Source organism: Psychrobacter fozii, from assembly GCF_003217155.1.
In the GTDB taxonomy this organism is placed as follows: Bacteria; Pseudomonadota; Gammaproteobacteria; order Pseudomonadales; family Moraxellaceae; genus Psychrobacter; species Psychrobacter fozii.
The window spans coordinates 115,344-166,116 of sequence record NZ_QJSU01000009.1 but is presented as its reverse complement, the minus strand read 5'-3'; the positions used below and the strand labels follow the sequence as shown (position 1 = coordinate 166,116).

General features: G+C 42.2%; 47 protein-coding genes (1 of these 47 running past the window's edge). 14 read left to right on the top strand and 33 right to left on the bottom strand.

Annotation, left to right across the window (positions count from 1 at the left end; genetic code table 11):
* Positions 1-381: 381 nt before the first annotated feature.
* Entirely contained in the window at positions 382-3,789 is a 3,408-nt protein-coding gene (locus tag DFP82_RS12195) for an ESPR-type extended signal peptide-containing protein (protein WP_181416316.1), read from the bottom strand.
* A gap of 587 nt (positions 3,790-4,376) precedes the next feature.
* Between DFP82_RS12195 and DFP82_RS12190 the strand changes: the two genes are divergently transcribed.
* Positions 4,377-5,033 (top strand): IS1595 family transposase, encoded by a 657-nt coding sequence (locus DFP82_RS12190; protein ID WP_110923988.1) that lies wholly within the window; start codon positions 4,377-4,379, stop codon positions 5,031-5,033.
* 10 nt (positions 5,034-5,043) lie between these two features.
* Here the strand turns inward: DFP82_RS12190 and pssA are convergent, their stop codons facing one another.
* Positions 5,044-5,964: a CDP-diacylglycerol--serine O-phosphatidyltransferase gene (gene pssA / locus DFP82_RS12185; protein ID WP_245905716.1), complete on the bottom strand. Its 921-nt coding sequence runs from the start codon at positions 5,962-5,964 to the stop codon at positions 5,044-5,046.
* A gap of 42 nt (positions 5,965-6,006) precedes the next feature.
* On the bottom strand, positions 6,007-6,882 hold the full coding sequence (locus tag DFP82_RS12180; RefSeq protein WP_110923987.1) for a 23S rRNA (adenine(2030)-N(6))-methyltransferase RlmJ: 876 nt from the start codon (positions 6,880-6,882) through the stop codon (positions 6,007-6,009).
* Positions 6,883-7,023: 141 nt separating this feature from the next.
* Here DFP82_RS12180 and DFP82_RS12175 point away from each other — a divergent pair, with 141 nt between their 5' ends.
* On the top strand, positions 7,024-7,779 hold the full coding sequence (locus DFP82_RS12175) for a 2OG-Fe(II) oxygenase (protein ID WP_110923986.1): 756 nt from the start codon (positions 7,024-7,026) through the stop codon (positions 7,777-7,779).
* A gap of 126 nt (positions 7,780-7,905) precedes the next feature.
* Positions 7,906-9,138 (top strand): succinyl-diaminopimelate desuccinylase, encoded by a 1,233-nt coding sequence (gene dapE / locus DFP82_RS12170; RefSeq protein ID WP_110923985.1) that lies wholly within the window; start codon positions 7,906-7,908, stop codon positions 9,136-9,138.
* Between the two features lie 86 nt (positions 9,139-9,224).
* Here dapE and DFP82_RS12165 read toward each other — a convergent pair whose 3' ends face one another.
* From DFP82_RS12165 to DFP82_RS12140, 6 genes are all read right to left on the bottom strand, one after another.
* Positions 9,225-9,725 carry a GyrI-like domain-containing protein gene (locus DFP82_RS12165; protein WP_110923984.1) on the bottom strand — a complete coding sequence of 167 codons (501 nt, stop codon included), beginning with the start codon at positions 9,723-9,725 and terminating at the stop codon, positions 9,225-9,227.
* A 95-nt stretch (positions 9,726-9,820) separates the two neighbouring features.
* Positions 9,821-10,030, bottom strand: a complete 210-nt coding sequence (gene iscX, locus DFP82_RS12160; protein WP_010196865.1) for a Fe-S cluster assembly protein IscX — start codon at positions 10,028-10,030, stop codon at positions 9,821-9,823.
* 122 nt (positions 10,031-10,152) lie between these two features.
* Entirely contained in the window at positions 10,153-10,689 is a 537-nt protein-coding gene (locus DFP82_RS12155; protein ID WP_110923983.1) for an acyl-CoA thioesterase, read from the bottom strand.
* A gap of 145 nt (positions 10,690-10,834) precedes the next feature.
* Positions 10,835-12,235, bottom strand: coding sequence for an NAD(P)(+) transhydrogenase (Re/Si-specific) subunit beta (locus DFP82_RS12150; protein ID WP_110923982.1), 1,401 nt, complete (start codon positions 12,233-12,235; stop codon positions 10,835-10,837).
* Positions 12,232-12,570 (bottom strand): proton-translocating transhydrogenase family protein, encoded by a 339-nt coding sequence (locus DFP82_RS12145; protein WP_197177695.1) that lies wholly within the window; start codon positions 12,568-12,570, stop codon positions 12,232-12,234. The genes DFP82_RS12150 and DFP82_RS12145 overlap by 4 nt, the downstream gene beginning before the upstream one ends.
* Before the next feature lie 142 nt (positions 12,571-12,712).
* Complete coding sequence (locus DFP82_RS12140; RefSeq protein WP_110923980.1) at positions 12,713-13,879, bottom strand: NAD(P) transhydrogenase subunit alpha; 1,167 nt, start codon at positions 13,877-13,879, stop codon at positions 12,713-12,715.
* 620 nt (positions 13,880-14,499) lie between these two features.
* On the opposite strand from DFP82_RS12140, the gene yaaA reads away from it, so the two are divergent.
* Complete coding sequence (gene yaaA, locus DFP82_RS12135; protein WP_110923979.1) at positions 14,500-15,306, top strand: peroxide stress protein YaaA; 807 nt, start codon at positions 14,500-14,502, stop codon at positions 15,304-15,306.
* A gap of 282 nt (positions 15,307-15,588) precedes the next feature.
* On the opposite strand, the gene groL is transcribed toward yaaA, so the two are convergent.
* Together groL and DFP82_RS12125 are read right to left on the bottom strand one after the other, a co-directional pair.
* Positions 15,589-17,238, bottom strand: coding sequence for a chaperonin GroEL (gene groL / locus DFP82_RS12130; RefSeq protein WP_110923978.1), 1,650 nt, complete (start codon positions 17,236-17,238; stop codon positions 15,589-15,591).
* A 123-nt stretch (positions 17,239-17,361) separates the two neighbouring features.
* The gene (locus tag DFP82_RS12125; protein ID WP_010196840.1) at positions 17,362-17,652 is read right to left on the bottom strand and encodes a co-chaperone GroES; all 291 of its coding nucleotides are present in this window, start codon (positions 17,650-17,652) and stop codon (positions 17,362-17,364) included.
* 493 nt (positions 17,653-18,145) lie between these two features.
* Here DFP82_RS12125 and DFP82_RS12120 point away from each other — a divergent pair, with 493 nt between their 5' ends.
* Complete coding sequence (locus DFP82_RS12120; RefSeq protein ID WP_425450611.1) at positions 18,146-18,901, top strand: DUF3108 domain-containing protein; 756 nt, start codon at positions 18,146-18,148, stop codon at positions 18,899-18,901.
* 152 nt (positions 18,902-19,053) lie between these two features.
* Here the strand turns inward: DFP82_RS12120 and DFP82_RS12115 are convergent, their stop codons facing one another.
* Together DFP82_RS12115 and wrbA are read right to left on the bottom strand one after the other, a co-directional pair.
* Positions 19,054-19,539 (bottom strand): hypothetical protein, encoded by a 486-nt coding sequence (locus DFP82_RS12115; RefSeq protein ID WP_110923976.1) that lies wholly within the window; start codon positions 19,537-19,539, stop codon positions 19,054-19,056.
* Positions 19,540-19,612: 73 nt separating this feature from the next.
* A complete protein-coding gene (gene wrbA, locus DFP82_RS12110; protein WP_110923975.1) occupies positions 19,613-20,230 on the bottom strand; it encodes an NAD(P)H:quinone oxidoreductase in 618 nt (205 codons plus the stop codon).
* A 246-nt stretch (positions 20,231-20,476) separates the two neighbouring features.
* Between wrbA and DFP82_RS12105 the strand changes: the two genes are divergently transcribed.
* From DFP82_RS12105 to DFP82_RS12095, 3 genes are all read left to right on the top strand, one after another.
* A complete protein-coding gene (locus tag DFP82_RS12105) occupies positions 20,477-22,018 on the top strand; it encodes a YihY/virulence factor BrkB family protein (protein ID WP_110923974.1) in 1,542 nt (513 codons plus the stop codon).
* 259 nt (positions 22,019-22,277) lie between these two features.
* Positions 22,278-23,915, top strand: a complete 1,638-nt coding sequence (locus DFP82_RS12100; protein WP_245905715.1) for a DUF2254 domain-containing protein — start codon at positions 22,278-22,280, stop codon at positions 23,913-23,915.
* A gap of 130 nt (positions 23,916-24,045) precedes the next feature.
* Complete coding sequence (locus DFP82_RS12095; RefSeq protein ID WP_110923973.1) at positions 24,046-25,314, top strand: cation:proton antiporter; 1,269 nt, start codon at positions 24,046-24,048, stop codon at positions 25,312-25,314.
* Between the two features lie 89 nt (positions 25,315-25,403).
* On the opposite strand, the gene DFP82_RS12090 is transcribed toward DFP82_RS12095, so the two are convergent.
* The 3 genes from DFP82_RS12090 to DFP82_RS12080 all read right to left on the bottom strand — a co-directional run bounded on the left by DFP82_RS12090 (position 25,404) and on the right by DFP82_RS12080 (position 28,289).
* Positions 25,404-25,952 carry a DUF2127 domain-containing protein gene (locus DFP82_RS12090; protein WP_110923972.1) on the bottom strand — a complete coding sequence of 183 codons (549 nt, stop codon included), beginning with the start codon at positions 25,950-25,952 and terminating at the stop codon, positions 25,404-25,406.
* Entirely contained in the window at positions 25,945-27,102 is a 1,158-nt protein-coding gene (locus DFP82_RS12085) for a dihydroorotase (protein WP_181416318.1), read from the bottom strand. The genes DFP82_RS12090 and DFP82_RS12085 overlap by 8 nt, the downstream gene beginning before the upstream one ends.
* A gap of 113 nt (positions 27,103-27,215) precedes the next feature.
* A complete protein-coding gene (locus DFP82_RS12080) occupies positions 27,216-28,289 on the bottom strand; it encodes an aspartate carbamoyltransferase catalytic subunit (RefSeq protein ID WP_110923971.1) in 1,074 nt (357 codons plus the stop codon).
* 392 nt (positions 28,290-28,681) lie between these two features.
* Here DFP82_RS12080 and DFP82_RS12075 point away from each other — a divergent pair, with 392 nt between their 5' ends.
* Together DFP82_RS12075 and DFP82_RS12070 are read left to right on the top strand one after the other, a co-directional pair.
* A complete protein-coding gene (locus DFP82_RS12075) occupies positions 28,682-29,665 on the top strand; it encodes a class 1 fructose-bisphosphatase (RefSeq protein ID WP_110923970.1) in 984 nt (327 codons plus the stop codon).
* Positions 29,666-29,770: 105 nt separating this feature from the next.
* A complete protein-coding gene (locus tag DFP82_RS12070; protein ID WP_110923969.1) occupies positions 29,771-30,565 on the top strand; it encodes a TrmH family RNA methyltransferase in 795 nt (264 codons plus the stop codon).
* 206 nt (positions 30,566-30,771) lie between these two features.
* Here DFP82_RS12070 and DFP82_RS12065 read toward each other — a convergent pair whose 3' ends face one another.
* The 7 genes from DFP82_RS12065 to DFP82_RS12035 all read right to left on the bottom strand — a co-directional run bounded on the left by DFP82_RS12065 (position 30,772) and on the right by DFP82_RS12035 (position 37,944).
* Positions 30,772-31,704 carry an electron transfer flavoprotein subunit alpha/FixB family protein gene (locus DFP82_RS12065; RefSeq protein WP_110923968.1) on the bottom strand — a complete coding sequence of 311 codons (933 nt, stop codon included), beginning with the start codon at positions 31,702-31,704 and terminating at the stop codon, positions 30,772-30,774.
* A 135-nt stretch (positions 31,705-31,839) separates the two neighbouring features.
* Entirely contained in the window at positions 31,840-32,589 is a 750-nt protein-coding gene (locus DFP82_RS12060; RefSeq protein ID WP_110923967.1) for an electron transfer flavoprotein subunit beta/FixA family protein, read from the bottom strand.
* Positions 32,590-33,267: 678 nt separating this feature from the next.
* Positions 33,268-33,480: a cold-shock protein gene (locus tag DFP82_RS12055; protein ID WP_010196799.1), complete on the bottom strand. Its 213-nt coding sequence runs from the start codon at positions 33,478-33,480 to the stop codon at positions 33,268-33,270.
* Positions 33,481-33,859: 379 nt separating this feature from the next.
* Positions 33,860-34,285: a hypothetical protein gene (locus tag DFP82_RS12050; RefSeq protein ID WP_110923996.1), complete on the bottom strand. Its 426-nt coding sequence runs from the start codon at positions 34,283-34,285 to the stop codon at positions 33,860-33,862.
* A gap of 279 nt (positions 34,286-34,564) precedes the next feature.
* Positions 34,565-35,581, bottom strand: coding sequence for a ketol-acid reductoisomerase (gene ilvC / locus DFP82_RS12045; protein WP_110923966.1), 1,017 nt, complete (start codon positions 35,579-35,581; stop codon positions 34,565-34,567).
* A gap of 153 nt (positions 35,582-35,734) precedes the next feature.
* Positions 35,735-36,232 carry an acetolactate synthase small subunit gene (ilvN, locus tag DFP82_RS12040; RefSeq protein WP_110923965.1) on the bottom strand — a complete coding sequence of 166 codons (498 nt, stop codon included), beginning with the start codon at positions 36,230-36,232 and terminating at the stop codon, positions 35,735-35,737.
* The gene (locus tag DFP82_RS12035) at positions 36,232-37,944 is read right to left on the bottom strand and encodes an acetolactate synthase 3 large subunit (RefSeq protein WP_220034746.1); all 1,713 of its coding nucleotides are present in this window, start codon (positions 37,942-37,944) and stop codon (positions 36,232-36,234) included. The genes ilvN and DFP82_RS12035 overlap by 1 nt, the downstream gene beginning before the upstream one ends.
* Positions 37,945-38,933: 989 nt before the next feature.
* On the opposite strand from DFP82_RS12035, the gene DFP82_RS12030 reads away from it, so the two are divergent.
* The gene (locus DFP82_RS12030; protein ID WP_110923963.1) at positions 38,934-39,434 is read left to right on the top strand and encodes a DUF4124 domain-containing protein; all 501 of its coding nucleotides are present in this window, start codon (positions 38,934-38,936) and stop codon (positions 39,432-39,434) included.
* Between the two features lie 14 nt (positions 39,435-39,448).
* Here the strand turns inward: DFP82_RS12030 and DFP82_RS12025 are convergent, their stop codons facing one another.
* Positions 39,449-41,248 carry an NAD(P)H-hydrate dehydratase gene (locus DFP82_RS12025; RefSeq protein ID WP_110923962.1) on the bottom strand — a complete coding sequence of 600 codons (1,800 nt, stop codon included), beginning with the start codon at positions 41,246-41,248 and terminating at the stop codon, positions 39,449-39,451.
* A 207-nt stretch (positions 41,249-41,455) separates the two neighbouring features.
* Here DFP82_RS12025 and queG point away from each other — a divergent pair, with 207 nt between their 5' ends.
* Entirely contained in the window at positions 41,456-42,694 is a 1,239-nt protein-coding gene (gene queG / locus DFP82_RS12020) for a tRNA epoxyqueuosine(34) reductase QueG (protein ID WP_110923961.1), read from the top strand.
* A gap of 87 nt (positions 42,695-42,781) precedes the next feature.
* Here the strand turns inward: queG and lysM are convergent, their stop codons facing one another.
* The 6 genes from lysM to DFP82_RS11990 form a co-directional block, all read right to left on the bottom strand.
* The gene (gene lysM / locus DFP82_RS12015; RefSeq protein WP_110923960.1) at positions 42,782-43,291 is read right to left on the bottom strand and encodes a peptidoglycan-binding protein LysM; all 510 of its coding nucleotides are present in this window, start codon (positions 43,289-43,291) and stop codon (positions 42,782-42,784) included.
* Between the two features lie 291 nt (positions 43,292-43,582).
* A complete protein-coding gene (gene acpP / locus DFP82_RS12010) occupies positions 43,583-43,819 on the bottom strand; it encodes an acyl carrier protein (protein WP_010196746.1) in 237 nt (78 codons plus the stop codon).
* A 269-nt stretch (positions 43,820-44,088) separates the two neighbouring features.
* Positions 44,089-44,823, bottom strand: coding sequence for a 3-oxoacyl-ACP reductase FabG (gene fabG / locus DFP82_RS12005; protein ID WP_245905717.1), 735 nt, complete (start codon positions 44,821-44,823; stop codon positions 44,089-44,091).
* A complete protein-coding gene (gene fabD / locus DFP82_RS12000; RefSeq protein ID WP_110923958.1) occupies positions 44,814-45,782 on the bottom strand; it encodes an ACP S-malonyltransferase in 969 nt (322 codons plus the stop codon). The genes fabG and fabD overlap by 10 nt, the downstream gene beginning before the upstream one ends.
* Positions 45,783-46,197: 415 nt before the next feature.
* Positions 46,198-46,380, bottom strand: coding sequence for a 50S ribosomal protein L32 (rpmF, locus tag DFP82_RS11995; RefSeq protein ID WP_068408434.1), 183 nt, complete (start codon positions 46,378-46,380; stop codon positions 46,198-46,200).
* A gap of 336 nt (positions 46,381-46,716) precedes the next feature.
* A complete protein-coding gene (locus DFP82_RS11990; RefSeq protein WP_110923957.1) occupies positions 46,717-47,310 on the bottom strand; it encodes a YceD family protein in 594 nt (197 codons plus the stop codon).
* 185 nt (positions 47,311-47,495) lie between these two features.
* Here DFP82_RS11990 and DFP82_RS11985 point away from each other — a divergent pair, with 185 nt between their 5' ends.
* Both DFP82_RS11985 and DFP82_RS11980 read left to right on the top strand, forming a co-directional pair.
* Entirely contained in the window at positions 47,496-48,221 is a 726-nt protein-coding gene (locus DFP82_RS11985; RefSeq protein ID WP_110923956.1) for an elongation factor P hydroxylase, read from the top strand.
* A gap of 269 nt (positions 48,222-48,490) precedes the next feature.
* A complete protein-coding gene (locus tag DFP82_RS11980; protein ID WP_110923955.1) occupies positions 48,491-49,111 on the top strand; it encodes an L-threonylcarbamoyladenylate synthase in 621 nt (206 codons plus the stop codon).
* A 92-nt stretch (positions 49,112-49,203) separates the two neighbouring features.
* Here the strand turns inward: DFP82_RS11980 and rplQ are convergent, their stop codons facing one another.
* From rplQ to rpsD, 3 genes are all read right to left on the bottom strand, one after another.
* Complete coding sequence (rplQ, locus tag DFP82_RS11975) at positions 49,204-49,563, bottom strand: 50S ribosomal protein L17 (protein WP_010196736.1); 360 nt, start codon at positions 49,561-49,563, stop codon at positions 49,204-49,206.
* Between the two features lie 19 nt (positions 49,564-49,582).
* Complete coding sequence (locus DFP82_RS11970) at positions 49,583-50,590, bottom strand: DNA-directed RNA polymerase subunit alpha (RefSeq protein WP_011279808.1); 1,008 nt, start codon at positions 50,588-50,590, stop codon at positions 49,583-49,585.
* Positions 50,591-50,671: 81 nt separating this feature from the next.
* A protein-coding gene (gene rpsD, locus DFP82_RS11965; RefSeq protein WP_110923954.1) for a 30S ribosomal protein S4 crosses the window boundary here: on the bottom strand, positions 50,672-50,773 show its 3' end. Its footprint extends 540 nt past the window's final position; the window shows 102 of its 642 coding nt (coding positions 541-642); its start codon lies beyond the right edge, outside the window; it ends in the stop codon at positions 50,672-50,674.

Sequence of the window (50,773 nt, the reverse complement as noted above, 5' to 3'; positions counted from 1 at the left end):
TGTGGCTTATCCTATTTAGCGAGCTGACTATCATATCATGTTTTAATAGTCTGTCAACTTCTTTTTTAATTTCGTTTCAATGAGTTAACTGGGTTTTAATTAAGTAATTAGTTCCTAATTACCGCCAGTTCTCCCTGTTGAGGGGCGTATTATAGACCCTTTAAATCTCGAGTCAAGAGGTAATTTAACTTAATTCAAATAAGCTTGGTTATCCACATCACTAATCTACTTCCCTTACGATTAAATGCATCCTACGAGATCTCAAATAGAAAACAAGGAAAGTTTTTCAGAAATCTTCTAACTTCATAGATTTAATTGATTGAGCCTACTATCAAAAACAATAGTAGGCTCAAGTATTTTTTGATTTCTTAACACTAAACGTTAGTCAAAAGTATAGCTTACGCCAACGTTACCACCATTTTGGCTGCCACTACCACCAAAAGCACTACTGATAGAAAACTGTCCGTCAGATGTGGTGTAACCGACACCAAATGCATAACCTGTCTCACCTTCCCATGTACCACCGCCCAGACCAACGCTGACTTTACCCGGTACATTGGGGTAACGTAAAGCACCGAAAGCAAGCGCGCCTGCAACTGCTGAGTAGGTCTCTCCTTCTAGATCATTTATTCTTCTATCTGTATAACCGAAGGCTTCAGCACGATTTTGATCAAGCTGAGAGACATTAACTGCATCAGTTGGACTGATACCAGCGGCGACATTGGTAATTCGGCGCTGGCTGTTTGCGTTGCCCACTGATACGGTATTGTCTGCACTGGTCTGCGACCCTGCTCCTAATGCTATAGCATTGCTATGAGTTACACTACTATTAGCACCGATAGCCACTGCATTAGCTGCTTGAATGTTCACCGACTCACCGATAGCGACGGAGTTTGAGGCATTAGTCTCGTTTTCAAAAGCTGGTGTACTATTGGTACCAACTGTTGCCGCTGTAGCACCAACAGTTGCATTGCTACCTAGTACTACAGAGTTACTAGTAGTATCACCAATGACATTGTCGTTACCAACTGCATAATTGGCGTTACCACCGACGATATTGGGATCTCCAAACGCACCTGAGCGATCACCTGAAACGACATTGCCATTACCCACGCTAGTAGATTGATCGCCAGTCACTGTATTATTAGTGCCTATAGCGACGCTGTCCTGACCTTTAGATTGAGCGTTAACCCCGATCGCTATCGCACCGTCAGCAGTAGCGCCATTACTGTTATAATTACCTGCATCTTCGCTGTTACTAGAATCATTAACGCTAAAGAAGCGAGCTTGGCTATCTTCGATTTTGTTTTCTAATTCAACTTTAGCTTCTTCACTGATACCTGAATCACCTTTATCTCCTTTAGCGCCGTCGATACCATTTGTACCATCAGCACCGTTCAAACCATCTGTTCCGTTCTGACCTGCTGGACCAACTGGACCTTGAGCACCATCAATGCCGTCTTTACCATTTGTACCATCAGCACCGTTTAAACCATCAGCACCGTTTAAACCATCTGTTCCGTTCTGACCTACTGGACCAACTGGACCTTGAGCACCATCAATGCCGTCTTTACCATTTGTACCATCAGCACCGTTTAAACCATCTGTTCCATTCTGACCTGCTGGACCAACTGGACCTTGAGCACCATCAATACCGTCTTTACCATTGGTGCCATCAGCACCGTTTAAACCATCTGTTCCGTTCTGACCTACTGGACCTTGTGGACCAATTACTCCCGTATCGCCTTTAGGTCCAGGTGTGAGCTCAATCGTATTTATCTGTGTTTGTAAATCCGTTAACTTTCCGTCAACTGCGGTGAGCGCTGCACCTACATTGTTGTAGTCTGCATTGCTTATTCTATATGTGGGTGCTTGAAATACACCTGTATTACTGAACTGTGCACCCCCACCTAAAGCGGTTGCTACATTACTGAAATAAGAAATACCTGTTGTTTCTAACTTTTTTAACTGAGCAATATTCACGGCATCAGTATCGGATGTACCTGCTGCTACACCCGTAATTTGACGCGTCTGCAAGTTATTAGCATCACTAGTGTCACCGACACTGACTGCGGCTAAAGTCGATTGCCATGTGGCATCGGTTCTAGCATCAGCACCAAATCCCTGTACACCTGCGTCAACTGATGTTTTGCTTTGTGCGCCTAGAGCAATACTGTTACGAATATTAGCCGTTGATTCTGTACCCATCGCTACGCTGTCACGACCACTTGCTACTGATGTATTACCGATAGCTGTCGCGCGGATGCCGCTCGCGGTCGCGCCTGTGCCTAGAGCTTCATAGTTACTCACTGCAAACTCAAAGATCTGACCGCCATTTCCATCGTCTTTAAAGCGTCGATTGTAAGCGTCTGTCTGTATAGGCGTGGTCGCAGCGGTAAAATCAGCTTGCACCACTGCATCTACTACTGGAACTTGTGTAGAAGTACTGCCACTACCAACGGCAGTCGCGCCTGATTCTGAAGCTGTGTTACGAATACCCATCGCTGAGCTATTAAAACCTGAGGCTGTGTTACGGCTACCCATCGCTGAACTATCAATACCTGAGGCTTCATTTGCAAAACCCACTGCTGAGCTGGTAACTCCTGAGGCTCTGTTAAAATTACCTATCGCTGAACTGGTAAGTCCTAAGGCTGTATTACCACTACCCATCGCTGAGCTACCATTACCTGAGGATTCATTGTTAAAACCCACTGCCGAGCTGAAACCTCCTAAGGCTTCGTTGCCATAACCCAACGCTGAGCTGAAACTTCCTGAGGCTATGTTGCTACGACCCACTGCTGAGCTGTCATCACCCGAAGCAGTATTATCGCTACCTAGTGCTGAGCTACTTTGACCAGATGCCTCGTTACTATAACCCACTGCTGAACTATTCAGATTTGAGGCTGTGTTTAGACTACCTACCGCTGTACTACGTTCGTTGGCGGTTGAGTTGTCGCTACCTATTGCCAAGCTATAATCCCCTGCAGAGGTATTAATATAACCTATTGCAGAGCTAGCTCCACCAATTGCTTTATTACTATAGCCTACAGCCGTACCAATATAGCCTTCAACCTGATTAAGGCGACCTGCAGCTAATCCAAAACCTTCTGTTATTCTATTTTCGTTACCAAATGCTGAGCTTCTAAAACCTACGACATAATTTTCTGAACCTATAGCAGAACTGGCATTACCTAAAGCACTATTACCAGAACCTATCGAAGAGCTGCCTTCACCCGAGGCAATATTAGTGTTGCCTACCGCTGAGCTATATAGACTTGACGCTTCATTTTTATGGCCAATCGCTGAACTAGAAGAACCTGAAGCGGTATTGACATAACCTATTGCTGTTGAATTAGTATTCAAAGCTCTATTTTGAGAACCTACTGCTGAGCTAGAAAAATCTGAAGCGGTATTGACGTAACCTATTGCTGTTGAATTAGTATTCAAAGCTTGATTTCGAAAACCTACTGCTGAGCTGGATTCATTTTGCGCTTGGTTTTCAAATCCGCAAGCTATAGATGTATTTTGTGAAGCGATATTTCCACCTGGTCCATTGAATTGCGTTAAGCACACATCTGCCTGAGCAGTCATCGCTGTTAATCCTAACACTGAGCCAATTGCAGTGGCAATGGCATGTCGACGTAGTGATGCGCCTGTTTGGCTAGCTGGCACAGTACCAATTTGACCTGATATGTTGCTAGACTTTCCACCCGACTTGCTGATTTCACTAACGGCTGTATAGCAACCCGTAGAACGATTAAAAACAACGCGGTAAACATGGTTTAACATGAGAATATCCTGTGTGTATAAAGTTGCTATCGAAGCGACCATATGATGGCTATAACAAATAGAGCAACAGTTGCACTGTCGATCAAAAATATAAACGTTAATTTGAATGAATAATTACCTGTAGAATTTGATATCCGTATCGTTTGATAAGTGATAAATCAAGCACTAGATTGACTTGCTCTTGATTTAAGCTACCTACTAAATCCGTTCTTCTGATTCTAAAAAATAATTTTATATGCAATACAGACATAAAAAGAAACGTTATAAGTACATTCTGGAATATTATGTTAAATTTGTAAAGTTCTTGTTTTGAATTTGTAACAGATGAACATATACTTTAAGGAATATATTGAAATGTTTGAATTAAAAGGTAAAAACAACTATTTGATAGCACGCATAAAAAAGCCGCTTATTAGAAAATAAGCGGCTCTCATTACATGTATTGAATAATTAGTCTAACGTGACTACTTTGATTTAGCTCCAGCCTGAAAACGACTAGTAATGGTATAAAGTAACATAAGACAGATATCTGTTTTAAATTTTAAATTTGGGGCTGTAGTAGATAAGCACTATGCTAGACTACTTTTATGAAGATAACCCGTTGTAAACTAAGTAAAAAAGTACAGCGAAGGCTGTTAGAGTTTTTTACGGCTGAAGTAACCGCTAGAACAGCCGCAGATTTACTCAATATTCAACCTAACACTGCTGCGCTTTTTTATCATAAAATTAGACTTGTGATAGATTACCATCTCTCATTGCAAGCCGATGAGCTCTTTGATGGTGAAGTCGAATTAGATGAAAGTTACTTTGGCGGCGTACGTAAAGGCAAAAGAGGTCGCGGAGCTGCTGGTAAAACAGCCGTGTTCGGTATTCTAAAACGAAACGGTAAGGTTTATACCATTGTCGTAGCAGACACCAAACAGACTACCCTAATGCCTGTCATCAAGCGTAAAATCAAGCCTGACAGCTTTGTTTATACTGATAGCTATCGAAGTTACAATGCATTAGATGTGAGCGAATTCAAACATTTCAGAGTCAATCACTCTAAAGAGTTCACTTGCGGTAAAAACAATCACATCAATGGCATTGAGAACTTCTGGAATCAGTCTAAACGAACACTCAGAAAATATAATGGGATTGATAAGAAGCATTTCCATTTATTTTTGAAAGAGTGCGAGTTTAGATTTAACTATGGGTCACCGTCTAATCAGCTTAAAACGCTGAGAAAATGGTGTGATATTTAATTCTTATCTACTACAGCCCCTTAAATTTTATTTTGACCGTAGTAACAATACCAGACAACGCATAGATAATACCAATCGCTAAAAGGCCGACAGGGATATCATAGAGTATGATACTCATGACCAGCACACCGATGATAAGAACAACGAAAGGTACTTTCTTTTTATCAAATTCTTTGAAGCTATAGTACTTGACGTTACTGACCATTAGTAGACCACAAGTTACGACCCAAGCGGCAAACAAGAACATGACCGCTGTATCGTACTGACCAATCCACTCATTATGATCGACTGCGACCATGACAGCAGACGTCACTAAGATAGCGGCAAGTGGACTTGCTAGGCCAACGAAGTACTTTTTATCGACAATGCCAACCTGCACATTGAAACGTGCGAGGCGAAAAGCGGCACAAGCAGTAAAGACGAATGCACAGCCAATCCCGATACGACCTAACGGCTCTAAAGCAAAGCTATAAATCAAAATAGCAGGTGCAACACCAAACGCTAGCATATCTGCCAAAGAATCGTATTGCTCACCGAATGGGCTCTGTGCATTGAGCATACGTGCCACGCGCCCATCAGCCCCATCAAGAATAGCGGACAAAAATATAGCCAATGAGGCTTTATAAAACTCGCCTTGTGTGCTGGCCAAAATTGAATAAAAGCCTGACAGTAGCGACAAAGTTGTAATTAAGTTGGGCGCTAAATACACACCGCGACTGACCACTCGCTGACCTTCTGTTACTTCAGCTTCAATCACTTCAAAGGTCAAACCGTCATAACTGTCATTTTCCGCTAGGCGGATATTGAACTCATGCTCATCGATAAATGGTGGCTGAGTTGCTGCACTGTCTTGTAGCAATCCATCATTTAGAGCCGTATCCTTTGAGGAAACGTGGTTTGATTGACCTGTAGATGATGGTGTATTGGTCATCTTAATATCCTTATTTGCCGACATTGCTACTCATTGAACCAGTTATTCACCGACTAACCAGCGCACATTGGTCGCGCTATCAGGTGTTAAGTCTGGCGCATCAGCTACTTTTAAAGCAGGCTGCAAGAAACGCACAATCTCACGCGCATGATTGTCAAACTGCCAAGGTGGATTGATAACCAGCAGACCTGTACCGTTAAGGCCAACCGCAACATCATTTGGATAAATATTCAACTCACACACCAATTGACGGCGCATTTCAGTACGCTTAAGCTTTTTATAGAACAGTTCTACAGCTTCAACGTTCTTAATAGGGAACCAAAGCGCATAAGTGCCTTGTGGCCACTTATTATAAGAATTAACCAACAAATTGATAAGGCGTGTAAAGTCTTTATGCTCTTGCTCATAAGGAGGATCAAGAAAAATTAGACCACGCTTCTCTTTTGGCGGAATAACCGCAGTGATACCTTCAAAGGCATCACGGTGATGGATACCGATTGGCAATTTATGTAGCTGATAGTTCAACGCATCATATTCGCTGGCTTTAGCTTCAAAAGCCTCGCCACGTACGCCCGCTTCTGGGTTTTTTTCGACATGGTGAGCAATCCACCAAGGAGAACCAGGATAGACTTTACTGTCATAAGTAAATCTGGCTTGCTTGATGCCTTCCATATAGTCTTTGACAGCAGCAGGTGCCTTTTCAGTATCGGCATTCAATAAGGCTTGGATACCACCTTTGGCCTCTCCAGTCTTGCGCGCTTCTTCACTGCTAAGTGAATAAAGTCCGCGACCGCCATAAGCGTCAAGCACATAAAAAGGTTTGTTTTTTTGCCCTAGTTGATTGAGCAGTTGTACCAATAAAATGTGTTTGACCACATCAGCAAAGTTACCAGCGTGGTAGGCGTGTTTATAGTTCATAATCTCAAAAGTTTAAATAAGAAAAATTGCATCTATGGTAGCATAGGCAGAGTAAAAGATAATGTGGTTTTGGTAAGTGCTTTCAATAAAAATGCATTGAATGGCGGTATATCGACAGCTGATTGACAATAATGAGATGAAATGACGCAGATTATTAGCAACCTGAACGTAACAGAGTTGATAGCCGATCAGCCAATAGGTCCGGATAATCCACCATTACTGTTTCCAGAGGGTCATAGTGACGTCCCAGAAATCCCAACCCAACATGTATTGCAAGCCTCTGATTTTGCTGTGAGCTGGGAAGACAATCTGACTGAAGTACAGCTTGATAAGTTCGTCAACGATGGTTGGATTATTATCGATGATGTCTTTAATAGTACCGCTTTGTTAGCCCTACAAGCAGAGAGCGGTTTTATTGAATATCGTGATGCACAGCTCACTGCTGGCATTCGGGTAAGCGATATTCGCGGTGATAAAATACGCTGGATCACCGAAAATTTCTTTGCAGGCTTTTTTTACTTAGAAAGTATCAACACTCTTGCTGCCTTATTCAATCGTAGCTTGTTCGCGGGTATTCGCCATAGTGAAGCGCATTATGCCTGCTATCCGGTAGGTTTTGGCTATCAGTGGCACAGTGACAACCCTGCTGGGCGTGACGAACGTGTTATTTCAGCCGTGTTTTATCTAAATGATGAGTGGGCCGCCAACGATGGTGGCGCATTAGAAGTTGTCGATAAACAAGGCGTTCATCATAATGTGATGCCTGTTGCCAATAGACTGGTGATATTTGACAGCGACTTACGACATCAGGTACAGATCGCTCATCGTCAGCGTTATTCTATCGCTACTTGGATGCGCCGAGATGGCTTGGTACCGTTCGTTGAAGAAAACAATTAAATCGTCACTTATTCATAAACAATATAATGTGATTTGAGTCGTAAGCCACTATAAAAACAAACAAGTGGTCCACTACTTTCGCAATATCAAATTTAAAAGTTAACTTTACATATAAAAGGTTTATCCATGTCTGACAACAATCACCAAACTACCAATAATCAATCAGCAAGCCATCAACAAGAAACGTTAGATTTAAGCATCGAACTGCTAGAACGCCCTTCAGTGACGCCCGATGATGATGGCTGCCAAGACATACTATCGGAGCGATTGGAACAAGCGGGCTTTGACTGTGAGTTTATGTATTATGGTGATAGACAGGCAAAGGGCGAACACGCTGAAGTCAAAAACTTGTGGGCCCGCCGCGGCACTACTGATCCAGTCATTTGCTTTGCAGGCCATACCGATGTCGTACCAACCGGTGATGCGAAGAACTGGACTTATCCTCCATTTACCCCGACCATTGCTGATGGGTATCTATGGGCGCGCGGTGCGGCTGATATGAAAACAGGCATTGCGGCTTTTACTGTCGCAGCCGAACGTTTTGTCGCCAATCACCCTGAGCACAATGGTTCGATTGCTTTTTTAATCACCTCAGATGAAGAAGGCCCATCAATCAACGGCACAGTAAAAGTCATCGAGACCTTAGAAGCGCGTCAAGAAAAAATCACCTATTGCTTGGTTGGTGAACCATCAAGTACCGATACGCTAGGTGATATCATTAAAAATGGTCGTCGTGGCTCATTAGGTGCAGTGCTTACAGTGACTGGTAAGCAAGGTCATGTCGCCTATCCGCATCTAGCATGCAACCCTATTCATGCTGCGATGTCAGCATTGACTGAATTGACCTCGACTGCATGGGACAATGGCAATGACTATTTCCCAGCGACATCACTGCAAATATCTAATATCAATGGTGGCACGGGCGCAACCAATGTCATTCCTGAAACGTTAGAAGTTGTGTTTAACTTCCGCTTTTCAACAGAAACCACTGAAGATCAGCTGAAGGCAAAAACGCATGCTATCTTCGATAAATACTTTGCCAATAACCAGATTTTAGAAAATAAGGCGAGCTACGATATCCATTGGAAGTTATCTGGTCAGCCGTTTTTGACCCCTGAAGGTAAACTGGTTTCTGCCTGTCAAAAAGCAATCAAAAAGGTGACTGACACTGATACCACACTATCTACTTCAGGCGGTACTTCTGATGGACGCTTTATCGCACCAACAGGCGCGCAAGTAGTCGAGCTAGGTGTACGTAATGCCACAATTCATCAGGTTGATGAAAAGGTAGAAGTCGATGATTTGGGTAGATTGGCACAGATTTATGAAGGGATTTTAGAGAACTTGCTGCTAGATTAATGTCTTATTATCATTAAAAAAAGCGCCAAATCTTAATTAGATTTGGCGCTTTTTTATTATTTTTACTGATTTATTCAATACTAATTTTACTCGATACCGATATAGACATCAACTTGACCATACTCTAGATTGCCATCGATATAATGCTCAAAATCGACATCAAAAGTTCGGGTATGCTCACAGTTGCGATCATTAAAATAAGTCCAAGCTTTTTCCCAAGCGTTCATCACAGTGTAAGGCATTCTACCCTCTTCAGAGAATACCATGTACTTCCCTGCAGGAATATCTACTGTTACTAGGTTTGTAGATTTAGCAGTCTTTTCATTGTCTGATGGCTCTTGCTCACTGACTACTTTCCAACTGGCAACCACATCAAAAGCGCCGACCAAATCATCGCTCTCATAGTTATGATAGACACCATAAATATCTTCACCTTTAGGCAGATCACTGGCATGGTTTTGGTAAAACTTCTGCCATAAACGACCCAGTTTGGCAGTTTCTTCGCTAATCTCAGCGTTGTTGGTAGTACGAACGCTAATGCCACTGCAAGCTATCGCTTCTGGTAGCTCTTTAATTTGTGAAGTCATGATGCGGTATATCCTGTATATTTGTACGGTTTTTTATGTGAGATAGTATTGAAATGAGCGCGTACTAAAAAAGCCATTAGTGTTGCAAAGTTACTCTAATCTGCTTCATCGATCCAATTCATCTGAATGGCTTCTAAAATGCCCTCATTTGATTTTTGTGGATCATCATCAAAGCCTTCAAGTTCAGTCACCCAACGATGCAAATCGGTAAAGCGTATATATTGTGGATCGGTCTCTGGGAACTTTTCATACAACTCAATAGCGATATCTAAGCTGTCCGTCCATTTTAATTTTTGCGGGATCATAGCGGCTCCTTATATTTTAAACGATTTTGATAAAATGGTTTTGACGATTTGATAGGCGCTATTTTACCAAAATTCATCAGATGATTATAGACAAGTTAATTTTATATGGCAGCTTATACTATCTACCCCGACTTGGCAGACTTCAAAGCAGCTTGGTTACTGTTCCATGTGGTAATAGTATCGGTCAAATGCTCCCCTACCATATCCAATACTTCTGGCGTACACTTGCCTTTTTTATCTGTAAAGATAAATTTGGTCATACCCATACTCATCAGCTGATTTTTTACAAAAAAGCGATGCTCAAAATACACATATTTCTGATCCCATCCTGCAACCTTACTACTGAGTGTCACTTTATCCAAAAACTTGATTGGTTTCAGGTAAACCATCTCTTGCATGGACATCACCCAATTCAATTTCTTAATGCCTTTTTGATGACAGCACGCCATTACCCAGCGAGTGACATTTAATTCAATAAAAGACAGATAGCGGTAGTTAGGCAAGTGGTCACGAAACCCCATGTCATGCGGCAATACTCGATAATTACGGACAGTCGGTTCGGTCAACGTCTCTATACTAATGCGCTCGCTCATTGATTGCTGTTTTAGTTGTTGTTTTAGCAAGCTAACCATAATAAAAAAACGTATCAACATGTTCATAAGTAACTCCCTTAACTCTTATTTTGTATAGATATCGATGTCATATAAATGCTGCCTACTTTAACGCAAAAAAAGCCACCTCAGTGACTTTCTTTACTTAAAAATTTATAGGCAAAAGCTAATAGTTAAACATATATTTTAATGATTAATGACCTGCGCCATTAATACTGCGAACCATCTCTTCGACCATTTTCTTGGCATCACCAAAGATCATCATGGTTTTGTCCATATAGAACAAGCTGTTATCAAGCCCTGCATAACCCGTGTTCATTGAACGCTTGATGACCATGACCGTTTGCGCTTTGGTGACTTCTAGAATCGGCATACCAAAGATTGGTGAGGTTGGATCGTCTTTCGCAGATGGGTTTACCACGTCGTTCGCACCGATGACCAACACCACATCTGTACTCGCGAAGTCTGAGTTAATCTCATCCATCTCTAAAATATCATCATAAGGGACGTCAGCTTCAGCCAATAGGACGTTCATGTGACCTGGCATACGACCCGCGACCGGATGGATGGCAAAACGCACATTCACACCTTCTTCTTTTAGCAGCTCATACAACTCTTTTACTGCATTCTGTGCACGGCCCTGTGCCATACCATAACCCGGTACGATGACCACACTACTGGCGTTGGCCATTAAGAAACCTGCATCTTCTGCCGAACCAGCTTTGTAGTTCTTCGGTGCGCCATCATCAGCGCCCGCTGCTACAGCTCCTGTACCCATACCGCCAAATAAGACGTTGAGTAATGAGCGGTTCATGGCCTTACACATGATGTAAGACAAGATCGCACCTGATGAACCAACGAGCGAACCTGCAATAATCAGCATTGAGTTGCCAAGGGTGAAACCAATGCCTGCTGCTGCCCAACCAGAGAACGAGTTCAATAGTGATACAACTACTGGCATGTCACCACCACCGATTGGCGCAATCCACATCCAACCAAAGATAACGGCAATCACTGCCATCGCATAAAATGCGGGTAATGAGTCAGTAACGAAATACACGCCACCAAAACCAATCATCGCAATGAATAATAGCGCTTGGACAGGTTTTACCCAGCCGCCGACCAGTGTTTTCGCCCAGCTTTTAGCTGCTAATTTACCAAAGGCAAAGACGGATGCTGAGAACGTAATCGCACCGATGAAACAACCGATAAACAGCTCAACCCGGGCAACGGCGCCATGCTGCTGCTCAGTGTGCAATACCGTCGCCAGTGCAATGGCAACTGCTGCCAAACCGACAAATGAATGCATCAAGGCAACGGTTTCTGGCATTTGGGTCATCGCGACTGTTTTTGCCTTCCACATACCAACGAGGGCACCTAAAATCATCGCGCCAATAATTAACCAAAGGACAGGGCCTTCTGCTAAGAAGAACGTCGTGACGACAGCAATTGCCATCGCTACCATGCCAAAGCGGTTACCACGAATAGCCGTCTTTGGGCTGGATAAACCACGTAAGGTTAAAACGAAAAGAATCGCGCCGACTAGGTAGAACCAATCTGCATTTGCCGCAATCATTGCTGAGAAATCGTTCATGCGTCACCTCCGACATCTGTGGTTGCTACTGGTGCTTTTTTTACTTTTGGTTTAAACATCGCAAGCATACGCTCGGTCACGGCAAAGCCACCGAAGATATTAATACTGGCTAAAAATACGGCGAAAGCGCCAAGTATACTGGTTGGTGTAAAGATAGAACCATCAATGGTAACGGTCTGTAGCATGGCACCAACGATGACGATACTTGATAGTGCGTTGGTGACGGCCATCAACGGCGTGTGCAATGCAGGCGTTACGCCCCAAACCACGTAGTATCCGACAAAAATAGCGAGTACAAATACGGTAAAAATCGCGACAAATGGTGTACTAGCCATTGCGGCACCAGCTGGTGCTGACGCTAAAATAGTGGCAATCATCTAATCCTCCTAAAATTTATTCATGTCTGGCAAATGTATGGTGACAACGTTAATGGTGACAATGTTGTGGTGACAGGCTGTAAAAACTTAGCCAGTCAAACTAGCGTTTGGCCAGTCGTACCTGATTGTCATGTGTCACTGCCAGTGCGCCCTGAATCTCGTCTTCCATGTCTACGTTAAGTGCCAATTTAGCTGAGGCGTCACTTACTGAAGTGTCATCGCCAGCAGGCGCAATTAAGGTCGTGATAAAGTTAACCAAGTTGTTGGCATACAAATCTGAAGACTGTGCTGCAAGCATCGATGGGATATTGGCAGCACCAACGATACGTACGCCGTTGTCTGTCGTGATGGTTTCGTTCGGCACACTGCCTTCGACGTTACCGCCGGTACCGGCAGCCATATCGATCAATACGGAACCTGCCTTCATTCTAGCAAGGGTTGCACCATGCACCAGACGCGGGGCATTACGACCAGGAATCTGCGCTGTGGTAATAACGATATCCGCGTTGCTGAGCGCTTTATCCACGACAGCCGCTTGATCTTTGACATACTGCTCTGATGGCGTCCACGCATAGCCACCGGTAGACTTGGCGGTCTCAGCTTCCTCTGCACTCATCGGCACATCAAGCCATTTACCACCGAGTGACTCCACTTGCTCGCGAGCCGTCGGACGTAAATCACTGGCTTCAACGACGGCACCCAAGCGCTTGGCGGTTGCAATGGCTTGCAGACCTGCAACGCCAACTCCCAAGATAACAACCTTGGCGGGCTTAACCGTACCGGCTGACGTCATAAACATTGGGAATGGACGTGAATACTCATTCGCCGCTAGCAATACTGCTTTATAACCCGCAAGGTTGGCCTGTGATGACAAGACATCCATATTCTGTGCGCGTGACAATGTGCGGGGTAATAGCTCCATGGCAAAGGCGGTTGCACCTTTAGCCGCATAACTATCAAGCTGAGTATTACGATAAGGGTCGAGCATGCCAATGACGATCTGACCAGATGACAAGCCATCGATGGCTTCAGCTGATAGGTCATTGACGGTGGTAATAATCTGAGACTGGGTAATGACCTCGGCACTGCTGCTGGCAATGTCGGCACCAGCAGCTTGATACAGCTCATCAGCGTAGTACGCTGCTTGACCTGCATTTGACTGAATGACAACTTCAAACCCAAGTTTACGCAACTTTTTGACTGCGTCTGGGGTTATGGCTACACGGCTCTCGCTCGCGCTATCTGCACTGATTACACCGATTTTCATACCGTCTCCTTACTTACGTCCAATGACTGTACTTATAATGACTATAATTACGTCTCACGACTACCTTTAATACCCTCAACGCACATCTAAAAAGCACAGGGGACAAAAAAACCTTTGGTTTTGATTGGATCAGTATTGCGACCAAAGGTTCATCAATTTAATAAATGATAGCGACTTTGCCATCATGCCTTTTTATTATAGGTATATCGTCCACCAACTTTCATTGTTTAATGATGACCCATAAGTAAATAAAAAGTTAATTATTTGTACCATCTATATAACTTTTATTGTTATATTAAAAAAATTTATTTTTTTAACACCCTTAATGCTTTGCAAAATATAACCTTGTATCACTAGGCCACCCCCACATCACAGACCATTGCCTCAATAGACAAACAGCGTCAAACAGCTGATAGGTCCCTCGATATTACCTGTGCTGTTTCTCTTGTTTTGATGGTTATACTTGAGATGAAGGTAAGCTCTAACAGTCACAATTGATATATTTTAGAATTGTGTGAAAAAGCAACGAGCCGGTTAAGTTCAAACGATAGGTGTCGTATAATAGGTAAGCTTGACGTGGTAATTGGATCGTCAATGACTCACTATAATAAGGAATAACGATGTATTTTTTACTCTCCCCTGCTAAATCTTTGAACGAAGCAGACGCTATACCGTTAAATCTAGGCAACTACTATAGTCAGCCTGAGCTGATTGAACACTCACAAGTATTGATGCAAGTACTGAAGTCTAAAGAACCGATTGATTTACAAGAGCTGATGGGCATTTCTAATGATTTGGCACAGCTCAATGCGACGCGTAATCAACAGTGGCACTGGAGTAAAGAACAGCCATTCACTGATAATACTAATGCGGCAAAACCTGCTGGGTATTTGTTCGATGGTGACGTTTATACTGGTCTTGATATGTATCACATGGATAAAGACACGACTATCTACGTCAATGAGCACTTAGGTATTTTGTCAGGACTCTATGGTGTGTTAAAACCTTTAGATTTAATCCAACCATATCGCTTAGAGATGGGTACCAAGCTGAAAAATGAGCGCGGTAATAACTTATATGAGTTTTGGGGCGAGGAAGTGACTGAGATTATCAATGCGCGGATGGCTGATAGCGACGATAAAACATTAGTCAATCTCGCTTCTAATGAATATTTTAAGTCTGTAAAGAAAAAAGCACTGAATGCTGACATCATCACACCACGATTTGAAGATGAGAAAAATGGTCAATATAAAGTGATTAGCTTTTATGCCAAAAAAGCACGTGGATTAATGGTCAAGTATGCGGCAGACAATAAGCTGACCAATGCTGAGCAGCTAAAGCCGTTTGATTTGGCAGGATATTATTATTGTGAAGCCGCTTCTGATGATAAGACGTGGACGTTTAGACGGGATAATGTGAATCAGTAAATTTGATTTTATTCTTAGTTGAAAGATACCAAACGATTATAAGAAAACCCCGATAAGCTCAGCCTATCGGGGCTTTTCTATGTGACGCCCACTATCATATTGGACTAGATAAAAAAAGCCCTGCTATCTTTAGATAACAGGACTTCAATGATTAAACAGACTTTATGACGTTGGTAATACTTCTAGCGAAAAGCGATTTGTCGAGGAAGACCAGCGAAAATAGTACCTATTGTACATTGAGCGCGTCTGACAAAGAAAAATCGCTTTGTAGCAGAAGTAAAATTACATCATGCCGCCCATTCCACCCATACCGCCCATTCCACCGCCAGCACCCATGCCAGCCATACCGTCATCACCTTGCGGTAAGTCAGTAATCATAACTTCAGTGGTAAGCATTAGGCCTGCAACAGAAGCAGCGTTTTCTAGTGCTGAACGTGCTACTTTAGCTGGGTCAAGAATACCCATCTCGATCATATCGCCGTATTCACCAGAAGCAGCATTGTAACCATAGTTACCGCTACCGCTTTTCACTTCGTTTACCACAACTGACGCTTCTTCACCTGCGTTAGTTACGATTTGACGTAGTGGCGCTTCCATCGCACGACGTAAGATGTTGATACCTGCGTTTTGATCGTCGTTATCGCCTGTTAGTTCAGACAATGCGTTCATTGCACGTACTAGCGCAACACCACCACCAGGTACAACACCTTCTTCAACCGCTGCACGAGTAGCATGTAGCGCATCGTCAACACGGTCTTTCTTCTCTTTCATTTCAGTTTCGGTCGCTGCGCCGACTTTGATTACTGCTACGCCGCCTGCTAGTTTAGCAACACGCTCTTGTAGCTTTTCTTTGTCATAGTCAGAAGTAGACTCTTCGATTTGACGGTTGATAGACTCAACACGGTTTTCGATATCAGCTTTGTTACCAGCGCCATCGACGATTACCGTGTTTTCTTTACCAACAGTCACTTTCTTAGCAGTACCAAGTTGCTCAAGAGTAGCAGTCTCAAGGCTCAGACCAATCTCTTCAGAGATAACCGTACCGCCAGTTAGCGTCGCGATGTCTTCTAACATTGCTTTACGACGATCACCGAAACCAGGTGCTTTAACCGCACAAGTTTTTAAGCCGCCACGCATGTTGTTCACAACCAATGTTGCTAGCGCTTCGTTTTCTACATCTTCAGCGATGATAAGCAATGGTTTGCTTTGCTGCATGACTTGCTCAAGTAATGGCACGATTTCACGGATGTTACTGATTTTTTTATCAACTAGCAAGATATATGGGTTTTCAAACTCAGCCGTTAAGCTGTCTTGCTTGTTAGCAAAGTACGGGCTGATATAACCACGGTCAAACTGCATACCTTCTACAACTTCTAGAGTATCTTCGAAGCTTGAACCTTCTTCAACCGTAATAACACCTTGCTTACCGACTTTTTGCATCGCTTGCGAAATCAACTCACCGATTTTGGTGTCTGAGTTAGCAGAGATAGAGCCTACTTGTGCAATGGCTTTTTCATCATCAGCTGGTGTAGACAACAAATGGATTTGCTCAACAGCAGCACGTACCGCTTTATCGATACCGCGTTTAAGATCCATTGGGTTCATGCCAGCAGCCACTGATTTCATGCCTTCTTGCAAGATTGACTGAGCCAATACTGTTGCAGTGGTTGTACCATCACCAGCAACATCGTTGGTACGGCTAGCAACTTCGCGAACCAACTGTGCACCCATGTTTTCAAACTTGTTTTCTAGCTCGATTTCTTTAGCAACTGAAACACCATCTTTAGTGATGGTAGGTGCGCCAAATGATTTATCGATAACAACGTTGCGACCTTTAGGGCCTAACGTCACTTTTACTGCGTTTGCTAGAACGTTTACGCCGTCCATCATTTGTTTACGGGCATCAATGCCGAATTTTACGTCTTTTGCCATGTTAAATTACTCCACTATTATAAGTATGAGAATACGGTTGAATGATTCGATAGTTGCTTATCAAAAGCGATTATTAGAAACTGCTATCAAAATGTGCTGAGTATAAAATAATACTCAAAAGGATTAACCTTCTAGCACACCCAATACATCAGACTCTTTCATAATCAATAGTTCTTCACCGTCAACCTTTACGGTTTGACCAGCATATTGACCGAACAAAACTTTGTCGCCAGCTTTTACATCTAACGCACGAGTTTCGCCGTTGTCACGAATCTGACCGTTACCAGTAGCTAATACTTCACCTTGTGAAGGTTTTTCTTGAGCTGAACCAGGAAGCAAGATGCCACCAGCCGTTTTTGTTTCTTCTTCTATGCGGCGGACGACAATACGGTCATGTAAAGGACGAATGTTCATCGATATGACTCCAAAAGTTGGTTAATAAAATTAAGGGTTTATTTGAATTAATGGTCTCAATACCAGTATCTATAGGGAACGCTGCCAAAAACAACGCTTTGTAGATAAGCCTTGAGCTTGTAACAAAAAGTGGGGGCAAGGTGAGTTCGGTTCAAGTGTAAAGCCCAAAAATTTACAAGATTATTTTGCAGAAATTGATCAATCAACATCTCATACCGATGCTTTACGTTTAGTAAAGCCAATATGCTAATCAAATGAAGAACAAAAAGTAGAAATATTTGAAAATATTGATGAGCTGAATTTATATTTTGACCAATGCTAAATTAACTATAGAAACATTTGCTACAAGCACTACACGAAGCGGTATGACACCACGCTTGAAAATGTAACAGCGTATGACCATTATAGATCTTGTGAACATAATAAGAACGATCGATAAAATTTGCTATATCGGCAATAAATCAATGAAGGGGTCTCCATGAGTTTTTTATCAATGCACAGAAAGTCACTGAGCGACAATGTTAATAATGCAAAACGCAGTAAGTCTAAATTCTTATCTGCCTTAGTGACAGGCATCAGTATCTCTACCGTTGGAGCTTTGAGTATGACCGCACCCACACTTGCCAGCGCAAAGACTGTGCAACCGTCAACCGCCAATTATAGCTTTACCGTTGAAGACAAATATAAAGGCACAGCGACTCGTACACTAAACAAGTCTGGTAATACATGGAAATACAATGTTAGCGCCCGCGTCGCTGGTGTGGCTAGCGCCTCGCAAAATAGTACCTTTACCATTAACGGTAACAATGTCACGCCAACCCAAGCCAGCACGACTTATAAACTCTTAGGTGTAGGCCGTACGCACAAACTGGATTTTAATCCAAGTAGCAAAAAAGTCGTAAGCAACTACCGAGGCAAATCAACGACAATGAACATGTCGCAACAAGCCTTTGATGACTTAAGCCTTGAAGTACAGATTCGTCAGGATTTATTGAACGGTAAATTCTCTGGCAACTACTACATGGCGAAGAAAGACAAAATCGAAAAGACCCCATTTAAGAAATCTGGCAATACCAAAATAACTGTACCAGCAGGTACCTTTGATACAGTACGTGTCGACCGTGTCCATGATGACGATAGTCGCTCTACTAGCTTCTGGTTAGCACCAAGCTTAGACTACTTACCAGTTAAAGTGAGTCAAATTAATGATGGTAAAAAAATGGATTTAGAACTGACCAAGGTTAATTAAACCGTTTGTTAAACTGCTGAAAAAATATTAAAAAAAGCGGCGCTCTACATTAGAGCGCCGCTTTTTTTGGTTTTATACTGATAGCTGACAAACATTACTTGTTCAGCGTTACTTATTAAGCATTTGGCAAGTTAAGCATTAAGCAAGCTGGATTACTGACGAGGTTTTTTAACGACATTATTCATCGAAGGCAGACGTTTAAGCAAAATAAACAACCATACATTGATAAGCAGCAATAGTAAAAAATCCAGTAGATAGACAACTATCTCCGCCCAACTACTGCCATAAACCCGTGTAAACAACACTACGCCACTCGCACCTAAGTACACGAGTATAAACATACTGCTGATTAATAATGCATAAGGCGAGCGTCCACGTAGTATCGATGGTGTCAGAATAAATGCTGGCACTAACCATAGCATTTGCCATGCGACACCGCCGACGATATCAGGACTACTTGGATTGAATACATTAATGAAAACAGGCAGTCCAAGCAATCTATAGACGAGCCAAATTAACCACGTAACCATCAAACGCTGACGGATAGGCGCAATAGGTTTATTCACTTTGGCAGGCTTACCAGTTTTCTGTACTGGTGGTGTAGCATTCATCTCACTATCGGAGCGGTTTGTAGCCATTAGATATATTTACTTCCTCATTAATAGCGTGAATAACGCTGTCGCATTTTAGGCTCAACGATACAAAGGCCACTTAGCGACTCCAGTTAGCTTGAGCCAAAGCTGTCGCACTGATAGCCAAACGGCGACCTTGGGCGATGCCTAGCTCACGCTCATCAGGTGAGATAGGCTGATCATGTGATGCCCCACTGACATGGCTAGCACCATAAGGTGAGCCACCGCGTTGGGTACGATTTAACGCAGGTTCGGCATAAGGCACGCCAACGATAATCATACCGTGATGCATCAATGGCAACATCATCGTCAGTAACGTTGTCTCTTGACCGCCATGCATTGAACCTGTTGCCGTAAATACGGAGGCAGGTTTGTTTTGCAAATTACCTGCCAGCCATAGTGTCACTGTATTGTCCCAAAAGTATTTCATGGGTGCGGCCATATTACCAAAGTGCGTTGGGCTACCAAGCGCCAGACCGCTGCAGTTTTTGAGATCATCCATGGTGCAATACAGGTCACCCTCATCAGGTATCGCAGGCTTGCTCGATGTCGTCTCAGGAGCAACCGTTGGTACCGTACGAATACGTGCCGTCATGCCAGCGTCTTCGATACCTTGCGCGATAGCGTATGCCAATGTTTTGGTTGTACCATGATTAGAATAATAGAGTACCAATACATAAGGGGCAGTCTGACTCATTAGCAACACTTCCTTAAATCATTCACGTGGTTAATGATAGCAATATGTAGCCAACAGCTGACACTATCAATATATCTGCACATTATGCCCGAGTCATTCACTGACATGCAAACAACCTAGCTGTGCATTATCGTCAGAACACTCTATCGCGTTGACTACTGTGCATTTTGACACAATTAAAGGGCAGATGATAACCGCCTATGTTTGTTACACTATTGTCACTCTAATACCTGCTAGATGATCGATATGGAAAAGTTAGCAAAGAAAATCCCGTTTTTACACCAGCGCTGGTTTCAGTTTTTACGATTTTTGGTTAGGCATTTCTTTGAAGATAACTGCCAGCAAAAATCAGCCTCGCTGACCTATACGACCATGCTATCGATCGTACCGATGCTGACCGTACTCTTGATGATTTTGTCTTCAGTACCAGCACTTTCATCGGTCAGAGCACAAATATATGAAGTCATTTATAACAACTTACTACCACAATCTAGCATGCAGGTTAGTGAGTACATCAACAACTTCGCTGAAAAATCATCCAACCTAACCATCATTGGTGCGATGGTGCTGTTTTTTACAACGATTATGACATTGACGACCATTGAGCGTGCTTTTAACCAAATATGGCGGGTAGAGAACCGGTCTGGTGGCATAAAAAGCATGTTGCGCTATTGGACGATGGTGACCTTAGGGCCATTAGTGTTGGGCACAGCTTTCATCGCCTCAAGTGCGATACAAAGCATTAGTTTTTTAAATCAGCAAGTCGCCGGTTACGGTATTGATTGGTCTATCTGGATACAAGCCGTCACGATTGGCATCACGGTCTCAGGCTTCATCGGTATGTACTGGTTCATTCCAAAAGCACGCGTGCCAGCCAAAAATGCGGCCATCGCTGGCATATTTGTGGCCATCGTCTTTGAGATGATGAAGCATCTGTTTGGTACCGTGATGGCAAACTTTACCAGTTATGAAGCTATTTACGGAGCCTTTGCAGCCTTACCAATATTTTTGCTATGGATTTATTTATCATGGAATTTGATTCTACTGGGCGTTGAAATTAGCTATACCCTGACCATCTTTGGGACAGAAGAGGTGGAGCCACGCCATCCGTTACTGAGCTTGCTAGACATGCTTAACTTAGTATATACGCACCATTTGAAAGGTGAGGCCGTCAGCGAACAAGCGCTTCGCAACATGCTAGGACGCAAAGAGCTGCCGAAATGGTATACCTATATTAACTATTTACAAGACAGCAACCTCATCACCATGACCGAAGATGACGACTATGTACTCAAAAGAGATTTGAGCAAGATGACACTGTGGGATTTTTATCGCACCCTACCTTATCCATTACCCATCAAAGATGAGTTCGATGAGGTAAGAATAGAAGACCAAACACCTTGGGTTAGGCTACTAATAGAGCGTTTTGAACATACTGAAGCTTATGCTAAACAACAACTAAATCTACCGTTGAGCGCTATATTTACCAATACGGAGCCACGTAAAAAGGCCGCTTCTGATAAAAAAGGTAGCCATAAAAATAATGATGCCCATTTATTTAGAAAGACCTCAGCGCCGACGATGGAACCATTGGCAAAGGATGACTCAAATAAACAAAATACACCGCACTTTGAGCCCATGTCGTATGACAAAGACAGTGATATAGAATGGGATGACCGTAATAATGAAATCATCATTCCCCAAGATATAAACGATGATAAGAAACAAATTCAGCCCAATAACAAGGGCGACATTATTACTGAAGCGGATAATCCCAAAGTGAGCTAACCAAAATAAAAAGAACTAGGGCGTGTCCTCATTTTAAAAATGGCGATAAAAATGAGATAAATTGCAGTCAAACAAGGAAAATAGTGCAGATAATATCGAGATATTGACCAACTATTTGACGATGTTTGGCAAAATTTAGCTATTTTTAGCCCATTTAGAGAACACTCGTTTGAATTGAGGACACGCCCTAATATGACAGTCAAGCCCTGTCGTATATTTATGAATAAGCTATGACACTATAAATTTAATATGATGACTTTTGGATACCTTAAAGCTGATGACAGTGAATAAAGATGACAAAAAAAGCTTATGGATACGTACACTTGATATAAGCCAAAACAAGCTGAAACAGTTTGCCCAGTTATGGTCATTGCAAACTCTCACTGACCTGCCCGATCGTCTTCGAAACTTATGGCAACAATTGATTGGCTCTTATTGGTTTATCCCAACGGCTTGCGTCATTATAGGTATATTGCTTGCGCCTTTATTGGTAACCATCGATCAGCACTTTGATCGTGAAACGGTCAGAGATATTACCTTTGCCTTTACGGGTGACGATGATGCGGCGCGCGCTATTATGACTGCGATAGCAGGTGCTGTCTTGGGTGTTGCGGGTACTACATTTTCAATTACGATTGCCGTATTGTCTATGGCCTCCTCACAATTTGGGCCACGCTTGTTACGCAATTTTTTGACAGACACACCCAATCAATTAGTATTAGGTGCATTCATTGGTACCTTTAGTTATAGCTTGTTGGTACTAAAGTCTATCCATAAATACGACGTCGCTTTTGGTGTACCACAACTGGCTGTGACCTTTGCCATTATTATGGCCATTGTCTGCGCGCTATTGCTCGTATACTTCGTACAGCATATGGTACATGCCATCCAAGCATCGCATGTCATTCAGAATGCTAGCAACGATGCCATTCATAATATTCACTATTGGTATGGCAGTCATTGTGACATCCAACATCAACGTGATATCGAGCATCATGATGTCGAACAGTTTCACAACTGGCCATCAATGCCCATCTATCCACCACGCTCAGGTTATATCCAACAGATTTACCTTGAGTCGCTGATTACTCTGACACAAGATTATGGTGGCGTGATACAGATTCATGTCAATCTGGGTGATTATGTGACTGATAAAAACGTCATTGGCTATTTTTTCCAGCGTCCAACAGCACATCCAAATAACCGACAGAAAACATCAACACCGCAGTTGGCCGTTGTACCGCGCGCACCTGATGGTGTTTTTTGGCAACGCTTCGCAAACTGTATCCGTATCGAACAGCGACTGGTACACTCTAATGATATTGCTTATAGCTTAGGACAAATGACTGAAATCGCTGTACGAGCACTGTCTCCTGGCATCAATGACCCAAAGACAGCGGTCAACTGCGTACAATCACTGACGAGCTGTTTGAGTATTATGATGCGCTGTCAACCACCCAGCCCCTATCACTTTTATGTACCGGCACCAAATGATGATGCATCAAATGCCGAAGTTAAGCAGCAACGACTGGCTATATTAGCCGTGGTCACTCATACGCCAAAAATTTCTGACTTTATTAATACATCGCTTGGCGAAATACGTCGTTATGCAGCCGCTGATTTGATGGTTTTAAAAGCACTGTGTCAGGCAATGGTCAATCTTAATTATGCGCGAGTCAATAGCGCACAGCAGCAGACACTATTACATGAACTGACATTAATTGAGCGTGCAGGTGAAGAAAACCTAAACTATCAAGAATTGACCGATGATTTAATCGCCATGTCCAAGCAAGCCAAGCAATTTATTCTTAGTGATGATGCTCAGCATCGATATTTTGACTACGTGAGTGAGTTTGATGCTCATATCCGTAAAGCCCTGCAAACACAATCGAGATAATCATATCAAGACCCATCAATTGATATTCATCACTGGTGCCAAAGCGAGAATATAACTACAATCCAAACCATTTAATTCTTATCAGCACTATGTTTAAGAATACTTTTCATCATTATTTGAGACCTTTTTCATGGCCCCCACAAGCAACCTAACCATACTTGAAATCAGCGCGATATTTTTATCCATCACAGCCTTACTGACCTACGTCAATCATCGCTTTATTGGTCTACCGACCACGATTGGCGTGATGGTTATCTCCATCTTATTGTCTATTGGCGCCATATTTTTAGGATTTTTAGGCTTTGATCAGCTTATTGATTACGAAGTAAGCTTATTAGCACAGCTCGATTTTACCGAAGTCCTATTGGATGGCATGCTTTCTATGCTGTTATTCGCAGGTGCTTTACATGTCAATATTAGCGACTTAAAACGCTACAAACTGCCTATTGGTATCCTTGCCTGCATCGGCACTATTGTATCAGCGATGCTTATTGCCACTGCCCTGTACTTTATGTTGCCGCTGCTCGGTTTTGGCTTGCCATTTCTGTGGTGCTTGTTATTTGGTGCTTTAATATCACCGACCGACCCCATTGCGGTGATGGGTATTCTCTCATCAGCGGGAGCCCCAAAGAGCATCGAAACTGTCATTGCTGGCGAATCATTATTCAATGATGGTATCGGCGTGGTTATCTTTGTGCTGCTACTTGGTATTTTATCGAGCGGCGACATTCCGACAGCCAATTATGTGGCGCATACTTTGGCCGTTGAAGCAGGTGGCGGCATTGTTTTTGGTTTGGTACTTGGGGCGATTTTGTATTACATGCTCAAAAGCATCGACAGCTATCAAGAGGAAGTGTTGTTAACGCTTGCAGGCGTGATAGGTGGTTATGCACTTGCCAGCCATTGGCATTTATCCGGCCCGCTCGCTATGGTAATGATGGGACTAATGGTTGGAAACCGCGGACGAGCATTAGCAATGAGCGATAAGACTCGTCATTACATTGACTTGTTTTGGGAGTTAATCGATGAGATTTTAAACGCTATTTTGTTCGTGCTGATTGGTCTAGAAGTGGTCATGATTGCTTACTCAGGCAACCTGTTTATCGCCGCTGGCTTGACGATTATAATCGCCCTGCTTGCTCGATTTATTGTCGTGGGTATGACCACTAAGACCTTTAGCCGTCAGCTAGATTTACCAACTGGCGCATGGAAGGTGCTGACATGGGGTGGATTGCGTGGTGGTATCTCCGTTGCCCTAGTGTTGCAACTACCTATGGGCACTGAGCGCGATATATTATTGGCACTCACTTATGCTGTCGTCATATTCTCTATACTGGTACAAGGCTTGAGCGTTGGTAAAGTGGCGAAAAGCATTCGTACGGATGCCACAGAGAGATAAACGGTAGATGTATTCAGTGACATAAAGGCCAGCATAAGAAGATGTCTTATGCTGGCCTTTTTTATACCTATATATTTTGTCGTACGCTTTTATATCAGACCTTTTCGTTTCATATTGCGATAAACCACAATGACGATAAAAATATTTAAGATCAATATGCCCAATTTAAACCAGTCAAATGGGCGGGCAATTAAATAGTAAATCTCAATAGGAATAAATATGCCATAGCCAAGCACACCAAACCAATACGCCCATGTTCTGTCTTGCCATAGGCCATATGCTTCAAGAAAGCGCAGACTGGCATAGGCAAAAATCAATAATAAAAACAACGGCCAGTTTTTGCTAGCCTGTTGGGCAATTCGTACCACACTATCAAACTGCGGTGCAAACAAGTGACCAAAGCTATGTTGCCAAGAGGCTGTTGCCGTCGTCAGCCAACGCGCAAGATTGGTATGCCATGACCATAACGCAACAGCACCGAGCAATGCACCCAACCCTTTTACCATCTCATAGATTGCTACCGCTTTGATAGATTCACTAGAAGTGCTTCGTGGCTTTTGTTTCCGGCCAATTAAGTCCATAGCATTATTTTTTGTAGATGGTGGTGGACTGTCATTCTGTCGGGGCAAATTAGCCAAAGAATGTCTCCACAACGCGACCTTGCAACTGCTGATTAAAAAACGGTGTGTTCTTACCGTTTGATAGCATAGATTGCGCTGTCACCTGCCATTCTAGATTAGGATCGACCAATACCGCACCGCCGATCCTTTCATATTGCTCACCAATACCAGCGATTTTTGCAGGATTAAGGCAGATTTTATCGACGAGTTGCTCCAAAGTTAACACCTCATCATGTACTAGCTGACATGCCAGCGCCATAAAGGTATCGAAGTTTGAAATGCCTGGCGTACTCTCAGCAAACGGCGCTTTTTTGGCCGTACTGTTTAGCGGTTCATGATGACTACAGATTGCATCAATCGTGCCGTCTTTCAATCCACGACGAATGGCCTGCTGATCAGTGTTACTACGCAGTGGCGGTAACACATAGGCTTGGGCATTGAAGCCTTCTAAGTTATCATCGGTTAAGTACAGTTGATGCATCGCTACATCACAAGTCACTGGCAGACCTTTGTCTTTTGCCCAGCGCATCAGCTCAACTGATGATTTGCAAGATAACTGGCTAAAGTGAGCCGCGATACCTGTTTCTTCGACCATCAATAGCTGAGTAGATAGAGCTACCGTCTCAGCAATCCATGGTATGCCTTGCAATCCATGATAAGAAGCGATATAGCCTTCATGTGCTACCCCATCTCCGGACAGACTTGGCTCATCAGGATAAAAGAATACTTTCATACCAAAAGTTGCTGCGTACTCTAACGTACGCAGTAGCACTAAATCGTTGCGAAAAGGTCTACGTGCATTCGAAACAGCGATGCAGCCACCTTTTTTCAATCCCGCAATATTAGAAGGACGCTCTCCTTCTAACCCAGCGGTCAACGCGCCCAATACATGTAAATAAATACCACCATCATCAAGCGCGCGCTCACGCAACCCTTTGAGTAGTGAGCCATTTTCTAGAATAGGATTGGTATCAGGTGGAATCACCACATGCAAAAAACCATTGCCACGAGCAGCGAGTCCTTCTGACTCCAAGGTACCATGCTGCTGTTGGCCTGGTTCACGTAGGCGTGCACACAAATCAACCAGTGGTGGTAGCAGCCACATTTCACGACCAGCTTCAAGTGATGCCAGTTTATCTGTTACTGCGGTTGGCAATGTATTTTTAATGGCTTTAGGAAGATGGTCAAATATCGGTGCATCAGTGTTTATCGTATTAGACATGAGCGTTATTACCGTATCAATAAATGAAATAATGGAGAATAAAACAGCGTGGCAACAGGTTAATTACCAGCCGCTTGATGAGCGCGTTGACCTTCCATCGCAAGAGACAGTACAGCCATACGAATGGCAATACCGTTATTTACCTGCTTTAAGATGACAGACTGCGCACCATCAGCCACGCTCGAAGCAATCTCAACTCCGCGGTTCATCGGTCCTGGATGCATAACCAATGCGTCAGGCTTTGCAAGTGCCACGCGTTCTGGCGTAATACCATAGTGTTTATAGTATTCACTCGACGATGCTAGCAATGGTGATCCGATACGCTCGTTTTGAATCCTTAGTCCCATGATGACATCGCAGTCCGTGACACACTCATTCATATTTTCATAAACTCGCACACCATAACGCTCAATGCCTTTAGGTAATAGAGTGCGCGGTGCACAGACACGGATGTCTTTGACCCCTAAGGTTTGTAGCGCATTTATATCAGAGCGTGCCACCCGTGAGTGCTTGATGTCACCCACGATAGCCACTGATAACTCTTCAAAAGGACGCGGCGCTTCACGATGAATGGTCAACATGTCGAGCATGCCTTGCGTCGGATGTGCATGCCAGCCATCACCGCCATTGATAATGGCGATATTAGGCGTCACTTCTGTTGCCATAAAATGCGCAGCACCTGATGCTGAATGACGCACCACAAAGATATCTGCTGTCATGGCTTGCAAATTCCACAGTGTATCGCGTAGACTTTCGCCCTTTTTAGCACTAGAGCGCTCGATATCGATATTCAATACATTGGCGCCCAGACGTTTTTCGGCCACCTCAAATGTCGTACGTGTACGTGTTGATGGCTCAAAAAACAAGTTCATCACCGTATAGCCTTCAAGCTCAGGCCGATTGATTAATTGTCCATTTTTATCAAAGAACGTTTCTGCTTTTGCGATAATCGCCTGTAATTGCTCTTTATTAAGGCCTTCTACACCCAAAAAATGACGGATACTGCCATCGGTATTGAGCTGTGGACGACTCAATGATGTATTGAGCCTTTGATGAATGGTACTGGGATCGAATTTTGCGTAGTCAGTCGGCGAGATCGTATGTAGTGAGCTGCTATCGAGAGAATTTGACATAATGGCAAGTCTTCATTGTGGGTTGGTATGTGTCTATATTAATCATTTATTCATCTTTGTTCGAGCATTTATCGTAGATATACATAGATACAAGGACATTTTGGCGCTTATTTGATACAATTTACCCCAATGACACCAGTCCTATAAATACACTCAGCCACCTGCTAGGCAATGTTCGCGTAGCGACTGTGCAATATCAGTATAGCGATCATGACCGAAAACAAGCTTACCAAAGATATTAACGAATAATAATACATATAGTGTAGCTGATTTTACGGTCAGGACAAAGACACGGTATCGCTATTTAAAAATTTGCCCGCCTAGAGTGCGCTTATCACTGCTTATTCTTTTACTCTCAATACGACTTATCAATACCATTATTAGGAAGCTTTATGACGACTCTAACCAGTTATCTAGATCAACATTCAACCAACACTGAACTGAACGACGTGATTACTACCGTCACTAACGTTGGTAAAACCATTTCACAGCTACTTAGAAAAGGAGCCTTAGCCGATATCCTAGGCGAAGCTGGTAATCAAAATGTGCAAGGCGAAGAGCAGAAGAAATTGGATGTACTGGCTAATGACTTATTGTTAGATGCACTGGCAGAAAACACGCATTGTGCAGGTGTTGCATCAGAAGAGCTAGACAATGCCACCCCTGCCAACGCTGATGGCAGTCTACTGGTATTGTTTGATCCACTGGATGGGTCATCAAACATCGATATCAATATGGCCGTCGGTACTATTTTTTCTATTTTACCGTACCAACGCCAAGGTCAAACAAGCGAAAACAGTGATTTCTTGCAAGCAGGCAATCAGCAATTGGCAGCAGGCTATTTGTTATATGGTACCTCAACCATACTCGCATTAACGATAACTGAAAATGTGGTGATGTTCAGCTTAGATCCAGATACGGGTGATTATGTACTCATAGAAGACAATGTGCAAATTGATGCTGATACCAGTGAATATGCTATCAATAGCTCAAACTATCGCTACTGGCGCGCACCGATGCAACAATACATCGACGAGCTGATCGCTGGCGAAGCTGGTGTACGTGGTCGCGATTTTAATACACGCTGGGTCGCTGCCATGGTTGGTGATGTGCATCGCATCCTATGCCGCGGCGGTCTATTTACCTATCCGTTTGATACCAAATATGCTCACAAAGCGGGCAAGTTACGTTTGATGTATGAAGCCAATCCGATGAGCCTATTGATTGAGCGTGCTGGCGGCGGTGCTACGGATGCTGTCAACCGCATCTTAGATATTGAGCCGACTGACATTCATCAACGTGTCCCTGTCGTACTGGGTAGCAAAAATGAAGTCGATTATGTTAAAAACTTGCACGTAAATTATTCTGAAAAATAATTGATTTGAGCACATGTTAAAGATAATCAGTAGAATGCTAAATCAATAATAAGCATTCTGCTGGCTGTCCAAACAATTCCTTCAGTCTATTCTAAGCGATCCACTATGGTAACAAATCCCACCGAGCTGATTACTTCAGATAAGAACACAACGGTTAAACTGGTAAAGGCCCTGTTGACACAGTCTCGCCAGCGTAACAAACATGGGCAAACTGTCATCGAAGGCATACATCTCATCGATGCTGCCCTACGTAGTGACTATCCGTTCGCCCAAATGCTACTGGCAGAGTCAGCGCACAACCATCCTGAAGTTCAGCAAGTATTGTCTCGCCTGCCGACCTATACACCTATTATGACGCTTTCAGATTCGCTCTATGAGAGTATCCGAAGTTTAGGTACAGGCATCGACATTATGGCGGTTATTAAAGTGCCAATGCTAGGTCTATCGATGATCAATGAGGACTGCCTGATTCTGAACGACGTACAAGATAGCGGCAATGTTGGTACATTGCTACGCACGGCAGCAGCCGTCGGTATTAATAATATCCTTTGCACCAGCGCGACTGCTCAAGCTTGGTCTCCTAAGACGCTACGAGCAGGTATGGGTGCACAGTTTGCACTCACTATTTATGAGGGTTTAAGCACACAAGACATCTTAGATTATGTACAAGTGCCACTTTTAGCCACTAGCTCACATACCGACACCTTAATTTACGATCACAACCTAACCACTCCAACGGCGTGGATTATGGGTCATGAAGGTCAAGGTGTCAGCGATGAATTAATGCAATGTGCTACGCCCATAGCCTTACCACAGCCGAACGGTCAAGAAAGCTTAAACGTAGCGATTGCAGGCTCTTTATGTCTATATGAAACCTTGCGTCAAAGAAATTACGCTTAGCTTTGGTTTATAACTGCAAACAAAAACCTTTCTGTAAAGCACAAAAAAACCCACTATCATTTAATAGTGGGTTTTTTATTATCTGTCTACTACTGATATAGTCCAAGAAATCTAAAACGGATACAAGGCAGCCAACTGCAAATTGTACAAGTCGTACATCTAAGGAAGGTAACGCCGTAGCCGTTTAGTAGTTCTGTGTCTATATATTAAACCTTGCTAGTTAACTCAGGTAGCGCTTCAAACAAATCCGCTTCTAGGAAGTAATCAGCAACACTAGCGATAGGTGCTTCTGGGTCATTGTTGATAGCAACGATAACTTTAGAATCTTTCATACCTGCTAAATGCTGAATCGCGCCTGAAATACCTGCGGCGATATATAAGTCTGGTGCAACAATTTTACCTGTTTGACCAACCTGCATATCGTTTGGTACATAGCCTGCATCTACTGCAGCACGTGATGCACCAACAGCAGCGCCCAATTTGTCAGCCAATGGTTCGATATATTTAGTGAAGTTCTCACCATTTGCTAATGCACGACCACCAGATACTACGATGCTTGCTGAGGTTAACTCTGGACGGTCAGACTTGGCCATCTCTTCATTAACGAAGCTTGCTTTACCAGTCTCTTGTACATTGTCGAGAGTCTCAACAGCTGCTGATCCACCTTCACTCGCTACTGGATCGAATGCAGTAGTACGTACAGTCAACACTACTTTATCTTCTGAAGTTTTAACCGTTGCCGTCGCGTTACCTGCATAGATAGGACGTTCAAACGTTTGAGCATCTATTACAGCAGAAATCTCTGACAACATGCTAACATCAAGCAATGCTGCAACGCGTGGCATAAAGTTCTTACCAGTTGTTGTCGCTGGTGCAATGATATGGCTGTAGTCTTTGGCGACATCAGCAACGAGTAACGCAACGTTACCTGCTAATTGATGCTCATAAGCTGCATTGTCTGCTAGCAATACTTTAGATACGCCTTCAGCTTTAGCGGCTTCATCTGCAACTGCTTGTGCACCACTACCAGCGACCAATACATGGATATCATCGCCCATTTGCTTAGCAGCAGCGATAGTGTTCAAAGTTGCCTTTTTTAGACTGGCATTGTCATGTTCTGCATATACCAAAATTGCCATGGTTCTAATCCTTTATTTATTCGTATCGTCTATTCATGTCATGAGGTTGTCTGTGTACAAAGTTACTGATGTGGCAAATACTAAATCAGCCGAATTAAACATGTAACTTTGTACATGATATACCGTAGCGAAGTCTTAGATTACTTTAGCTTCGTTCTTTAGCTTATCAACCAACTCATCCACTGAACCTACTGTAATACCAGCTTTGCGTTCAGCAGGTGGCACAACTTTAATAATCTCTTGCTTAGATGCCATATCAACACCGAAATCAGCTGGTGTCTTTTCATCAAGCGGTTTTTTCTTCGCTTTCATGATGTTAGGCAGTTTGGCATAACGTGGCTCATTCAGACGCAAATCAGTCGTGATGACTGCTGGCAAATCAAGCGCAACTGTTTGTAATCCACCATCGATTTCACGAGTTACATTTACTTTATCGCCTTCAACTTTTACTTCTGATGCAAACGTACCCTGACCGATACCCATCAATGCTGCTAGCATCTGACCAGTTTGGTTGTTGTCATCATCAATCGCTTGCTTACCCAATAGGATAATGTCTGTAGCTTCAGACTCAGCGATACTTTTCAGTATCTTAGCGATTTGTAGTGGATACGGCTTTTCATCAGTCAAAACTAAAACACCACGATCAGCACCCAATGCTAGTGCAGCACGAATCTGCTCTTGAGATTCTTTTGGACCGATTGACGCAACAATGATTTCATCAATCACACCAGCTTCTTTTAGACGAACCGCTTCTTCTACTGCGATTTCATCAAAAGGGTTGATTGACATTTTGGTGTTTGATAGATCAACGCCAGAGTTATCGGCTTTTACACGAACTTTTACGTTATAATCAATGACACGCTTGACCGCTACTAATGCTTTCATACGTTCCTCGTTTATTAATGTTATGAATTAAAAATTATCAATTAAGAACCAAAGGTTCATTGTTGTTCAAAATAGTGTTGAAGGTTGTTAGCGTGTCAACAGACAGTTAATAATCGAAAAAATGAAACAATACTAAAAAATATATTTATATCATATTCTCTATCGACAAAATCTGTTAAAGCTAAGCCAACCGTTATTATCAGACCTATGTATCTTGCGTGAGCACGAGCATAAGGTCAAGACAACGCCGTGAATAATGCGTCATAAATTTATCACTATTCTATTACAAATAGTTTATAAGCGAACAAGTTTACGACTTGCTTTCACCTATATTCTAAATATCTTAAACCTTTATAGCATTGTAGGTACTTTAGTTACTTAACATTTTGTTATTACTTATTTCTTCAAAATAATATCTCATAATGAATGTAAATATTTTCACTATTTCTTTACAAGATGAATGAGCCCCACTAACAGTGATTAGCTAAAGATACTTCCCTCAGACTATATGATGACAAGAAAAATTTATATAAAAAAAGCAACCTGATGAGAGGTTGCTTTTTTTTAAAGTTGAAACAGTATTTTTATTGTTTTAACAAACAAAGTAATCAATGCGTATTAATAATTTCATTGTAATCAAGCTCACTGAAAAACAGTCTACTCAATCACTAATAGAAATTAGATAGCTTCGATTTGCTCAGCTTGTGGGCCTTTTTTGCCATCACCTAAGATGAAAGACACTTTTTGGCCTTCAGCTAGGGTCTTGAAACCGCCACCTTGGATAGCGCTGTAGTGAGCGAATACGTCTTGTCCGCCATTGTCTTGAGCGATAAAACCAAAACCTTTAGCTTCATTAAACCACTTTACAGTGCCTTCAACTTTATCTGACATAAATTTTCCTAACTCTTTAACTGTTGGCGAGACGTGTGTCATCACCGATTAATTGATATATACCTAAATATTTTTTTGCAGAATGCGGCAGTAAAATCTACTAAATCATCCTCGGATGACTTGAATTTTTTACCTGAAATATTGTAAGTACAGCTTGATTATAGCAGCTTTTCATAATGACAACAGGTTAAATTGATGATTTTTGTAAATAATTAAAATCAATTTTTTGAAGTTAGTTCAAGCATCCATTAATCACATAACATATTGATATAAAGAATATTTTTTATTCACTTCTATCTACAATCAAAGTCAAAAATCCAGATAAGTTAATAAATCACAAGGTCAAAAAGTGTTAGCAAGCTATAGTTTAGACTGGCCTTTACTGAGCTATTGGTAACCACTGTGAGCTTAATACTAGCAAGCATAATGCAAAGAATACCAATGAAAATGACTGGCTATAAGCGATATATTTAGCTGGTATTACTAAGTCTTTCGGAGAGTCAGGAATACCTTTACGTTTCAGTAGACGCGTTCCGTATACCCAACCAAAAGTAGTATAGATACCATAGGCTGCAGGTACCGCAACTGCCAATGGTGTCAGATCAATCACATATAACATGACCACGGAAATAAAGAACCATGAGGTATCCAAAAGTGAACTGATTTTAAAAAACTTAGATTGAGGCAGTTTGCCATCTGTTGTTTTGAGCATCTCCCCTTCTATCCAAATTAAAACAGCGATCACAGCACTAAGAAGAACATATATGAATTGCGGCGTTAGCCAGTCAGAATAAGATATTTGCACAACATACAACCTGTAATCTATAGAAAAAGAAGAACGGAAATTATTTGATTTGTTTGATAGCTCAAAGACGAACAGAAATAACAATAATTGTCTAACCGAACAAACCATTAGTTAATGTAATAATGCCTGTCTATATTGGGGACTACCATGGGTTTTCAACCCGTAGATAGCCTACCATAAAAGCATTAAACAAATAGAATGCATTAAAAAACCCATGCTATCAGTCGATAACATGGGTTTCTTTAAAACTAAGCAGTCTTTCTATAACTTAATACTGTTTTAGTTCTTTTCTTTATCGATGATTTTATTACCACCAATCCATGGCATCATACCACGCAGCTTAGCACCAGTAATTTCGATCTCGTGCTCAGCATTGTTACGACGACGCGCGGTCATTGATGGATAGTTGGTAGCGCCTTCAGAGATAAACATCTTCGCATATTCACCAGACTGGATGCGTTTTAGTGCATTACGCATGGCTTCACGTGATTGCTCGTTGATAACTTCAGGGCCTGTAACGTATTCGCCGTACTCAGCGTTGTTACTGATTGAGTAGTTCATGTCAGCGATGCCGCCTTCATACATCAAGTCAACGATAAGCTTAAGCTCATGCAAACACTCAAAGTAAGCCATTTCTGGTGCATAGCCCGCTTCTGTTAGCGTTTCAAAGCCCATTTTAACTAGCTCTACTGCGCCGCCACAAAGTACTGCTTGCTCGCCAAATAGATCCGTTTCAGTTTCATCTTTGAATGTTGTTTCGATGATACCTGAACGACCACCACCAACACCAGCAGCATATGATAATGCTAAGTTTTTGGCTTGACCTGAAGCATCTTGGTAGATAGCGATCAAATCTGGAATACCGCCGCCTTTAGCAAACTCTGAACGTACAGTATGACCTGGTGCTTTTGGCGCCACCATGATGACATCAAGATCGCCACGTGGCACGACTTGGTTATAATGAATCGCAAAACCATGAGCGAAAGCCAAGGTAGCGCCTTCTTTGATGTTTGGTTCGATTACATCGTTATAAAGCTCTTTTTGAAACTCATCAGGCGTCAAAATCATGATAACGTCAGCAGCTTTTACCGCTTCTTCTACTTCAGCAACTTTTAGGCCCGCATTTTCAGCTTTTTTCCATGAACCTGAATTGGCACGTAGGCCAACAGTCACATCGACGTCTGAATCTTGTAGATTAAGCGCATGGGCATGGCCTTGTGAACCGTAACCAATAATAGCAACTTTCTTACCTTGGATAATTGATAAATCACAATCTTTGTCATAATAAACGTTCATAAATACAGTCCTTTTTCTCAATCATGGTTTGCCATGGATAGTAAACGCTTATGCAATAGCCACTATCGTAAAATGGTCACTAAGATAAGCGTTTTGTTGATTTTAAATCAATATGATTTAACTAAAATATTCTGTTATTAGACACTCAGCCGATTAGAGGCTAAGCGTCTTTTCACCGCGTGAAATACCGATGACGCCCGAGCGTACCACTTCCATGATACGTTCGCGACCAATCACATCAATAAAGCCATCAAGCTTGGCTTTGTCACCGACGATTTGAATCGTATATAAGTTAGAATTGACGTCAACGATTTGTGCGCGGAAAATATCTGCACTGCGTTTAATCTCTTCACGTACACTACCAGACGCTCGAACTTTTACTAGCATTAATTCGCGTTCAACGTGTACGTTTTCTGATAGATTCAGCACTTTAACCACTTCAATCAATTTATGCAATTGCTTGGTGATCTGCTCAATTCTTTCAGGTGAAGTAATAGTCGTCACAGTCAGACGTGAAATACTAGGGTCATCAGTTGGCGCGACGTTTAGCGTTTCGATATTATAGCCACGTTGTGAGAACAAACCGACTAAACGCGACAACGAACCCGCTTCGTTTTCCATTAATACCGAAATCAGATGTTGTTGTTGCATTAGGTACGCTCCCCTTTTGTTAACCACATATCACGCATTGTCTGTCCAGCAATTTGCATCGGATATACATGCTCATTACGATCGACATAAACGTCAATAAATACCAGCTTGTCTTTCATTGCCATCGCTTCTGCTATCTGTGCTTCCATGGTCGCAGGGTCAGTAATTTTGATACCGACGTGACCATAACTTTCGGCCAATTTAACGAAGTCTGGCAGTGAATTCATATATGACTGTGCGTGACGACCTTCATATAGCATGTCTTGCCACTGCTTAACCATACCCAACTGAGCATTGTTAATGTTCAGAATTTTAACTGGTAAGTTATATTGCAAGCAAGTCGATAGCTCTTGGATATTCATCTGAATAGAGCCTTCGCCTGTAATGCAAACCACATCACGTTCAGGATGCGCAAGCTTTGCCGCCATTGCATACGGCAGACCAACACCCATAGTACCAAGACCACCTGAGTTCAGCCATTGACGTGGCTCATTATAGGTATAGTAAAGCGCTGCAAACATCTGATGCTGACCGACATCACTCGTGATGATAGCGTTACTATTAGTCACTTTATCTAGAGCTTGTACGACACTTTGTGGCTTAATGCCATTATCGGTGCTGGTGTCATAACGTAAACCATGACGCTTACGCCACTCGTTAATCTGCGACCACCAGTCAAGCAATGCATGTTGCTCAAGTTGTTTGTCTTCACCGATAATATCCAACATATCGGTCAATACTGACTTCACATCACCAACAATAGGAATGTGAGCAAGAATCGTTTTTGAAATAGACGCAGGATCGATATCGATATGGATAATTGTCGCGTTAGGACAGAATTTTTTAACATTGTTGGTCACGCGATCATCGAAACGCGCGCCCACTGCCAAAATCACATCAGCATGATGCATACTCATGTTGGCTTCGTAGGTACCATGCATGCCAAGCATTCCTAAGAACTGACTATCAGAACCAGGGAACGTACCAAGACCCATTAATGTGTTGGTCACTGGTAGGTTTAGACGGTGAGCAATATCTCTCAGCTCTTCGTGAGCCTTACTCCAAATCACACCACCACCAGCGTAGATAATAGGACGCTGTGCGGCCAGTAGCGTCTCTACGGCTTTCTTAATTTGACCACTATGGCCTTTTAGAGATGGCTGATATGAGCGTATAAATACTTCTTTTGGATATTCATAAGCAAACTTTTCGCTAGGTGCCGTCATGTCTTTTGGCACATCAATTACCACAGGGCCTGGACGTCCAGACTGTGCAATGTGAAAGGCTTTTTTAACAATCATTGGAATTTCGCTAGCATGGCGTACTTGGAAGCTATGCTTAACGATAGGACGTGATACACCAACCATATCTGTTTCTTGGAAAGCATCTTCACCAATGAGGCTGCTTGGCACCTGACCTGCGATTACAACCATTGGCACAGAGTCCATAAAGGCAGTAGCAATAGCGGTCACAGTATTGGTCGCACCAGGGCCTGATGTGGCCAGCACAACGCCAGTATTACCAGTCACTCGCGAATAAGCATCGGCCATGTGGCCCGCTGCTTGCTCGTGCCGTACTAAGATGTGCTCAATATTTTCTTGTTGAAACAAGGCATCATAGATATGAAGAACCGCACCGCCTGGATAGCCAAAGATATATTTGACACCTTCATCCGTCAGCGATTGCACCAGCATCTCAGCACCAGACAGCATTACAGGCTGTGCACTACCTTCAGCAAGGCGTTGTTGCTTTTCTTCAAAATTTTTGGCAGCATTACCCGTTTGGGTATGTCCAGTCATATTCGGACTTTGCGTGGTTTGCGTCACTGTCATCACCTTTTTTTTTGGTAAGCAGTAGCATTATTTTATAAAAGAAAACAACGACGTTTGCACATGGTTATTCAGCTCGTAAAAATGAATGCTAATATTTATCCATATCAAGAATGTGTGCCCGCTATATTTCAGTCATGCTGTTTTATAAGACAACATAATACTTAAACACAGCAATATATGTAGGGTCAGCTCTGTGATAGGAGTTTATCGATGTACAGTGACAAGATGCGAGTGCATCTATAAAAGAGGCTTATTATTGATGATTAACACGAACCAGTATCTATACTCGATTGATATATACGTAGGCATTAGAATAGGTGGAAAAATAACTTTGATAGCCAGTAACACATCGCAATATCATTAGATATTACAATAGGCTGATTGAAGATATCTCTTCCCTAAATCTTGAGCCGTGTTTAATACAATCGCTAAAACGATACTTAGCGCATTTCAAATAACAAGTTTATCTTAGTCATTGTAGACAGATAAGTCCGGAGACAATGTATATAGTTATTAATAGCTGTCATTCATAATGACTACTACCGTTGCTATATCATTATCACAAAGAAAAAAGAACGGTATAAGCCACTGATAAGTAACCCGTAGTTCTCGTTTTCAAGTGCCACGGCAATATCATAAAAGCCGCTCACTGACCAATCAACTGCTATTATATTCGACGGTTTACGAGCCATTGTCAAGAAAAACTTCTAAAGCCCATCCCTAACTATTAGTTATTAAATAATATACATTCATAAGAATTATTTGCTAAAATCAAACGCTGGTACATTTTTAGTACCATTCAAACACTAAAATGTTATATTGACACATATATAAACATCTGTTTTTTACCAATTAAGAGGATTGCTACAATGGCATATGCATCTAAGATAAATACTGCTGCCAAACTGCTTGTGAGTATGAGTACGGCGTGTATGCTAATGCTGTCCATGAATGCCAGTCATGCTATTCAGGTTTATAAGTCTGTTGGTGCACACGGCGAAGTAAAATATAGCCAACATTCTCCACAGAATGGCAAAAATATCGAACTGATTGAGTTCCGTAGTGACGGTAGACAGAACAACGCAGGAAATTTAGCTGGCAAAACAGATGCCAATCAGAGTAATGCCCCTAGTGCAGAAGAACAAAGAGTGGCAGCACTTGAGACACGTATTAAAGAGCAAGAGGCACAAGCCAATGCACAGCGTTGCCAATCATTACGCAGCAACTTGACCAATCTAAATGTTGGCGGCCGTATCTATGAAATGGATGCCAGTGGCAAACGTCAGTATCTAGATGGCCGCGAGATTGAGCTTAAGCGTGAGCGCGTACAGCAAGCGATTGACCAGTATTGTGGCAATCCTACTACCTAGTCTCAACGCTAGTTTTAGGAATCAACCAGCAACTGCATAACATGACGAATGGCTACTGGCATATCTTGAGCTTGTAGCCCTCGTTGTCCTATCAAGAGATGACCGCGATCACTCTTGCCACTATTATATTGATTCGTCTGACTAACCAATATATCCCCTGCTAACCCATGTATGATAACCGCTTGATGCAAACTGCGCATCTCCGGCTCCAAATCCTGTTGTGCTAACAAGCCAGCAATGACACCAGACAACACATCGCCCATACCAGCCGTTGCCATACCAGCATTGCCAACCCCACAAACATAGACCTGCTCTTGATCTAATCCACGCTCTAAAACCAAAGACCCTGCACCTTTGAGCACCCAATTGCCACCATATGTCTGCGCACATAGTTTGATGGCTGATAATCTATCTGACTCTATCTCATGTATTTTTTTATTCAGCAACTTAGCAGCTTCACCACTGTGCGGCGTCAAACAAACCTCATTATCAGTACTATACTCTCGCAGTTGAGAGATTAACTTATCATTTTTTAGCTGTAACGATGCCAAGTGATAAAGCCCGTCAGCATCTATAACTATTGGCTTTTTCGCTGTCATAGCAGCTTGTATATAATTTACGAATAATGCTTGTGCTTTATCGTCACGGCCCAACCCCATACCAATAGCTACCACACTGGCGGCCTTGATTAAGTGCTGCACACCTTGGGCATCATGCAAATTGATAGTCATGGCATCTGGTAGTGACGTTAATAGTGCGCCATGAAAAGCCTCATGGCAGGCAACGGTGATTTTTCCCGCTCCTGCCGCCATCGAACTTGAAGCAGATAATATCGCTGCCCCGCCCATACCTTGTGAGCCATCGATACGATTTCCCCCAATAACCAATACGTGGCCGTAGCTCCCTTTATAGCTATTTTGGCGCCGTGGACTGAAAGCTTGTCCAGTCGTAATCAATTTGGCTACTGGCTCAAACGCTACATTGTCTACCTGATAAGGTATCAGCGGTATATCGGTTACCTGCCCGCTATAATCTACCCCGTCTTTGGTATGCAATCCAAATTTCCGCGCAATCAAACATAAAGTTGCATCCGCCTTTATCGCTATACGGTCGAACACTTCACCAGTCGAAGCAACCACACCACTTGGAATATCAACAGCAATGGCCAGCCCATTATTTTGCTCCGTTAATTCATTAAAAGCTCTAATTGCCTGCTTATAGATACCTTCAGGTGTACGATCCAGCCCTATACCAAATAGTGCATCGATATAGACATCAGCCTGCAGTGCTGTTGATCTCAAATCATTTTGGCTATCTTCAAAGCGCTCATACTTGCAATTAGCAGATCGTGCTACCTGTAAAGCCTTTTGGGCATCCGTTATTGAGCTTTTGCTATTAGAAATTGCTGTTGTATCACTTTTATCAGAATTAACCTGATCAGAGTCACTATTGCTAAAATCACTATCCTCAAAACCTACTGTGACTATCTGTACCTGCCAGCCAGCTTGCTTAAGATAATAGGCTATCAACCAGCCATCACCGCCATTATTGCCTTTTCCTACCCAGATACTTACTCGATACTGATGGTTGTGACGATGAGAGAAATTAACAGACGCCGATGAATGATGGTTTAAGTACTTTTTCTCATAAAGCTGCTCAATATGCTTCGCCATTTGCCAAGCCGCTTGTTGCATTAATCCAAAACTATCATGACCTTCACTAAACCATGCTTGCTCCATTGCATAGAGCTGTTTACTGCTATATAGCGATATAGGATGTTTTTTATCTATGGATGAATGACCGTGTATTTGCATGACTTGCCCTCAACTGTTTTTATTAGATTGTTTTATATTATTCTGAAGCCTGATGATTCCTCATTGATATGAAGACATATCCTAGCTTAGCAAAAGCTAACTTTGACTTATGTATCAATATGAATGCGAGTTTATTGTCTTTTATGCTTGCGCTATTGGCTCACTGGCTTATCATAACGGTACTCACATCAACGCTTACTATGACACATGAATAACTCATCTACACCAAGCTTACCAATATCTTCTACCAAACAAGTAGCTGGCCAACAGCGAGCCGCGGCAATTGATGATACAACCGCAAACAAGATTGCGCTCAATAACACATCAGAATTTTCTACCACAGCAGACGTTAAACAATGGATTAAAACTCAAGCACAGGCGCTAGGATTTGCTGACTGCGGCTTTCTATCCGTGCACCATCCTTTGTTTGCTAAACAAATTGTACAACTGCAGCAATGGCTAGAGAAAGGTTACGAGGGACAGCTACAGTTTATGCACAGCAATCATGAGCTACGGGCGAACCCTGAGCAATTGGTCGATGGTGCAAGGACTATCATCAGCGTTCGTATGGATTACCTGACTCAAGCACCGAAACCCCGTGCTGTCACTGACAATGATCTTCCCAACCAAGGTATCATTGCGCGTTATGCCAGAGGACGTGATTATCACAAAACAATGCGTAGCCGTTTAAAGCAATTGGCATTAAAAATAGAAACAATGCTTCCTGAATGGCAACATCTCAATATTGGGTCAGAGCGAGATTTTATCTTTCGACCATTTAGCGACTCTGCGCCTATCTTTGAGCGCCCTATCGCCGATGCTGCTGGCCTTGGATGGACAGGTAAGCACACACTACTTATTAATAAACAAGCAGGCTCATTTTTTGTGTTGGGCGAGCTATTTATTAGCCTTGAGTTGCCAGATGACCAACCTATCAAAGAACATTGTGGTAGCTGTAGCGCCTGTATTGATATTTGCCCGACCCAAGCGATTGTCGCACCCTATGAGCTTAATGCCTCAGCCTGCATCTCCTACCTCACTATCGAACATAAAGGTACCATTGATACCAAGTACCGCCGAGCGATTGGTAATCGCGTCTTCGGTTGTGATGACTGCCAGCTTATATGTCCTTGGAATCGCTATGCTAATATCACACCTGTAGAAGATTTCGCACCACGGCACAACCTTGATAGTAGTAGCCTACTTGAACTATGGCAGTGGCAAGAATCTGACTTTATGAAAAAGACTGAAGGCAGCCCACTCAGACGCACAGGTTATGTTAGCTTTTTACGCAATATCGCTATTGGACTTGGAAATGCCAATGCAAGTACAGATACTATTACTCAATTACAGTCAAAACTGGGTGTACACAATGAGATATTAGATGAGCATATCCTTTGGGCAATAACTGAGCAGCAAGATAAATTAAAGGCTATTGAGTCTTAGACTTGTATTTGTCTAAACAAAAAAATGCCTCTTACGAATAAGAGGCATTTTTATTGGCGCATATTTTTGTACTATTTATTACTAATATTATGGCTTAGGAATACGTAATACCTGACCTGGATAAATTTTATCAGGGTCAGAAAGCATTGGCTTGTTCGCTTCAAAAATCTTCATGTAGTCACTTGCTGAACCATAAACATCTTTGGCAATCTTAGATAAGTTATCGCCAGACTTAACCGTATACATGGTTGACTCAGGAGCATCTTCTTCGATATCAATATTATCGATGACTTTTGCAACGTTCTGTACATTACCAATTGCGATGATTGCTTTTTCGCGGTCTGCTTGTGTCTTAGCCTTACCACTGATCTCAGCAGTATCTGTCGAGCCATTGTATTTAATCTTTAGATCGCTGATATTTAGATTTTGTTGCTGAACACGACGAAGCAAGATATTAGCGACTGACTGTGCTGAAGGCTCACTACTCTGTACTGGCGTATTAGCATCTGCTTTGGTTTCTGATTTAGCATCATGCTCGGCTTCATCACGATTGAATATCTTATCACCGATGTCTTTTGCAAAACTGAACATACCCATATAACTGCTCCTTAAAATATTATTATTAATCATTATTTTCGATGACGGATAAAATCAGATAATGAGGTAAACACCTGAATTTCGTCATACTTTATTACTGCTTACCAATATGAGTATAGACAAAGGTAGTTGGACTGGCTAGTAATAGTATGTTGAATAATGTTGAATTGACGTAGCTTATGTTAATAAATACGATTCACTCATATGGAAAGCTCATTTTACAAGACATAAAAAAAACCGCTTATCAATTAAGATAAGCGGCAATACAAAACTTGCTAAGCTAATATAGAATTATAGCTGCGCTTGTACGTAATCAATTGCTTTTTGAACAGTCGTTAGTTCTGCTGAATCTTCATCAGGAATAGTGATGCCAAAATCGCTTTCGAATGACATAACCAATTCAACTAGATCCAATGAATCTGCACCTAAGTCTTCCATAAATGAAGCATCGTTGCTGATTTCTTCAACGTTCATACCCAATTGCTCAGCTACTGCAGCTTTAACTCTTAGCTCGGTATCATTACTCATGTAAATTTCTCCTTTTTGATCTATTATTTTGACAAACCACTATAGTTCTATTATTAGATTCTACAGCATTGTATATAAGTGAGACTTTCAGATTAGTATCGCTATCTGAATGCTTTATAACGGATTATACGTTTTGACTAATGTCTGGTAAAGCTCTGCTATCATACAGTGCTTTGGCCTAAAAGTGTCCGTCATTATAGCACCCTTTATTATAGTTTACACTCGTTCACACAGTTTTTTATTATCACTATGTAACACTTGTGCGTCACTTACATATACATGCCGCCATTGACAGGAATAACAGCGCCTGTGATATAGCTGGCCTCATCGCTGGCCAAGAAATGCACTGCTGCTGCGATGTCTTCTGGCTGACCTAAACGGCTAATAGGGACAGCATCTAACATCGAATTTAGCAGACGTTCATCAAGCTCATCCGTCATATCTGTTTCAATCAAACCCGGAGCGACACAGTTGATAGTTACTTGGCGTGAGCCAATTTCACGCGCTAAGGTACGGCTGAAGCCTTCTACGCCTGCTTTGGTTGCAGCATAGTTAGACTGACCTGCATTGCCCATTTGCGCGACTACAGAGGTAATATTAATGATGCGACCACGGCGTGCTTTCATCATACCGCGTACAGCACGTTTGCTCATGCGATATACTGACGTTAGGTTAGTGTCTATGACATTGCCCCAGTCGTCATCTTTCATGCGCATTAGCAAGCCATCTTGCGTGATACCAGCATTATTTACCAGTACCTGTACCGCACCATAGACACTTTCGATCTCTTCAAACAATTTATCAATTTGCGCCGTATCACGTACATCTAAGACTCGACCAATACCACCACTATCATGAAGATAGTCATCGATAAGCTCAGCGCCTTTTTCGGTCGTCGCTGTACCAATGACAAAATGACCTTCTTTAGCAAAACGTTTGGCAACGGCTTTACCAATGCCACGGCTCGCGCCTGTTACTAATGTAATCGTACGGCTCATGATAATAACTCCATTAATTTCTCAAGGCGGGCAGGTTTGTCAGTAGGATAGCTGGTAATTGGCTGGGCTTGACGCTTCGCCAAATTACTCAATACATTGCCACTGCCACATTCGATTAAAATATTAATTTGCTTGTCAGCCAGCTCTTGCATGGTTTTTGACCATAATACAGGTTGGCTTAGCTGTTCAGTCAATGCTTGTTTGATACCTAACGCACTGGTTTCGACACGTGCATGACGATTTTGAATAACAGGAATCGTGGCTTGCTCAAATTTGATGTCTGCCAAAATTTCAGCCAAAGCACTACTCGCCGGCTCCATCAGCGCACAATGTGAGGGTACGCTTACCTTTAGCGGAACAGATTTCTTACCAGTATTTTTTACTTTATCAATAACAGCATTAACGCCATCGGCATTACCTGAGATAACGACTTGCCCTGGGCTATTAAAATTGGCTGCACCAACAATCGCGCCATCAACATGTTCAGTCGCTTGCTCACATAAATTTTCGACCCGATTATCTTCAAGACCTAATACTGCTGCCATCGCTGTATCAATGCCTACAACAGCCTCTTGCATTAACTGACCACGTTTATGAACCAGTCTTACTGCATCAGCAAGCGATATCACATCAGCTGCACAGAGCGCGCTATACTCACCTAGAGAGTGCCCTGCTAAATAACAAGGCTCTGTGACTACTTTCTGTTTCAAGATTCGCCAGATAGCTATGCTAGCCGTCAATAATGCTGGCTGAGTATAGTGGGTTTGATTGAGCTTTTCTTCATCCTGACAGATTGCCCATAGGTCTTCACCAAGTGCGTCACTTGCTTCAGCGAAAGTATCACGAATCTCTGGATAAGTTTCAGCAAGCTCACTCGTCATACCAACGACTTGTGATCCTTGACCAGGGAAAATTACCGCGATCCGCGAAGGCTGCTTTTTTGCCATATCGGGTACAGAGGCCATAACCAATATTCCTTATTCAATTGGAAACATCCCTAAAAATAATGGGAGTTGTTATATTATTAGGTACGACACAGAGCCGTTGCGTTCGTTATTTTTCGAAAAATTAGCTATTAGTGAACTATACACTGACAGACTCTATTATCATAGTGAGTGCCACCTAAACTGGTGTAGCAGAGAATATCACTAAAATTGTAATAATAGATTGTATCAGTTCACTTTCATATTTGCTAAAGGCTAAAAATAAAATATTTATTTTAAAAAACCATAGCAAAAAGCCAAGTTATCTAGCCACATAATATATGATAGCGAAATAACTTGGCTTTCTTTAGCTCAAAACTCATTGCTTGATACGGCTATGCAAAAGCAATAATAGTCACCAGTACCATGACTACTTTTGCATTAGCTAACAAGCAACTTAGGCGTCTTGACTTACCTTGAACAACTGACGACCACGGTAAAAACCATCTTTAGTCATGTGATGACGACGATGTTTTTCACCAGTAGTAGCATCAATGCTCAGCTCAGCCACTTCCATACGATGGTGTGAACGGCGCATGTCACGACGAGAACGGCTTTTACGACTTTTTTGAACAGCCATGATATAGCTCCTATACTTAAAAGGGATAAGCTTGAAATTCAGCTTTAATCGATACTGACAGAGGCCATATAATCACAACAACCTAAGTCTTACGCATCATTAGTTAAATAGATTGCCACTCACATAAAATGCTAACTATGTCTAAAATCTATAGTAAATTTGCATAGTCAGCTTCTATCAGCAAGCAACTTGTTGCTAGAATGCAATAAACCGGACATTATACGCATGTTTAATGGATTAATAAAGCCCTGCATCTCACTCTTCTGTAGAAAGCTGATGAAAGGTATCACAAATTCATTAAGTAGTACATTTATATGTGAATTGCTTTTAATGAAACTACAGCTTGCCTTTTAGCGAGGCTAAAGCGGCAAAAGGATTTTCTGTTTCTTCTTCTTCTGGAATCTCACCAAACTGCTCTACCGTCATCTCACAGTCATCATGCTTTGGTGACATTGGCGTCTTGAGTAGTATCTCGTCTTCAACCAATTTCTTGAATGGCAATAGCTTCTCTGGTGATTGCTCTGTAATGATTTCATCAAGTAATAAATAATCTTGCTCTTCATTCACTAAGCGTACTTGGCCCTCTTTTTCGAGCAAAGCAATATTAAAATCGTCAGACAAATCGATAGACACTGGCTGCAGACAGCGCTGACAAGTTAGCCAAACCTGACCAGTCAATGTAAATGCCAAATGTAAGACATTATTACGGCGATATAAGCTAGCACTAAGCTGTATTTTTTCTTGCTCGTGTTCGGTAGCTAGAATAAGCGCCAGACGTTTGAACGCACTTGGCTCTACTTCTCCTGACCATTCATAACCAGTATCTGCCCACTTATCTAAAGAAATAGAATCGGGCATGCTGGTAGGTAACGGCACTTTTTTGTTATCAGTATGCATTGCTGACGGTTTACTTTCTGGAGTGCTTGACATGCGCGGCCTCATTCATCAAAACGGTGTATAATATTGCCTGCCATACTAACGGAAAGCATTGAATGACGCTAGCGCTAGTATGTTAATATTTTTGATATTGGCACGATTTAACATGACCTGTTCTTCGCCTTTATACTAAGGTGATAGTTTTCATTTTTACCACTTATCTGACCAGTATTTCACTTATGAATTCGTTTAACAATAAAATTGACTTTGCTAACTTACTCTCATCTTCTAAAGCAAAAATACTACTGAAATGTCTTACCGAGTTGGTCAGTGATATGAACTCTATCTCTGCCGATTCATCAAATTTTGAGAAGAATAAAGCGTTAGAGCGCCTGAGAAATGAATGGCAAGGCCTAGCTACTACCGAAACTGACGATAACGACCAACAATTAGCTCATAATAATGAGCAGGTAGCTACCGACTGGCTCATTCAATTATTCAATACTTTATTTGCTGATCAAAAGGTAATATTGGTTCGTAGTGAAGGTGAACCCGAATACTTTCCTGCCCAAAACAATGAACCCGCAAGAATTGAATTTGCTCATGGTTTTTTTGCCAGTGCGTTGCACGAGCTGAGCCATTGGTGTGTAGCCGGAGAAGCTCGTAGAAGGTTGCCAGACTTTGGCTACTGGTATGCACCAGATGGACGATCAGCAGCGCAGCAGCAGTCTTTTGAGCGCGTCGAAATTAAGCCGCAAGCATTGGAATGTCTATTTACTTTAGCTTGCGGGCGACCTTTCCAAGTATCGCAGGACAATTTATTTGCAGCGTTTGATACGAGTGATAGCACCTTCGAACATGACGTTTATCAACAAGCAGAACAGTATATTACTGAGCCACAGACACTACCACGTGATGCTAAAAAATTATTACTTACTTTACTTGAGATTTCCACACCCAATTAGACTAAACCAATGGCAATATAACTTTCAATGGTATGATTTTTATAACGTGAATGGTTAAGGATCTTATACGAACAATAACGCCTTGCCACTAAAGTTACATGTGCTATGCGCTATACTAATGATCAAATCCATATTTTAAACCAATAAACTTTATTAACGTTTAAAATATACTTTATGAATTATCCTCTGTATTAAACAGACTTAACACAGCCACCGAAACACTTATTTAAATGAAGAAAAACCTCATAATTATAAGATAAGGAAGCATTATGCAAGTATTCTATATTCACCCAGACAATCCACAGCCTCGATTGATTGAGCAAGTGGCTGACCTGCTACGTAAAGACCAACTGATCATCTACCCTACCGATACCAGCTATGCCTTTGGTTGTCGTCTGGGTGCCAAAGATGCGTTAGAAAAACTTAAACAAATTCGTGAGCTTGATGATAAACACCAATTTACCTTATTATGCCGTGACCTAAGTGAGATTGCTAATTACGCCACAGTAGATAATGTGCAGTTTAAACAGCTAAAAGCACATACCCCAGCACCTATTACATTCATCCTAAATGCCACAAAAGATGTACCAAAGAAACTGTCTCATGCCAAGAAAAAAACAATCGGTATCCGAGTACCGAGTAACGCTATTGCTCAAGCACTTCTAGAAGCTATGGATGAACCCATTTTAACTAGCTCACTAATCTTACCTAACCGTGATGACATACTTGACGATCCATTCGAGATTGAAGATATCTTGGGTAATCAAATTGATGGTCTAATCAATGCAGGTATAAAAACAACTAAGCTAACGACCATCGTAGATATGACTAGCAGCCAACCTGAGATTATCAGGCAAGGTGCTGCTGATGTTGATTCACTACTGCGCTAATAAAATTAATAATGTGATTAACCAAATTCAAGACATAAAAAAAAGCTCCAATTAATTGGAGCTTTTTTATGAATCATATATTCAGTATAAAACTAGTCACGATCAACTAATTCTACATATGCCATTGGCGCATTGTCACCATCACGATGACCGCATTTTACGATACGCAAATAACCACCTGGACGAGTCTGGTAACGAGGACCTAACGTGCCAAATAATTTGCCTACCATAGCTTTGCTACGCATACGGCTGAATGCTAAACGACGGTTAGCAACGCTGTCTTCTTTAGCCATAGTGATTAATGGCTCGGCAACGCGACGTAGTTCTTTAGCTTTTGGTAAAGTTGTTTTGATCAGTTCATGCTCAAATAATGAGTTAGTCATGTTCTGAAACATTGCCTTACGATGACTGCCGGTACGACCCAGCTTGACTCCACTCTTACGATGGCGCATAGTCAAAAATCCTTAAAGTTTAACGGCTACGATAAGAAAAGCGATCATCAACACGTAAATCAGCTGGTGGCCAGTTATCTAGGCGCATACCGAGCTCTAAATCTTTAGACGCTAAAACGTCTTTGATTTCAGTTAATGATTTCTTACCAAGATTTGGGGTTTTTAGAAGTTCAGTCTCTGAACGTTGTACCAAATCACCGATATAGTAAATGTTTTCAGCTTTCAAGCAGTTGGCTGAGCGAACCGTTAGTTCAAGATCGTCCACAGGGCGTAATAGCACCGGATCAACCTCTTCTTTCTCTTTCACAGGCTCAGGCGCTTCTTCAGCTTCTAGGTCAACAAAGATAGAAATCTGTTGTTGTAAAATAGTGGCTGCTTTACGAATTGCTTCTTCTGGATCTATAGTGCCATTAGTTTCAAGCTCAATGATAAGACGATCAAGATCAGTACGCTGCTCTACACGAGCGTTCTCAACCTGATAAGCAACACGAAGCACAGGACTAAAACTTGCATCAAGCTTTAAGCGTCCAATTGCTTTAGTATCACCATCTTCACGGCGCTGGTTTGCTGGCTCATATCCACGACCCATTACTACGCGCAAACGCATCTTAAGATGACCACGATCACTCAATGTACCCAATACCAATTCTGGATTGATGATGTCAACATTGTGCGGTAACGTGATATCTGCAGCAGTAATAGTGCCTGGACCTTGTTTATCCAAGGTCAAAAATACTTCATTTTGGTCATGAAGCGTAATTGCCAAGCCTTTTAAGTTCAAAAGCAAGTCAAGTACATCTTCTTGTAGCCCTTCAAGCGTAGAGTATTCATGGTCAACACCATCAATCTCGGCTTCAATGACTGCAGCACCAGGTAATGAAGATAACAAGATACGACGTAAGGCATTACCTAGGGTATGCCCAAAGCCGCGTTCTAACGGTTCGAGCGTGACTTTCGCAATCGTTTCGTTAACCGTGTCCACGTTAATGGCATTCGGCGTTAGAAACTCAGTTGCATTTAGCATCATGATGTCACCTCGATTTATTAAACTGGTTTAATTAACGTTAATTGCTCAATGCCATTTTCATGACATCGAGCAGTACGTCATTTACTTAGAGTATAGCTCAACGATCAAGCTTTCGTTGATTTCAGCAGGTAGATCAATACGATCAGGCGCATGTTTAAACGTGCCTTGTAGTTTGCTGTGATC

What these genes read in the sequence shown, in the direction of transcription:
- ilvN (WP_110923965.1), bottom strand. Translation starts at nt 36,232, where the DNA reads ATGCAACAACAACATCTGATTTCGGTATTAATGGAAAACGAAGCGGGT.
- DFP82_RS12065 (WP_110923968.1), bottom strand. Translation starts at nt 31,704, where the DNA reads ATGGCAATTTTGGTATATGCAGAACATGACAATGCCAGTCTAAAAAAG.
- queG (WP_110923961.1), top strand. Translation starts at nt 41,456, where the DNA reads ATGAATAACTCATCTACACCAAGCTTACCAATATCTTCTACCAAACAA.
- DFP82_RS12195 (WP_181416316.1), bottom strand. Translation starts at nt 3,789, where the DNA reads ATGTTAAACCATGTTTACCGCGTTGTTTTTAATCGTTCTACGGGTTGC.
- lysM (WP_110923960.1), bottom strand. Translation starts at nt 43,291, where the DNA reads ATGGGTATGTTCAGTTTTGCAAAAGACATCGGTGATAAGATATTCAAT.
- DFP82_RS12175 (WP_110923986.1), top strand. Translation starts at nt 7,024, where the DNA reads ATGACGCAGATTATTAGCAACCTGAACGTAACAGAGTTGATAGCCGAT.
- DFP82_RS12060 (WP_110923967.1), bottom strand. Translation starts at nt 32,589, where the DNA reads ATGAAAGCATTAGTAGCGGTCAAGCGTGTCATTGATTATAACGTAAAA.
- pssA (WP_245905716.1), bottom strand. Translation starts at nt 5,964, where the DNA reads ATGACCAATACACCATCATCTACAGGTCAATCAAACCACGTTTCCTCA.
- DFP82_RS12155 (WP_110923983.1), bottom strand. Translation starts at nt 10,689, where the DNA reads ATGAACATGTTGATACGTTTTTTTATTATGGTTAGCTTGCTAAAACAA.
- DFP82_RS12080 (WP_110923971.1), bottom strand. Translation starts at nt 28,289, where the DNA reads ATGTCAAATTCTCTCGATAGCAGCTCACTACATACGATCTCGCCGACT.
- DFP82_RS12125 (WP_010196840.1), bottom strand. Translation starts at nt 17,652, where the DNA reads ATGAACATTCGTCCTTTACATGACCGTATTGTCGTCCGCCGCATAGAA.
- DFP82_RS12165 (WP_110923984.1), bottom strand. Translation starts at nt 9,725, where the DNA reads ATGACTTCACAAATTAAAGAGCTACCAGAAGCGATAGCTTGCAGTGGC.
- DFP82_RS12025 (WP_110923962.1), bottom strand. Translation starts at nt 41,248, where the DNA reads ATGCAAATACACGGTCATTCATCCATAGATAAAAAACATCCTATATCG.
- DFP82_RS12115 (WP_110923976.1), bottom strand. Translation starts at nt 19,539, where the DNA reads ATGGCTACAAACCGCTCCGATAGTGAGATGAATGCTACACCACCAGTA.
- rplQ (WP_010196736.1), bottom strand. Translation starts at nt 49,563, where the DNA reads ATGCGCCATCGTAAGAGTGGAGTCAAGCTGGGTCGTACCGGCAGTCAT.
- DFP82_RS12190 (WP_110923988.1), top strand. Translation starts at nt 4,377, where the DNA reads ATGAAGATAACCCGTTGTAAACTAAGTAAAAAAGTACAGCGAAGGCTG.
- DFP82_RS11980 (WP_110923955.1), top strand. Translation starts at nt 48,491, where the DNA reads ATGCAAGTATTCTATATTCACCCAGACAATCCACAGCCTCGATTGATT.
- dapE (WP_110923985.1), top strand. Translation starts at nt 7,906, where the DNA reads ATGTCTGACAACAATCACCAAACTACCAATAATCAATCAGCAAGCCAT.
- DFP82_RS12055 (WP_010196799.1), bottom strand. Translation starts at nt 33,480, where the DNA reads ATGTCAGATAAAGTTGAAGGCACTGTAAAGTGGTTTAATGAAGCTAAA.
- DFP82_RS11985 (WP_110923956.1), top strand. Translation starts at nt 47,496, where the DNA reads ATGAATTCGTTTAACAATAAAATTGACTTTGCTAACTTACTCTCATCT.
- DFP82_RS12145 (WP_197177695.1), bottom strand. Translation starts at nt 12,570, where the DNA reads ATGGCTAGTACACCATTTGTCGCGATTTTTACCGTATTTGTACTCGCT.
- DFP82_RS12180 (WP_110923987.1), bottom strand. Translation starts at nt 6,882, where the DNA reads ATGAACTATAAACACGCCTACCACGCTGGTAACTTTGCTGATGTGGTC.
- rpmF (WP_068408434.1), bottom strand. Translation starts at nt 46,380, where the DNA reads ATGGCTGTTCAAAAAAGTCGTAAAAGCCGTTCTCGTCGTGACATGCGC.
- ilvC (WP_110923966.1), bottom strand. Translation starts at nt 35,581, where the DNA reads ATGAACGTTTATTATGACAAAGATTGTGATTTATCAATTATCCAAGGT.
- yaaA (WP_110923979.1), top strand. Translation starts at nt 14,500, where the DNA reads ATGTATTTTTTACTCTCCCCTGCTAAATCTTTGAACGAAGCAGACGCT.
- DFP82_RS12150 (WP_110923982.1), bottom strand. Translation starts at nt 12,235, where the DNA reads ATGAACGATTTCTCAGCAATGATTGCGGCAAATGCAGATTGGTTCTAC.
- groL (WP_110923978.1), bottom strand. Translation starts at nt 17,238, where the DNA reads ATGGCAAAAGACGTAAAATTCGGCATTGATGCCCGTAAACAAATGATG.
- iscX (WP_010196865.1), bottom strand. Translation starts at nt 10,030, where the DNA reads ATGATCCCGCAAAAATTAAAATGGACGGACAGCTTAGATATCGCTATT.
- DFP82_RS12140 (WP_110923980.1), bottom strand. Translation starts at nt 13,879, where the DNA reads ATGAAAATCGGTGTAATCAGTGCAGATAGCGCGAGCGAGAGCCGTGTA.
- DFP82_RS11990 (WP_110923957.1), bottom strand. Translation starts at nt 47,310, where the DNA reads ATGTCAAGCACTCCAGAAAGTAAACCGTCAGCAATGCATACTGATAAC.
- DFP82_RS12075 (WP_110923970.1), top strand. Translation starts at nt 28,682, where the DNA reads ATGACGACTCTAACCAGTTATCTAGATCAACATTCAACCAACACTGAA.
- wrbA (WP_110923975.1), bottom strand. Translation starts at nt 20,230, where the DNA reads ATGAGTCAGACTGCCCCTTATGTATTGGTACTCTATTATTCTAATCAT.
- DFP82_RS12120 (WP_425450611.1), top strand. Translation starts at nt 18,146, where the DNA reads ATGCACAGAAAGTCACTGAGCGACAATGTTAATAATGCAAAACGCAGT.
- DFP82_RS11970 (WP_011279808.1), bottom strand. Translation starts at nt 50,590, where the DNA reads ATGATGCTAAATGCAACTGAGTTTCTAACGCCGAATGCCATTAACGTG.
- fabD (WP_110923958.1), bottom strand. Translation starts at nt 45,782, where the DNA reads ATGGCCTCTGTACCCGATATGGCAAAAAAGCAGCCTTCGCGGATCGCG.
- DFP82_RS12070 (WP_110923969.1), top strand. Translation starts at nt 29,771, where the DNA reads ATGGTAACAAATCCCACCGAGCTGATTACTTCAGATAAGAACACAACG.
- DFP82_RS12035 (WP_220034746.1), bottom strand. Translation starts at nt 37,944, where the DNA reads ATGCTGTCTGGTGCTGAGATGCTGGTGCAATCGCTGACGGATGAAGGT.
- DFP82_RS12105 (WP_110923974.1), top strand. Translation starts at nt 20,477, where the DNA reads ATGGAAAAGTTAGCAAAGAAAATCCCGTTTTTACACCAGCGCTGGTTT.
- DFP82_RS12030 (WP_110923963.1), top strand. Translation starts at nt 38,934, where the DNA reads ATGGCATATGCATCTAAGATAAATACTGCTGCCAAACTGCTTGTGAGT.
- DFP82_RS12095 (WP_110923973.1), top strand. Translation starts at nt 24,046, where the DNA reads ATGGCCCCCACAAGCAACCTAACCATACTTGAAATCAGCGCGATATTT.
- acpP (WP_010196746.1), bottom strand. Translation starts at nt 43,819, where the DNA reads ATGAGTAATGATACCGAGCTAAGAGTTAAAGCTGCAGTAGCTGAGCAA.